The organism is Micromonospora sp. M61 (genome assembly GCF_018070245.1).
GTDB lineage: Bacteria > Actinomycetota > Actinomycetes > Mycobacteriales > Micromonosporaceae > Micromonospora > Micromonospora zamorensis.
In genome coordinates this window covers 57,672-110,110 of the sequence record NZ_JAGPYA010000020.1, presented here as the reverse complement: position 1 = coordinate 110,110, position 52,439 = coordinate 57,672, and the positions used below count along the sequence as shown (strand labels likewise).

The window sequence follows — 52,439 nt, the reverse complement described above, 5'->3', positions numbered from 1 at the left end:
GACCACCTCAACGCCATCGCCGACCGACTCAACAACCGACCCCGCCGTATCCTCGGCTACAAGAAACCCAAAGAAGTCTTCGCCGAGCTGCTGACCAGCCAGATTGCTTCCACCGGCTGAGCACGGGAGCACTTTCCCTGTAGTTGCGCAGATCTTGACCAGCGGGGGTCGGTCAGCTGGCCAGCACCTCGGCCAGATGGGCCACCGCCAGGTCGATCTCGTCCTCGGTGATCACCAGTGGCGGGGCGAGCCGGATGGTGGAGCCGTGGGTGTCCTTGGCGAGCACACCGCGCGCGGCGAGCCGCTCACAGGCCTCCCGGCCGGTCATCAGCGCCGGGTCGATGTCCAGACCGGCCCACAGACCGCGGACGCGTACCCCGACCAGACCCTTGCCGACCAGACCCTCCAGGCCGGCCCGCAGCCGTTCACCCAGCTCCGCGGAGCGGCGCTGGAACTCGCCGGTGGCGAGCAGCCGCACCACCTCGATGGCGACCGCGCAGGCGAGCGGGTTGCCGCCGAAGGTGGAGCCGTGCTGGCCGGGCTTGAGCACGCCCAGCACGTCGGCGTTCGCGGCCACCGCGGAGACCGGCACGATGCCGCCACCGAGCGCCTTGCCGAGCAGATACATGTCCGGCACGACGCCCTCGTGGTCACAGGCGAAGGTCTTGCCGGTACGCCCCAGACCCGACTGGATCTCGTCCGCGATGAAGAGCACGTTGCGCTCGGTGCAGACCTGGCGTACGCCCGGCAGGTAGCCCTCCGGCGGCACGACCACGCCCTGCTCGCCCTGGATCGGCTCCAGCAGCACGGCAACGGTGTTCTCGTCGATCGCGGCGGTCAGCGCGTCCAGGTCGCCGTAGGGCACGACAGTGAACCCCGGGGTGTACGGCCCGAAGTCGGCGCGGGCGTCCTCGTCGGTGGAGAAGCTCACGATGGTGGTGGTCCGGCCGTGGAAGTTGCCCTCGGCGACCACGATGTTGGCCTGCCCGGCGGGCACGCCCTTGACCTGGTAGCCCCACTTGCGGGCCACCTTGATCCCGGTCTCGACCGCCTCGGCGCCGGTGTTCATCGGCAGCACCAGGTCCTTGCCGCACAGCTCGGCCAGCTCCCGGCAGAAGTCGGCGAACTGGTCGTGGATGAACGCGCGGCTGGTCAGCGTGAGCCGGTCCAGTTGTGCGTGCGCGGCGGCGATCAGCTGTGGGTGCCGGTGGCCGAAGTTCAGCGCCGAGTAGCCGGCCAGGCAGTCCAGGTAACGCCGGCCGTCCACGTCGGTGAGCCAGGCACCCTCCGCGGACGAGATCACCACCGGCAGCGGGTGGTAGTTGTGCGCCGTCCAGCGCTCGGCGTCCCGGACCGCGCCCGGCGTACGCAGCTTGTCATCCACGATCACTTGCTTGCCTTTCCCTGACGGAGTCGCAGCGTGCAGCACTTCGGTCCGCCGCCGGCCTTACGTAGCTCGGACAGGTCGACCCCGATGGTTTCGTAGCCCCGGTCGCGCAGCTTGGCGGCCAGGTCGGTGGCCTGCGCGGGCAGCACCACGTGCCGGCCGTCGCTCACCGCGTTCAGGCCCAGCACCTCGGCGTCGGCCATGGTGGCGTGCACCGCGTCGGGGAAGAGCCGGCGCAGCACGGCCTGGCTGCCGGGGGAGAACGCCTCGGGCAGGTACGCCACGGTCCGCTCGTCGAGCACGGTCAGCGCGGTGTCCAGGTGGTAGAAGCGCGGGTCGACCAGCTGCATGGTGATCACCGGGTAGCCGAAGACCTCCTGCAACTGGGCGTGCGAGGCGTGCGCCGTGCGGAAGCCGGTGCCGGCCAGCAGGTGGTCGCCGGCCAGCAGGACGTCGCCCTCGCCCTCGTTGACGTGCTTCGGGTCGTACATCTCGAAGCCCGCGTCCTCGAACCAGGCGCGGTACGCCGGTGCCTCGTCGGCCCGCTGCGGGTCGCGGAACTGCACGGCCATCGCCTTGCCGTCGATCACGGTGCCACCGTTGGCGGCGAAGACCATGTCGGGCAGGCCGGGCACCGGAGTGATCTCCTCGACGGTGTGGCCCAGGTCGCGGTACGTCTGGCGCAGCTGCTCCCACTGCCGGACGGCCAGCGCGGCGTCGACCGGCGCGGTCGGGTCCATCCAGGGGTTGATCGCGTAATCGACGGCGAAGTACGTCGGCCGGCACATCAACAGGCGCTGGCTGGTGGCGTCCATCGTCATTGTCCTGCTCCCAGGGGTCGGGCGCGCCCGGCCACCGTGGCCCACGGGCTGGCGCCGTTGCTCAACGGTATGCGGCGTCAGCGGCAGGATCCACCACTGAGAGTTGCGCGGACCGAACATTCGTTGCGTCTGAGCGACTGCCAGGAGCGATTCGTTGTGTCAGGCGTGCCTGACCCCGGAAACACTTCAGGGGCGGCGAACCGCCGCCCCTGAAAGGGTGTCGCCCGGCCGGTGAACCACCGGAGTGTTCGGGCTGCCGGCGAACCGCCGGCTTTTCGCCGGTGCATCACCGGCGAGCGGAACAGTGCCCGCTAGAAACGATCGACAAACTGTGAGTCAAGCCACTCACGGAAGCGCTGCACCCAGTCGCCGTCGGTGGTCGGCCAGTCGAACTGGCCGGTCATCGCCAGCACCCCGATCACCACGGCGGCCAGCCCGATCAGCACGCCGAAGAGCGCGTCGGTCTTGCCGGCGACGTGCCGGCGGCGGGTGGCCATCAGGCCGAGCACCGAGAGCACCGCGCCGAATGCGCCGAGCCCGATGCCGTACCCGGCCAGGGTGCCGGTCAGCACGAACATCGCACCGGCCACGGCGACGATCAGGCCGAGGGTGGCGAGCAGGCTGGCCCGCGGCTTCGGGCCGCGCGTCACCGGCGGCTCGGGCGCGGTTGTGTCCGGGGTCGGGTCGACCGGGCGGTCGGTGGTGACCCGGTCCGTCGTGTCGGGTCGCCGGGTCGTGCCGTCGAGGTCGGCGTCCCGGTCGGCCGTGCGCCCCGTGGTCGGGTCGGTGCCGGGCCGGGGCTCGGTCACGACCGGGCTGGCGGCGCCGCTGCGCGGCTCCGTCTCCACCGGACGGGCGGTGGCAGCTGCGCTCTCCGCGGGTCGGGCGGTGGCGGCGCGGGCGACCGCGGCCCGCTCGGAGGCCCGCCGCTCGGCCTCGCCGGGCTGGTCGCCGGCCTGGCCGTCGGTTGCGGCGGCGCTGCGGTACGTCGTCTGATCTGCGTCCCGATCGGTGACCACCGGGCGACTGCGCTCGCCGTCCCCGGGCTGGTCCACGTCGGTCTGGGTTGCGCTGTCCCGGCCGCTGGCGACCGGGGTGTCCCGGTCGTCGATGCGACCGTCGAGGTTCTCGTCCCGCGTCGGTGCCGGCTCGGACCGGCGGGACAGCGAAGGAATCCTGACCACTACACACCTCCTGATGAATGCGTGGTGGCCGACGAAAAGGGTGGCACCCACGCGGTGTCGACCCTCGAATACCCACCTGGGCGTTTCCTGACACCAATCCTGGGTACGGGCTCGACCCTCGGCCTTGATCGACTGGGCATGCCGCCCCCGGCCGCCCTTGATCGGCTCGGTTTCCTGGAGGTCGCGGTGTCCTGCGCGCCTCGATACCCCGGTTTTCAGAAACGCGAGTCAATCGCCGTGCCAGCGCGGCTGGCTATCCTTGGCACCCGTGCCAGAGGGACACACGATCCATCGCCTGGCGGCTCGACACGCCGAGCTGTTCGCCGGGGACAAGCTGCATGTCGCGAGCCCGCAGGGCCGCTTCGCCGACGGCGCCGCCCGGCTCACCGGGGCGGTGCTGGAGAGCACCGAGGCGTACGGCAAGCACCTGCTGCACCACTACGCCGGTGAGCTGACCCTGCACGTACACCTCGGGCTGTACGGCAAGTTCACCGACGGCCCGGGGGAGCCGCCGGAGCCGGTCGGTCAGGTGCGGCTGCGACTCGCCAGCGACCGGCACTGGCTCGACCTGCGCGGACCCACGGCCTGCGAGCTGATCACCCCACCCGAGGTGGCCGCACTGCGGGACCGCCTCGGACCGGACCCGCTGCGCGCCGACGCCGACCCGGAGCGGGCGTACGCCCGGATCTCGCGCAGCCCCACGCCCCTCGCCGCGCTGCTGCTGGACCAGTCGGTGGTGGCCGGCACCGGGCTGATCTTCGTGACCGAGGCGTTGTTCCGGGCTGGCCTGCCGCCGACGATGCCCGGCCGAGCGCTCACGCGGGCCAACTGGGACGCGCTCTGGGCCGACCTGGTCGGGCTGATGCGACTCGCGGTCGAGCACGGCCGCATCGACACCGTGCGTGACGCGCACCTGCCCGAGGCGATGGGCCGGCCGGCGCGGGTGGACCGGCACGGTGGCGAGGTGTACGTCTACCGCCGCCCCGGCGCGCCCTGCCACGTCTGCGGCACCGAAGTCAGCCGCGGCGAGCTGGCCGGCCGCAACCTGTACTGGTGCCGGACCTGCCAGGCCGTCTGAGCCGCCCGCCCCGACGCATGCACCGCCCCGCCCTTCGGGCGACTCGCGGCGCTGCCGGACCTCAGCCGGCGTCGAGCAGCCAGCAGACCACCTCGACCTGGTGCGGAAAGACGACCGCACCGTCGATGCTCCAGGCCAACGTGTGCCCGATCGTCCAGCCCCGGGCCCGCTCGCGGTCCAGCCCCAGCTCGGCGGTGAGCCGGTCCAGCCGGTGCCGGACGGCCGTTGGCGAGTGACCCAACTCCCGACCGCGCACCATCGGCACGACCGAGAATTCCCGCTCGCCGGTCAGCGGCTTCGGGTCGATCGCCAGCCATGGTTCCCGGTCGGCGGCGAGCACGTTGCCGGCGTGCAGGTCCTGGTTGACCAGCACCTGCTCGCGCTGACTCGACACCAGCCCGGTGAGCAGGTCGAGTGCCGCGTCGAGCAGCCGTCGCTCGTACGGCCGGCCGGCCCGTTCCCAGTTGTCAGGCATCCGGTCCATCCAGCCGGCGGCCTCCTCGGCCAACGGGGTGAACGGCTCGCCAGCCGGTCGCCACAGCCGGGGCAGCAGGGCGGTCACCGCGTCCAGCGCGCGGTCCATCGGAAGCTCGTGCAGCGGAGTGCCGGGCTGGCAGCGTTCCACCAGCAGGGCGCGTCGTTCCGGATCATGGGCGAGCAGCCGGATCGCCCCGTCGCCGTTCCACTGGGCCAGGGCGTCGGCCTCGTGCCGGCTGTCCTCGTCCGGGTACTGGAGCTTGAGCACCGCCGCCGTGCCGTCGGGCAGGTCCGCGGGCAGTGCCAGGGATGCGTAGGCGTAGCGGAAGGGCGGGCCGAGTCGCAGCGACCACCGCTCGGTGCACTCCGCCAGCCACGTCGGGAGGGTGCCGAGCCAGGTCCGGCCCGCCGGTGTCGTACGGACCCAGTCGAGGCCCTCGGGGAGATCCATCCGACCATCCTGGGCCGTCCACCGCTGCGTTGGTGGCCTGTTCCCATGCCGGGTCCACAGTGGCTAGCGTAGGGCCGTGCAGATCGGCGTGAACGTACCGAACTTCGCCCCGGGCACCGACCCCGACGTGCTGCGTCGGTGGGCGCAGACGGTCGAGGGTCTCGGCTTCGATCTGCTGATGGTCTCCGATCACATCGTGGTGACCCCGGACGTGGCCGAGCAGTACCCGGCGCCGTTCTACGAGCCGTTCACCACGCTGTCCTGGCTGGCCGGGGTGACCTCCCGGGTCCGGTTGGGCACCACTGTGCTCATCGTCCCGTACCGGCACCCGCTGCTCATGGCCCGGATGGCGGCGAACCTCAACCGGCTCAGTGGCGGCCGGCTCGTCCTCGGGGTCGGCGTCGGCTGGGCCCGGCAGGAGTTCGAGGCGCTCGGCGTGCCGTTCCAGCGGCGCGGCTCGCTGACCGACGACCACCTGCGGGCCATGCGCGACGCCTGGCAGAACACCGACGACTACGACTCGGGAGCGATCCCGATCTGGGTCGGTGGCAACAGCGAAGCCGGCATGCGCCGCGCGGTCCTGCTCGGTGATGCGTGGCACCCGCTGCGGGTGGCGCCCGGACGGCTGGCCGAGGCCGCCGCACGACTGAAGACCATCGCCGCTGACCTGGGCCGCCCGGTGCCCGCGTTGGTGCCGCGCATCGCACTCCAGGAGACCCGGGAGCCGGTCACCGCCCCGGACCGGCTCGCCGGTGTCGGCACCATCGACCAGATCACCGCCGACATCGACCAGATCCGACTGCTCGGCGCCGAGGCGGTGGTGCTCGACCCGTTCAACGGCGACCTGACCGAGATCCGCCAGCCCGAGCGTGCCTGGCGGACACTGGCGGCCGTGGCCGCACATCACAGATCCCAGGAGGGCCGATGACACCCGATGACGAAAAGTTTCTCCGCCGCGCCGTGGAACTCGCCAGTCATGCGGGGGCTTCCGGCGAACGGCCGTTCGGCTCGTTGCTGGTCGATGCCGAGGGCGTCGTCCTGATCGAGGACCACAACACAGTGGTCTCCGAGGCGGACATCACCGCTCATCCGGAGTTGAAGCTGGCCCGCTGGGCGGCTCGGGAGCTTCCCGCCGAGAAGGCTGCCGGCACCACCATGTTCACCAGTTGCCAGCCCTGCCCGATGTGCGCGACCGCCATCGACCGCTCCGGCCTCGGACGCGTGGTGTACGCGCTGTCCAGCGAGCAGTTCGAGGAGGTCAAGCCCGCCACACCGCCGCTGCCTCCGGTTCGGTACGAGGGGCCGGCGCTCTTCGACGAGGCGCGCCAGCCGATCGACGACTATTACTGACCAGATCCGGCCCGGAGCGGTGTGACGCAACCGGAATTGACAGTCGACCGATCACCGGAGCAGGGTTGACAGGTGACAACGATGTCAACGGGCAAAAGGGGGGAATCGTACGCATGATCACTCCCGATCGCACCCGCAGCTCGGGGCGTCCCGTTGGCGGTTTTCCGGCGCGGACCCGGTCCGCCCGCCGATCCTGGCCGTATGTCCCTTTCCTACCCGACGGTGACCAGCTGAGATGACCGACGTGCCCCGATCCGACGCCGCAAAGACCCCCGCTCCCGCCGGGTCACCCGACCTGCCCGATCTGGAGGAGTTCCTCGCCGATCAGGCCCGCACACTGCTCGACACGGCCGGCCGGTCGGTTCGGCCCGAGGGCGGCTTCTGGTGGCTCACCGACGACCGCACCCCGGACCGCGGAGAGCCGGTGTTCACCTGGATCACCTGCCGGATGACCCACGTGGCCGCCCTCGCCCACCGCCACGGCGACCCGGACGCCGCCGCCCTCGTCGACCACGGGATCGCCGCGCTCAGCACCCTGCTGCGCGACGATCGGTACGGCGGTTGGTTCAGCGCGGTGGACCAGCAGGGGGCACCCGTAGACGATCGGAAGGCCGGCTACGACCACGCGTTCGTGCTGCTCGCCGCGTCCAGCGCCGCGCGGGCCGGCCGGCCGGGCGCGGAGCGGTTGCTCGCCGACGTGCTGAGCGTGGTGCGGGACCGGTTCTGGGACGACGACGCCGGCGCGGTCCGCGAATCGTGGAACCGGGACTGGACGGTCACCGAGGACTACCGCGGCGCCAACAGCAGCATGCACATGGTCGAGGCGTTCCTCGCCGCCACCGCCGCCACCGGCGACGCGAGCTGGGCCGAGCGGGCCCTGCGGATCGCCTCCCACCTGGTGCACGGCGAGGCCGCCCGGCACGACTGGCGGCTGCCCGAGCACTTCACCGCCGACTGGACGCCGCTGCCCGACTACAACCGGGACCAGCCCGCGGACCAGTTCCGCCCGTACGGCTCCACCATCGGCCACTGGCTGGAATGGGCCCGGCTGCTGCTCGAGCTGGAGGCTGTCCTTCCGCAGCCTCCTCGGTGGCTGCTCGCCGACGCCCGTGCCCTGTTCGCCGCCTCCGTACGGCGGGGCTGGGCGGTCGACGGCGCCGACGGCTTCGTCTACACGATCGACTGGGATGACCAACCGGTGGTCCGCTCCCGGATGCACTGGGTCCTCGCCGAGGCGGTCGGCGCGGCCATCACCCTGCACCGGCGCACCGGGGACGCGGTCTACGCCGACTGGTACCGGGTCTTCTGGGCGTACGCCCGGCGCACCCTGATCGACGGCACCGGGTGGCGGCACGAGCTGGATGCACAGAACCTGCCCTCCGACACGGTCTGGCACGGCCGGCCGGACGTCTACCACGCGTACCAGGCGGTGCTGCTGTCCCGCGCGGCCGACGGGCTCGGCGGCGCCGGCCCGCTCGCACCGGGCGAGGTGGGCGCGTGATCGTGGTCGCGGGTGAGGCACTGATCGACCTGGTGGTCACCGCCGACGGCCAGCGGGCCGTGCCAGGGGGCTCCCCAGCGAACGTGGCGGTCACCCTGGCTCGCCTCGACCAGCCGGTACGACTGCTGGCCCGGCTCGGCACCGACGAGTACGGCCGGCAGGTCGCCGAGCACCTGCGGGCCAACCGGGTGGACCTGGGGTGGGCGGTCCGCGCCGAGGAGCCCACGTCGGTGGCGGTGGCCACATTGGACGCCAGCGGGCAGGCCAGTTACGAGTTCCGGCTGGCCGGCGCGGCGGACTGGCAGTGGACGCCGCAGGAGCTGCCCGAGCTGGCCGGTTCCCCGGCGACCGCCCTGCACACCGGGTCGCTCGCGCTCGCGCTGGCCCCCGGGGCGCAGGTGCTGGAGGACCTGCTCGCCTCCGAACGTCACCGGGACGCGCTCACCCTCTCGATCGACCTCAACCTGCGTCCGAGCATCGTCACGGACCGGGCCGCCGAGCAGGAGCGGGTACGCCGGCAGGTGCCCCTCGCGCACCTGGTCAAGGCCAGCGACGAGGACCTGGCCTGGCTCTACCCGGACCGGTCGGTGGCCGACGTGATGGCGGAGTGGCATGCGGCCGGGGTGTGCTGTGCGGTCGTGACCCGGGGCGGTGAGGGCGCCTGGCTGCTCGCCCCGGACGGCACGCTGCACGAACAACCGGCGGTACGCACCACGGTGGTCGACACGGTAGGCGCCGGCGACTCGTTCACCGGCGGTCTGCTCGCCGCGCTGGCCGACCTCGACGCACTCGGCGACCGGCCGGCCGACCGGCTCACCGCGGTGACCGCGCCGCAGTGGGCTGCGGTGCTCCGGCAGGCCGCCACGGTCGCCGCGCTGACCTGCGGACGCCGAGGCGCAGACCCACCCAGCCGCACCGAGGTCGAAACCCTGCTAACCGCCGCGAGCTAGAACCCCTCACCCGGTCGATCATGGGCTTGTGGGTGGGCGTTTGAGCGCACTTCGCGGCATATGCCCGGCACCACAACTCCATGATCGACCCGCGAGGAAGGGGTCAGGGAGGGGTCAGGGGCGGGTCAGGCCGCGGGGTAGGAGCCTCGTGGGGAGCACTGTGGTCGTCGGTGCGGAGTCGTCGCCGGCGATGCGCTGGAACAGTCGCTCGGTGGCTACCCTCGCCAGCTCCCGGGTGTCGTACCCGACGACGGTCAGCGGCCGGGGCATCAGGTGCGCCAGTTCGAAGTCGTCGAAACCGACCAGCGCGGCGTCACTGCCGCGGCGGTGCAGCTCCTGGAGCGCGCCGACGGTGAGCCGGTTGTTGGCGCAGAAGAACGCGGTGGGCGGGTCCGCCAGGTCGAGCAGCGCGGCGACCGCCCGGCCGGCCTCCTCGGGAGCGATGAGCCTCTCGCGGACCAGCGACTCGTCCGGCTCGACCCCGGCCGCCTCCAGCGCCGCGCGCGCCCCGACCAGCCGCTCGCGCATCGTGGGCACGCTCGGCGCGCCCAGCAGGAGGCCCACCCGGCGATGCCCCGCGTCGAGCAGCGCGCCCACCCCGGCATGGCTGCCGCCCCGGTTGTCCAACAGCACGGCGTCGGCGTGCAGCCCCTGCGGCGGCCGGTCCAGGAACACCACCGGCATCCCCAGCTCGACCTCACGACGCAGGAACGAGTGGTCGAGGCCCGCCGGCACCACCAGCAGCCCGTCGACCCGGCGCTGGGTGAAGTCCTGGAGCAGGGCGCGTTCCCGCTCCGGGTCCTCCTCTGACGAGGCGGTGATCAGCATGGTGCCGTGGGCGGCGGCGATCTCGGCGGCGACGCTGGCGATGGTCGCGTAGAACGGGTTGGCGATCTCCTCGATGAGCAACCCGACGGTGGCGTTGAGCTGCCGGGAGCGCAGGTTGCGGGCGATGTCGTTGCGCCGGAAGCCCAGCTCGGCGATGGCGGCCAGCACCCGGTTGACCAGTTCCTGCCCCACCGGCTCGTCGTTGACCACCCGGGAGACCGTCTTCAGGCTGACGTCGGCGCGCCGGGCCACGTCGACCATCGTGGGGCGTCGACGCGCTGTCGGCCGGGTCGGGGTCTGGGTCACGGGGTGGTCCTCCACGGCGGACGCGGGTCAGCGGGCGAGCGCGGCGAGCGCATCGACCGCTTTTCGGGCGGCGATGAGCACCGGGTCCCACACCGGCGCGTACGGCGGAGCGTAGCCCAGGTCCAGTGACGTCATATCGTCCACCGTCATGCCGTTCCAGAGTGCCACGGCCAGCGTGTCGATCCGTTTGGCCGCCTCGGACCAGCCGACGATCTGCGCGCCGAGCAACCGGCCGCTGGGACGCTCGGCGAGCAGCTTCACCGTCATCGGCCGGGAACCGGGGTAGTAGCCGGCCCGGTTGGTCGACTCGGCGATCACCGAGACGAAGTCGAAGCCGGCCGTCCTGGCCTCGCCCTCGCGCAGACCCGTCCGACCCACCTCCAGGTCACAGACCTTGGTCACCGCCGTGCCGATCACGCCGGCGAACGTGGCGTACCCGCCGCCGATGTTGATCCCCGCCACCCGGCCCTGCTTGTTGGCGTGCGTGCCCAATGGCACGTGCACCGGCATTCCGCTGACCCGGTGCAGGGTCTCCACGCAGTCACCGGCCGCCCAGATCCCGAGCAGCCCCGGCACGCGCATCCGGCGGTCCACCCGGACCCCACCGGTCGGCCCGATCGGCAGCCCGGCAGCCTCGGCGAGCGCGGCGTTGGGGCGTACGCCGAGGCCCAGGACCACGACGTCGGTCGGCATCGGCCCCTCGGCCGTGACCACCGCGGACACCCGGCCGTCCCGCTGCTCCAGGCCGGTCACCGGCAGGCCGGTCCGGATTGTGATGCCGAGGCCGCGCATGGCCTCGGCCACCAACTCGCCCATGTCGGCGTCCACCGTCGCCATCGGCTGGTCGCCCGCCTCGACAAGGGTCACCGAGAGGCCGCGCTGGATCAGCGCCTCGGCGATCTCGACGCCGATGTAGCCGCCGCCGACCACCACGGCTCGGCGCGGCTTCGGCTCGGCGTCCAACCACTCGCGCAGTGCCGCCCCGTCGTCGAGGGTCTGCATGCCGAACACACCACCCGCGTCGGTGGCCGCCCACGGCGGCTTGACCGGCACCGCGCCGGTGGCGTACATCAGGTCGTCGAAGCGCTCGCGGACCTCTCCGCCGCCCTCCAGATCCCGTGCCACCACCTCGCGGCGTTCCAGGTCGATGGCCGTGACCTCGTGGCGCATCCGGACGTCCATCGCGTACTCGGTGCGGAACGTCTGCGGATCCCGGGCGATCAACGCGTCCGGGCCCGGCACCAGGCCACTGATCCAGTACGGGATGCCGCACGCCGAGTAGGAGGTGAAATGGCCCCGCTCGAAGACCACGATCTCCAGGTCGTCGCGGTCGCGGCGGCGTCGGGCCTGGGACGCCGCCGACATTCCGGCGGCGTCCCCGCCGATGACAATCAGGCGTTGCGCCACAGGCTCATCCTGTCACGACGGTGTTCAGCCACGGGTCTGCCGTGCGACGTCCTGCACCACGTCGATGAGTCGTCCGGTGCGCTCGTACACCGCGCGTTGCCGTGCGGCCCCGGTGCCGTGCCGGCGCAGCCCACCCAGCAGATCGGTCACCTCGGCCCAGTCGCCGTGCTGCTCCAGCGCGGGTCGCATCCGCTCGACGAACCGGTCCAACAGCTCCCAGGCCGGGCGCAGCTCGCCGGTGGTGACGTCGACGGCCTCGCCTTCCAGGCCGTCGTGGGCCGCTCGCCAGTGGGCGCCCACCAGCAGGTGGTGGTCGGTCTGCAACGCCGGGCGGCCGGCCTCGACATCCGCCATGGCGGTGGCCACCAGGGCCCGGACCAGCGCGGCGACCAGCACCGCCTCGTCCACCGACGGGCAGACGTCGCCGATCCGCAGCTCCACCGTCGGGTACTTCGCCGACAGCCGGGCATACCAGTAGAGCATCCCCTCGTCGAGCATCACCCCACTGGAGATCAACTGGCGGATCAGCCGCTGGTAGTGCTCGTGCGACTCCAGAAACGGCGTCGGCGCGACCGACGGCCAGCGCTCCCACTCCACGGATCGCCAGCTGGCGTAGCCGGTGTCCTCGCCGCGGGCGAACGGGGAGTTGGTGGTGATCGCGTGCAGCATCGGCAGCCACGGTCGTACGTGGTTGAGCACCTGCACGCCGGTGTCCGGGTCGGGCACGCCCACGTGCACGTGCATGCCGTTGTTGCCGGGGCCGGGGACGAGCAGTCGGAACCGCTCGATCATCCGGTCGAAGCGGGGCTTGTCCACCACCGGCGGCACCGGGCCGTCCACCGGGCCGGTGCCGATGGCGAGCAGGGTCACTCCGGCCCGCTCGGCGGCTTCGGCGAGCGCCCGACGCAACACGCCGAGGGAGTGCCGGATCGACGAGAGCTCCAGGCCGGGCGGGCTGCCGATCTCGATCTGACTGGTCTGGAACTCCCGTTCCACCTGCCCGCGCAGCTCGGCCGGCACCTGTTCCATGACCAGATCGACGGCCGGGACCGCAGCTCCGGTGTGCGGGTCGACGAGCAGGAACTCCTCCTCGACACCCACGGTGAGCAATCCGGTCGCCGCAGCCTCTTCGCTGAGCGCCTCCGCCACCTGACCGGTCATCGACACCACCGCCCGTTTCTGCCGAAGCGCGGCCCATCCGCGTCGGTCCGTCGTCTGGTTACCCAACGTGGCGATGCCCGGAAACGTGGCGGTGGCGCGTCGTCCTCGGCGTGCCGGCACCCGGGGGTCGCGATTTGCCCGGACGGCGTGACACCGGGTCCTATGCTGAGCCCGTGCCGGTGCCGCTGGGTTTCGTCGGGTTCGCGTGGCTGTACGCGTTCGCCCAGCTCACCCTGCTCGCGGGCCGGCCGGCCGACCTGCTCGCAGGCGCCGCGCTGACCGCCTTGGTGCTGCTCGCCGTGGTGCTGGCGGCTCGGGTGCACGACCGCGCGGGTACGCCTGGCGCCGGCCCCCGGTGGGCCGGGTTGCGGGCCCGTTCCCGTGGTCGACGGGTGCCCCGGCAGATCGACCCGGACGCCGCCGGCCGACCTCGTCCCCGCGCTCCCGGGCACCCCTCGGCCGCGTAGCGCCACGCCGCCGCGCGGCCGATCCCGCCGTCACCGGTCCCCCTGTCGAGCGGACACCGCCCGGGGGAGGGCCCCACCGGAATCGGACCGAGGGGTTTTCCATGCTTGCCTTCGCACCACTGCACGACGTCGTCGGCGCTGCCGGCACGGCACTGTCCTGGCTCACCGACCTGCTCGAACCACTGGCCGGCGGGATGGCGACCGCCGCCGCCATCGTGCTCTTCACCGTCGCCGTCCGACTGCTGATCTCGCCGCTCACCGTCGCGCAGGTCCGCGGCGAGCGGCGCCGCGCGGCGCTCGCCCCACAGGTGCGTGATCTACAGCAGCGGTACGCGGACGACCCGGCGGCCCTTCAGCGCGAGGTGTTCGCGTTGTACCGGGAGGCTGGGGCGAACCCGATCGCCGGCTGCCTGCCGTTGCTGCTCCAGGCTCCCTTCCTGCTGGTCCTGTACCGGCTGTTCACCACGAGCGAGGGTGGCACCGGGCTGCTCGACGAGCGGCTCGCCGGGGTGCCGCTGGGTCACCATCTCAGCGACGGGTTGGGCGGGGCGGCCGGCCCGCTCTTCGCCGTCCTGCTGGCGGTGCTGCTGGCGGTCGCGTGGTGGTCGTCGCGGCGGGCCCGTCGGGCGTCGGCGGCGGTCGGGACGGTGGCCGGTACGCCCACCGAGGGGCCGGGGGCGGCCGTGCTCGGGCGGCTGCTGCCCCTGCTGCCGTTCACGACGGTGCTGGTGGCGCTGGTGCTGCCGCTCGCCGCGGTGATCTACCTGGTCACCACGAGTGTGTGGTCGGCGGCCGAGCAGGCGGTGCTGCGCCGACCCCAGGCGGTCCCACCGTCGCAGGCCCTGGACAGAAACAGTTAACTGTCTTAATAATTAGCGGTGACGTTGACGTCCATGGATGCCCGTTGCCGGGCGCGGAGGGTCGCATGAAGCCTGCCAGATCCCTAGTCCTGTCCCTGGTCACCGCGCTCGCCGCGACGCTCGGCGCGGCCGGGGTGGCGCTGCCGGCGTTCGCCGCCGGACCGACCGCCAGCTTCGTCAAGACCGCCGACTGGGGCTCCGGCTGGGAGGGGAAGTACACCATCACCAACGGCGGCAGCTCGACGATCAACGGCTGGAGCCTCGCCTTCGACCTGCCGTCCGGCACCACCCTCGGCAGCTACTGGGACGCGTTGCTCACCTCCGCTGGCCAGCGGCACACCTTCACCAACCGGTCCTGGAACGGCACCATCGCCCCGGGCGCCTCGGTCTCCTTCGGCTTCCTGGCCAGCGGTTCCGGCTCGCCGAGCGGCTGCCAGCTCAACGGCGCGGCCTGCGGTGGCGGCACCCCGCCCACCACGCCGCCGCCCACCACCCCACCGCCCACCACGCCGCCCCCGACGACCCCGCCGCCGACCGACCCGCCCACCGGTGACCTGCCGAAGCACCTGCTCACCGGTTACTGGCACAACTTCGACAACCCCGCCGTCGAGCTGCGGCTGCGCGACGTCCCCAACGAGTACGACCTGGTCGCGGTCGCCTTCGCCGAGGCAACCGCGACGCCCGGCGCGCTCACCTTCGGCATCGACCCCGGCCTGGCCGCCGCGCTCGGCGGCTACACCGAAGCGGACTTCACCGCCGACGTGCGCACCCTGCACAGCCGGGGCAAGCGGGTGATCCTCTCGGTCGGCGGCGAGACCGGCCGGGTCACCGTCAACAACGCGGCCTCGGCCACCGCGTTCGCCGACACGGCCGCCGCGCTGATCGCCCGCTACGGCTTCGACGGGATCGACATCGACCTGGAGAACGGACTCAACCCGACGTACATGGCGCAGGCGCTGCGCGCGCTGCGGGCCAAGGTCGGGTCGAGCCTGATCATCGCGATGGCACCGCAGACCATCGACATGCAGAACCCGGCCGGCGGCTACTTCAAGCTGGCGCTCGACATCAAGGACATCCTCACCGTCGTCAACACCCAGTTCTACAACTCGGGGGCGATGCTCGGCTGCGACCAGAATGCCGCCTACGGGCAGGGCACCGTGAACTTCATCGTCGCGCTGGCCTGCATCCAGTTGGAAGCCGGGCTGCGCCCCGACCAGGTCGGTCTCGGTCTGCCGGCGGGGCCGGGGGCGGCCGGCGGCGGCATCGTCGCGCCCAGCGTGGTCAACGCCGCCCTGGACTGCCTGGCCCGGGGCACCAACTGCGGCAGCTTCCGGCCGCCGCGCACCTACCCCGGCATTCGCGGCGCGATGACCTGGTCGGTGAACTGGGACGCCAGCAACGGCAACGGCTTCGCCAACGCGGTGGGGCCGCACCTGGACACCCTGCCCTGACCATGCTCGCCGGCGTCCGGCCAGGACGCCGGCGGTAAGCGATAACGCGGATCAACGACCGGCGGTCACCGACCGCCGGTCGTCGCGCTCCCGGCGGCGGCGGACCTTACGGATCACCCACATCACCACCATGACGACGAAGACCGCGACGATCGCGTAGTTGAACCAGTCGCTGTAGCGCTCGACGTTCTGCCAACGGCTCCCGAGCGCGTACCCGGCCCCGACGATGAGACCGTTCCACACCCCGCTGCCGATGGTGGTGAGCAGGATGAACTCGCCCAGCGGCATCCGGTTGGCCCCGGCCGGCACGGAGACCAGGCTGCGGACCACCGGCACCACCCGGCCGATCAGCACCGCCCACCGGCCGTGCCGCTCGAACCAGCGGTCGGCCTTCTCCAGGTCGTCGCGGTCCACCAACGGGATGCGGTCCAGCCAACGCTTCAGCCGTTCCTCGCCGAGCGCCGCGCCGAGCCAGTAGAGCACCAACGCGCCGACCAGGGAGCCGACCGTCGCGGCCAGCACCACGAGGAAGACGTTGAACTGGCCCTCGTGGGCCAGGAAACCGGCGAGCGCCAACACGATCTCGCTGGGAATCGGCGGGACGATGCTCTCCAACGCCACCAGCAGCGCCACGCCCACCGGGCCCATCGCCTCGATCACCGAGGCCACCCAACCGGTCAGCCCGGTGAACTCGGACGGGTCGCCACTCTGGGCGTACGCCATGGTCGTCCTTCCGGTCGGCTTCGGGGGATCGGAGGGTCATACCCAGCAGGGCCCCCGCTACACCTGCGCTCAGTGCTCCGGGTGCAGCGCGGTGTCCGCCGGCCCCTGCCGCCACCCGGTGAACACCACGGTCAGGCCGGCGCGGGACGGCGCGCAGCAGAACGGCCCGGCCAGCGCCTCGGCCGCTGGGTCCAGCGGGGTGAGCCGGACCAGTCGCCACGGCTCCTCGTCGACCCGGGCGCGTACGGTCAGCGCGTCGCCGGCCCGACTGGCCCGCACAGTCACCTCACGGCCCGCCCACTGCGGCACCGGCGCCACCGACCAGTCGGAGAACTCCCGGGTCACCACCGCGCCGAGCTGCGACTCGCCGTCGCTCATCTCGACACCGGCCTTGGTCCACGTCCGTTCGTCGACGCGGACGAGCACACCGGCCTGGTCGAACTGCGCCGAGAAGTCGAGCCGGAAGCTCACCTCCATGGCCGCGCCGACGGGCAGCGGTGCCAGCAGGGCCGGGCCGTCGTCGTGGACGAAGCCGTAGCTGGTCCGCCGCCAGAAGTCGCTCTCCGCGGCCGGCTCGACGACCAGCTCACCGGCCGGGCCCTCCTCGACGCGTACCGGCGGGTGCAGCCAGCTGCCCCGGGACCAGTCCATCGGTTCGCTCGGCGGTACGAGGTCGATCTCCATGACCGGCACGGTAGCCCACCACGAGGTGCGGCCCGCCGGGCTGGTTTGCCGCGGTGATCGAACGGAGATGTTCCTCCGGCATGGGTGACCGTTGGTATTCCGAAGCCGTCGTCTACTGCCTCGACATCGACACGTACGCCGACTCCAACGGCGACGGCGTCGGTGACATTCGTGGGCTGATCGGGAGGCTGGACTACCTGGCCCGTCTCGGGGTGACCTGCCTGTGGCTGCACCCGATCCACCCGTCGCCCAACCGTGACGACGGCTACGACGTCACCGACTTCTACAACGTCGACCCGCGCTTCGGCACGCTGGGCGACTTCGCCGAGCTGCTGCACCAGGCACAGAACCGCGGCATCCGCGTGATCATCGACCTGGTGGTGAACCACACCTCCGACGAGCACCCGTGGTTCCAGTCCGCCCGCTCCTCGCCGGACTCGCCGTACCGGGACTGGTTCGTCTGGTCCGACACCGAGCCGGACGACCGGCACCAGGGCATGGTCTTCCCCGGCGAGCAGAAGGAGACCTGGAGCTACGACCGCACCGCCAAGGCCTGGTTCTACCACCGGTTCTACAAGTTCCAGCCGGACCTCAACTTCGCCAACCCGGAGGTCCGGGCCGAGGTCAAAAAGATCATGTCGTTCTGGCTCCAGCTCGGCGTCTCCGGCTTCCGGATGGACGCGGTGCCGTTCATCATCGAGCTGACCGAGCCGGGCAACCCGAACTCGCCGAAGGACTTCGAGTTCCTCACCGAGATGCGCCAGCACGTGCAGTGGCGCCGCGGCGACGCCGTCCTGCTGGCCGAGGCGAACGTCGAGCCCGACGAGCTGCCGACGTTCTTCGGCGACGGCAGCGGCTCCGGCAACCGGATCCACATGCTCTTCGACTTCATGCTCAACGGTCGTCTCATGCTCGCCCTGGCCCGGCAGGACCCGGAGCCGCTGATCGACGCGTTGCACGACACCCCGAAGCTGCCGGTCGGCGGGCAGTGGGCCACCTTCCTGCGTAACCACGACGAGATCGACCTGTCCCGGCTGACCACCGAACAACGCAACCAGGTGTACGAGCAGTTCGGCCCGGACGAGAACATGCGCATCTACGACCGGGGCATCCGTCGCCGGCTCGCCCCGATGCTCGGCAACGACCGTCGTCGCCTCGAACTGGCGTACGCGCTCCAGTTCTCCATGCGCGGCACGCCGGTGCTGCGCTACGGCGAGGAGATCGGGATGGGCGAGGACCTGTCGCTGCCCGGCCGGGAGGCGATCCGTACCCCAATGCAGTGGTCGTTCCAGCCGAACGCCGGCTTCTCCACGGCGGACCCGGAGAAGCTGGTCCGCCCGGTGATCGACAAGGGTGAGTTCGGCTACCAGAACATCAACGTCACCGCCCAGCGGAGCGACGCCAAGTCGCTGCTCGCCTGGTTCGAGCGCATGATCCGTACGCTGCGGGAGGCTCCGGAGATCGGCTCCGGCTCCACCACCCATATCGACGTGGCGATGCCGGCCGGAGTGCTCGCGCACCGGGCGGACGGGCCGACCGGGACCATGGTCTTCGTGCACAACCTCGGCACCGACGACATCGAGGTGGACCTGAGCAGCCTGGAGCCGGAGGCCGACCTCCCGATCGACGTGCTCACCGACCGCGGTTACGGGGAGCTGGGCAAGCTCGGCGCGGTGAAGGTCTCCGGGTACGGATACCGGTGGATTCGCCTATGCCGAGGGTCGGCCTGTTGACGTTAAGCTCCTCCGATCGACCGCACGTTACTGGGAGGTAATCATGTCGGAGGAGCCCCGCGTCGCCATCGTCACCGGAGCCGCACGCGGTATCGGTGCGGCCACCGCCCGGCGGCTGGCCGCCGACGGGATGGCCGTCGCCGTGATCGACATCGAGGAGTCGGCCACCAAGAAGACGGTGGACGCCATCGCCGCCGACGGCGGCCGGGCGCTCGGTGTGGGCGCCGACGTCTCCGACCGTGATCAGGTTGAGGCGGCGGTGGCCCGTGTCGCCGCCGAGCTGGGCGCGCCCACCGTCCTGGTCAACAACGCTGGCGTGCTGCGCGACAACCTGCTGTTCAAGATGACCAACGCCGACTGGGACACGGTGATGGGCGTGCACCTGCGCGGTGCGTTCCTGTTCAGCCAGGCCGCGCAGAAGCACATGGTGGACCGCAAGTGGGGGCGGATCGTCAACCTCTCCAGCACCTCCGCGCTGGGCAACCGAGGTCAGGCGAACTACGCCGCCGCCAAGGCCGGCCTCCAGGGCTTCACCAAGACGCTCGCCATCGAGCTGGGGCCGTTCGGTGTGACCGTCAACGCGGTCGCCCCCGGCTTCATCGTCACCGACATGACCGCTGCCACCGCCGCCCGCATGAAGGTCGACTTCGAGGACTTCCAGAAGCACGCCGCGGCCGAGATCCCGGTCCGTCGGCCGGGGCGGCCGGAGGACGTCGCGCACACCATCTCGTTCCTGGCGAGCGAGGGTGCCGGTTTCGTCTCCGGCCAGGTCATCTACGTCGCCGGCGGCCCACGGGACTGACAGGTTCTCCCGACGAGGGCGTTCCTTCGCGCAGGGGACGCCCTCGTCGCCGGGTCAGGCGGGGTCGCGGCGGGTGCGCCAGAGCCAGATCAGGCCGAGCACCGGCAGCACCAGCGGGATGTAGCCGTACCCGCTGCCGAACTGCGACCAGACCGTCTCGTCCGGGAAGAGATCCTTGTCGGCCAGGCTGAGGATGCCGACCGCGACCACCCCGACCAGTTCCACCGAGCAGCATGCCAGCGCGACCCGTCGCCCGGTGTGCCCGGCACGGGCGAGCCCCACCGCGGCCACGATGTAGATGAGCGCGGCCAGCGCGGACAGCAGGTACGCCACCGGCGCCTCGTCGAACTTGGTGGCGATCTGGAGGCCGGCTCGACTGGTCGCCGCGATCGCGAAGAGCAGGTAGACCGCGATCAGCAGCCGACCAGGCCCGGTGTTCGTGCGACGCCGGACCGGTTGTGTCTCAACCACCGAGCACCTCCCAGGTCTGCTGCAACCGGACCACCACCACCGGGGTCACCAGGCAGACCGCGCACACGATCGCCGAGCCCCATCGGGTCGGCTCCATCCGGGCCAGCACCCACGCCAGCGGCGGCAGGCAGACCAGCGTGACCAGGTAACCGAAGAAGGCGCCGGGCTCGCCGGGCCGATCCCCGCCGCCGACCGCGACGAGCGCCAGCACGCCCAAGACGAGCAACGCCACTTCGAGTACGGCCAGACCGACGAACTGCGCCCGGTCCGGCGGCCGTTGGCGAACCGCCCCCACCAGCGCCCACGCCGCGACGAGCAGCGACAGCACGATCGACACGGTCGCGACGATCCCGTCCACCGGTGAGTCGGCGCTCACGCTGGTCACCGGACCCGCCCGGTCGTTGCCTCGGTCACCGGCACAGCCTACTAACCGTCGTAGTAACGGGATGACCCTGCCTCGCCCTCGCCCTCGCCGCCGCCGCCGACCGCGGGCGGACGGCAGGGTGTCCGCCGCTCGCTGTAGAGCTGCCCCGTGAGTGGGGCGCGGCGGGGTCGGCTGTCGTGGTCGGGGGTCACCCCCGCGCGTGGGGTGCGGCGGGAGACTCAATGATCGACTCGGCTTTCTGTAAAGCGGGGTGTCGCGAGCCTCCGGATGCCCCGGAATCAAGAAATGCGAGTCGAGCACGCGTCCGGCGGCCCGTCCCGACGTCCCGCCCGGGCTCAAGCTCAGGCCCAGGCCCAGGCCCAGGCCCAAGCCCAAGCCCAAGCCCAAGCTCCGCCCCACGGGTGGGGCAGCTCGACAGGCGTCGACCGGGTCCCGGCGTCGACCGGGTCCCGGCCACGCCCGGACCCCGGCCACGCTCAGTGGCACAGCATGTGAGCTGCTCCGGTTGGTCGACCCGCCGCCAATGCCCCTGGTGGGGCGACTAGCGTGAATCGCGTCCGTGGCGTTGTCGCGGGGTGGGGAAACAGCGGAGGTACACGTGCTGCGGTTCGGTTTGTTCGGCACCGGTCACTGGGCGATCGAGACGCACGGGAAGGCGTTGCACGCACACCCGGACGCGGAGTTGGTCGGAGTGTGGGGGCGTAACCCGGAGCGGGCCTCCGCGCTGGCCGAGCGGTACGGGGTGCCGGCCTACGCCGACGTCGACGCCCTGATCGAGCAGTGCGAGGCGGTCGCCGTCGCGCTGCCGCCGGACGTCCAGGCCGATATCGCGGTCCGGGCCGCCTCCGCCGGACGGCACCTACTGCTGGACAAGCCGCTGGCGCTCAGCGTGGCCGACGCCGACCGGGTGGTCGCCGCCGCCGAGGAGTCCGGGGTCGCCTCGATCGTCTTCTTCACCCAGCGGTTCCAGCCGAACGTGACGGCGTTCCTCGCCGCCACCGCTGCCGCCGGGGGGTGGCAGCACGGCCAGACCACCGCCTTCGCCTCGATCTTCCAGGACGGCAGCCCGTACGGCGGCTCGTTGTGGCGCCGGGAGCACGGCGCGCTCTGGGACATCGCCCCGCACGCGCTCTCCATCCTCCTGCCCGTGCTGGGTCGGGTGACCCAGGTGGCGGCGATGGACGGGCCGAGCGGCATGGTGCACCTGCTGCTCACCCACGAGGGCGGTGCCACCAGCAGCGCCTCGCTCTCCCTGGATGCCCCGACCGAGTCGATGGCCCGGGAGTTCGTGTTCTACGGCGAGAACGGCATCGAGAACGTCCCGTTCGGCGAGAACGATGCCGCCACCGCGTTCGGCGTCGCGATCGACCAGCTGGTCGAGCAGGTGCGGGCCGGCACCCGCGACCACCGTTGCGACGTCCGCTTCGGCCGTGACGTCGTCGGCATCCTCGCCGCCGCCGAAACCGCCCGCGCCGAATCGCGCACCGTCGCCCTCGCGTAACCCGAGGGTCGAGGCGCCGGAGGACAGCTCAGGAGAGGGTGGTCAGCGCGGCGCTCAGCTCGTCCGGTGAGTCGAACTGATCCGCCGGCAACGCCTGCAACATCTGCAACATCGCCGTGCTGGCCCCGTTCTCCTGGCCCCAGCGGACCAGATCCTCCCGGGAGACCGGGTAGTCGAGCCCGGCCAGGTACTCCTGCAACTGAACGCCGGTGACGGTCATGTCGGCCGGCTACCCGCTCGCGGTGGCCGTACACCGCCTCGGTCGGCACCCCCGGCGGCCCGGCGGCCGGCGTGTCGGGCCGCGGCGCGCCCACGGTTTGCCGCAGCGGCGGCCGGGTAGCCGCTGGCATGCTGGTTCAGCGGCTCGGCGCGCCGAGCGACTTCGACCCGTTGCTGGAGCGCGTTCGCGACGCCCGGGTGGTGATGATCGGAGAGTCCACCCACGGCAGTTACGACTACTACCGGTTGCGTGAGCAGCTCACCCGCCGGTTGATCGCGGAGTGCGGGTTCTCCTTCGTGGCCGTGGAGGGTGACTGGCCGGACTGTGACCGGGTGCACCGCTCGGTGACGGCCTCGCCGGGTGGCGCACTCGAACCGCAGTTCGCCCTGGAGCAGTTCGAGCGGTGGCCGACCTGGATGTGGGCCAACGCCGAGGTGGCCCGGTTCGCCAGTTGGCTGCGGGCCTGGAACGTGGAGCGGCCGGAGGATCAACGGGCCGGGTTCCACGGGCTCGACGTGTACAGCCTCTGGGAGTCGATGCAGGCGATCTTCGACTACCTGGGGGAGGAGGACCCGACGTCGCTGGAGGCGGCGCAGGACGCCTACCGCTGCTTCGAGCCGTACGGCAAGAGGGTCGAGGAGTACGGCGCGGCCAGCAGGTTCGTCTCCGCCCGTTGCGAGGAGGAGGTGGTCCGGCTGCTCGCCCGCACCCGCGAACACGCCCTCTCCGACGGTCCGGATCGCTTCTCGGCCTGGCAGAACGCGGAGGTGGTGGCCGGCGCGGAGCGGTACTACCGCGCGATGGTGGCCGGCGGGCCGGACTCGTGGAACATCCGCGACACCCACATGCAGGACACTCTGGACCGGCTGCTGGAACGGTACGGGCCGGACGCCCGGGGGATCGTCTGGGCCCACAACACGCACGTCGGGGATGCCCGGGCCACCGACATGGCCGCCGACGGGATGGTCAACATCGGTCAGTTGGCCCGGGAACGGCACGGCGACGACGCGGTGGCCCTGATCGGCTTCGGTAGCTACCGGGGCACGGTGATCGCCGCTCCCCGCTGGGGCTCGCCCGCCGAGGCGATGGTGGTGCCTCCGGCGCGGGAAGGGTCGGTCGAGCGGCGGTTGCACGAGCTGATGCCGGAGCGGGCGGTCCTGATCTTCGGCGGCGACGACCAGCCGGGCTGGGTCACCGAGACCGTCGACCACCGGGCGATCGGGGTCGTCTACGACCCGTCCTTCGAGTCCTGGGGCAACTACGTGCCGACGCGGCTCGGCGACCGGTACGACGCCTTCATCTGGTGTGACGAGACGACGGCCCTGCACCCGCTGCCGGTCCCGGCCGCCCCCGGCGAGATGGAAACGTACCCGGCCGGGGTCTGACCCGACCCCGGTCGTGCCGATCATGGAGTTGTGGTGCCCGACCAACGCCCCGGACCGGGGCACGGCGGACACCACAACTCCATGATCGACCAGGTGGGGCTCAGACCCGAGTGGGGGTCCGGTCCTCCAGGTGCTCGCGCAGGCCCTCGCCCTCGATGTCCACGTTGGGCAGGGCGCGGTTGAGCCAGCGGGGGAGCCACCAGGCACGGTCGCCGAGCAGGGACATCACCGCCGGCACGATGGTCATCCGGACCACGAACGCGTCGATGGCCACGCCGATGGCGAGCGCGAAGCCCATCGACTTGATGATCGGGTCTTCGAGGAAAACGAAGCCGCCGAAGACGGACATCATGATCAGCGCGGCGGCGGTGACCACCCGGGCACCATGGCCCATTCCGCTGATCGTGGCCTCACGCGCGGTGTCGCCGTGCACGAAGTCCTCCCGCATCCGGGAGACCAGGAACACCTCGTAGTCCATGGCCAGCCCGAACAGGATGCCGATCAGCAGGATGGGCAGGAAGCTGACCAGCGGGGCCGGGGTGTCCAGGCCGACCAGGTTGGCGAGGTGGCCCTGCTGGAAGATCGCCACCGTGATGCCGAACGTGGCGGCCACGGTGAGCAGGAAGCCCAGCGCCGCCTTGAGCGGCACCAGCAGTGAGCGGAACACCAGCATCAGCAGCAGCACCGAGAGCCCGACGACCAGCAGCAGGTAGATCGGCAGCGCGTCGGAGAGCTTCTCCGAGACGTCGATCCCGACCGCGGTGGCGCCGGTGAGCAGCACCTCGACGCCCTGGACCCCGCCGACCGCGTCGCGGACGTTGTGCACCAGGGTCTCGGTGGCCTCGTCGGTCGGGCCGGTCTTCGGCACCACCCCGAGCAGCGCGGTCCGCCCGTCCGGGCTCAGCTGCGGCGGTGCCACCGCGAGGACGTTCTCGGTGCGCTGGATCATCGCGGTCACCTGCGGCACTGCGGCCGCGGTCGCCTGCGCGTCGTCGCCCGCCACGACCACCGCGAGTCGGCCGGTGAAGCCCGGACCGAAGCCCTCGGTGGTCAGGTCGCTCGCCACCCGGGCCGGTGAGCCCACCGTCGCCGTGCTGGCGTCCGGCAGGGCCAGCCGCATGTCCGGCGTGGGCAGCGCGAGCAGGCCCAGGCCGAGCAGCGAGACCAGGATGACCGGCACCCGGAAGCGGATGACGAACCGCGCCCAGCGGAAGCCGAACCCGGAGCGGTCCTCGGCCGGCACCGTCTCTTCGCCCACCGGCTCACCAGGCGCGGCGGCGTCGACCGTGGAACGCAGGCGGCGCGGCAGCACCCGGTTGCCGGCGAAGCCGAGCAGTGCGGGCTGGAGGGTGATCGCCACGAGCACGGCGATGGTGACAGTGCCGGCGGCGGCGAGACCCATCACGGTAAGGAACGGAATGTTCACCACGGCCAGGCCGGCGAGGGCGATGACCACCGTGGCACCCGCGAAGACCACGGCGGAACCGGCGGTGCCCACCGCGCGGCCGACCGCCTCCTCCGGTGACAGGCCTTCGAGCAGGTTCTGTCGGTGCCGGGAGGTGATGAACAACGAGTAGTCGATACCGACGGCGAGGCCGAGCATCAGCGCCAGGATCGGCGCGGTGCTGGTCAACTCGATGACGCCGCTCAGCGCGAACAGACCGGCCATGCCGACGCCGACGCCGATCAGCGCGTTGAGCATGGTCATTCCAGCGGCGACCAGTGAACCGAACGTGATGATCAGGACGATCGCGGCGACCAGTACGCCGAGCGCCTCGGTGGAGCCGATCTCCGGCTCACCACCCAGCACCTCGCCGCCCGGGGCGACCTGCCAACCCTTCGCCTCGACGGCGGCGCCGACCTCCTCGTACGCGGTGCGCTGCTCGTCGGTCACCTCGTCGCCGCCGGTGGCGAACTGGACCTGGACCAGCGCGTACCGGCCGTTGGGCGAGACCGCGCCGACCTGGAACGGGTTGACCGCGCCGACCACGCCGGGCAGTGTCGAGGCCTCCTGGACCAGCTCCTGCACCACGGCCTGACCCTCGGGGGTGGCCAGTTGACCGTCGGCCGGCGCTTTGACCGCGATGGTGCCGGTGGCGCCGCTGGCTGCGGGGAACTGCTCGCTGAGCAGGTCGAGCGCGCGCTGGCTCTCGGTGCCGGGCATGGTGAAGTTGCTCGCCGTCGGGCCGCGCAGGGTCGCCGCGGCCAGGCCGGCGACGACGAGTACGACGAGCCAGAGCGCGACGACTAGCCGTCGCCGGCGCAACGCGCCCCGGCCGAGCCGGTAGAGCAGGGTGGCCATCAGGAGTCCTTGTCCTCGGTCGTGGGTTGTTGGGGCAGGGCTGCGTCGACGGGTTCGACGGCCCGCCGGACGAGGGTGAGCAGGGCGGAGCGCAGGTCGTCGTCGGGAATGTCGACGAACTCGGCGCACGCCTCGGGGATGCCGGCCAGCAGCACCAGTGCCGTCACCCGGGCTACCGGCCGGTCCGAGTGGCCGGCCAACGCGTCCCGAAGGCGTTCCGAGATCTGCTGGATATGTGCGAAGGCCGGCTGGCAGAGCAGTTCTGCGAACTCGCCGCGGAGCAGCGCGATCTCACCCCGGAACCGGACCGCGAGGTCGACGAAGCCGACGGCGGCGGCCTGCTGGGCGACCGCTCCGGTCAGCCCGGTGAGCTGGTCGTCGAGGTCTCGCAGCACCGCGATCGCCGGGGCCATCAGCTCGGCGAGCAGGGCTTCCTTGCTGGCGAAGTGGTAGAGCACGGTCGCCTTGGAACAGCCGACCTCGCGGGCGATGTCCTGGAGCGAGGTGCCCCGGTAACCGGTCACCGCGAACTGCCGCGCCGCCGCGGCGAGGATCTCGCCGTGCGTCTCGGACACTGCTCTGGCCATCACTGGTCCACCTCCGCAGACCAGCATGCCTGACCGATCGGTCAGACCCTGACCGATCGGTCAGATTGGCGTGGTGGCGTTCCCCACACCGGTGCGCGGTTTAGCCGGCGTGCTCGGCGTCGTACCTGGTCCGCGCCTCGGCGATGGCCCGGCGGTGCCGCTCGGCCCAGCTCGTGAGTGCCACCAGCGACTCGTAGAGCTCCAAGGCCATCGGGGTCGCCGTGTACTCGACCTTGGGCGGGACGGTCGGGTAGACCGTGCGGTGCAGCAGGCCGTCCCGTTCCAGGTTGCGCAGCGTCAGCGTGAGCATCCGCCGACTGATCCCCTCGACGTTCCGCTCCAGCTCGGTGAAGCGCACCGGGCCGTGTGAGGCGGACACCAGGATGCTGATGCTCCATTTGCCGCCGACCCGGTCGAGCACCTCGCGGACGGTGCAGGCCCGGGCCTGACCCGGGGTGAACGGCACGTTCTCGGCCGCGCAGGTCAACTCGGCCTTCACCTGCGCGGACACATCGCTGTTCCTCTGGGACACAACAGTGCCTCCTTCCGCTCCGGCTCATGGTCACAGACGATGACCTCGGTAACAAACCGTGCACCAAGGAGGGGTTCCATGGACCGTGTCGTCGCGTCCCGCTGGCCAGCGCTGCTGGTGCTCTGCGCCGGCAGCCTGATGATCATCCTGGACGGCAGCGTGGTCGCTGTGGCACTGCCCGCCGTACAACGCGACCTGGGCTTCACCGCCGCCGGCCTGGCGTGGGTGGTCAACGCCTACCTGGTCGCGTTCGGCGGGCTGCTGCTGCTCGCCGGCCGTCTCGGCGACCTGCTCGGCCGACGGCGGGTCTTCCTGGCCGGCATCACACTGTTCACAGTGGCCTCGCTGGCCTGCGCGGTCGCCACCGGGCCGGCGCTGCTGGTCGCCGCGCGCTTCGGGCAGGGCGTCGGCGGCGCGCTCGCCATGGCGGTCAGTCTCGGCATGATCGTCCGGCTCTACCCCGAGGCGGCCGAGCGGGCGCGTGCGATCGCCGTGTTCAGCTTCACCGGAGCGGCCGGCGCGTCGATCGGCACGGTCGCCGGTGGGGTGCTCACCGAGGCTGCCGGCTGGCGGTCGATCTTCCTGGTCAACCTGCCGATCGGGGCGGTCATCCTGCTCGCCGCCGTCCGCCGGCTCCCCGCCGAACGGGGCATCGGCCTGCGGTCCGGCCTGGACGTGCCCGGCGCGCTGCTCGCCACCGCAGGCCTCATGGTCGCCGTGCTGGGCATCGTGGGCACCGCCGAGCACCGCTGGACCAGCCCACGCACCCTCGGTACGGCGGTGCTCGCGGTGCTGCTGCTCGGCGGGTTCGCCGTACGTCAGCGGGTGGCCGCCGTCCCGCTGCTGCCGGCCCGGGTGCTGCGCGTACCGGGCCTGGTCGCGGCGAACACCGTGCAGTTCCTCATGGTCGCCGCGTACTTCGGCTTCCAGTTCCTGCTCGCCGTGGAGCTGCAACTGGTGCTCGGGCTGGACGCGTCGGCCACCGGCTGGGCGTTCCTGCCCACCCCGGTGGTGATCGCGGTGGTGTCGCTCGGCTTCGCCGGTCGGCTGATCGCCCGTTGGGGTGCCCGGAGCGTGCTCCTGGCCGGGCTGGGCCTGGCGACCGTCGGGTTCCTGCTGCTCGCCCGGCTGCCCGCTGACGGTGGTTACGCCGTGGGCGTACTCCCCGCCATGCTCGTCTTCGGGGTGGCCGGCGGCCTGACGCTGCCGGCGGTCACCACCCTCGCGATGGCCGGCGCGACCGACACGGACGCCGGGCTCGCCTCCGGCCTCGCCAACACCACCCAGCAGGTCGGCGGCGCGGTCGGCCTGGCCGTGCTGGCCACCCTGGCCGCCGCTCGCAGCGACGCTCTGCGGGCTTCCGGCTGGGCCGAGACGGCAGCGCTCGCCGGCGGCTACCGGACCGCGTTCGCCGTGGCCGCCGCCCTGGTGGTCACCGCGTCACTTGTCGCCGTGACGGCACTGCCCCGACGCCCAGTCCACCCCGGGCCGGACACTGACCCGTCGGGGCCGGCCACGGTGGGCGCCGAAACCGATCCGTACCCGAGCGCCGCGTCCGGTTGACCGACGGCGCCGCCGCGAGTTGAACACGTCCAGCAACGCCTCGGCTGCCGCCTGGGACGACCCAGGCAGGGGGACGACACCGGCGGCGTCATCCCTTGTCCTGCCGCTGACGGGGCTAATGACGAATTGCGGCTCGTGGTGGTGGAACGCCGTTCCCGTCGGCACGTCATGCGGCCCCCGAAGCCTCCAGAACCATACGGATCTCCGTCACCTCGTAGTTGGCGCGGTCGAAGGCGGCGGCCATCGGGATGTTCGTAGTGTCCGTGGTCGCGGTGATGCGCTCGGCGCGTTCGGTTGCGTGGAAGCGGGTGATCTCGGCGAGGATCTCGTCGATCAGTCCCTTGCCGCGCTGCTCGGGTACGACACCGAGATACCCGACGTTGCGGTTGTACGGGGTCGCTGACGGGACGGCCAGGCCGGCGAGAGTGCCGTCGGGCAGCTCCGCAAGCCTCCACCAGGAGCGCTCACCCGGGCAGTCGAGGTAGAACTTCATGTCCTCCTCGGCCAGCTGCCTGGCGCTCTTTCTGCGCAGCTCGTCACGGGTGGCCTCGTCGAGGCTGTCGCCCGACACCCGCACGAAGGCCTCCAGGAACTCCTCGTCGCTGCCCTCGCGGAACGTCAGCCGACCGCCGGCCCCGGGCAGTCCCGCCGCCGGAGTCCACTCGTAGCGCAGGCGCTGAATCTCCCGGCTCAGCCCTGTGCGCAGGCCCGCCTCGCGACGCCAGGCCACTGCCTCGCTCAGTTCCGGTCGGCTGCTCCAGTCCGTTGGGAGGGAGAGGTTGTACAGCGGCCGCGCGCCGAAGGCGGCATGCGCGGCGTCAAGGAGCCTGGTGGCGACGGCGACCGGATCGGCAACGGTGGAACGGACCTGGAGGCAATCGAGCGCTATGGGGCGCTCGCTGTCGGCACGACCCCACCAGAGTGCACGGGCAAGGATGTACCCGTTCTCGTCCTCGGCAAGCCAGACCCATTCCGGGCGGAACTGGTTGGCACCGAGCTCCTCGCGGATCTTCTCAGCGGTCAGGGCGGTGATCGGACCGTCGGCCGGGTACGCGGCGGCACGGTCCAGGGCGGTGGAGTCAGCAGTAGCGGGAAAGAATTTCATCGGGCACATGATCACAAATCGAAATGGCAGAGCAAGGCATTTCTTGCTGGCTGCCCACCGACGGCGCCTACCTCCTCGACGTGTTCCCGGAACCGATCGGCACGTCCGGTTGACCGACGGCACTCAGGCCGGGAGGGTGGTCGGGTGAGCGAGGCTGACGAGACCCGGGACGGCGTGGCCCTGACCAACCTGGACCAGCCGTTGTCCGACCGCGACGACGCGACAAAGCGCGACCTGGTCGACTACCTCGACGCGGTCCACGACCCGATCCTCGCGCAACTGCGGGGCCGTCCGCTGTCGGTGATCAAGGTCCGCCCTGGCCAGCCACCGTTCATGCAGAAGAACCTTCCCCGCTACACGCCGGACTGGGTCCGCCGGGTGCCGGTCTGGGCGGAGGCGTCGCACCGGGAGATCTCGTACGCCCTCTGCGACGACCGCCGTACCCTGCTCTGGTTCGCCAACCAGCGGGCGGTGGAGTACCACCCGACGCTGGCCACCGCGGCGGACCCGCACCGCCCGACCCACCTGGTGCTCGACCTGGACCCGCCGGAGGGCGACGGGTTCCGCGCGGCGGTCGCCGCCGCCCTGCTGGTCCGCCAGGCGCTCGCCGACTCCGGCCTCGCCGGCGCCGTCAAGACCAGCGGGGCCAAGGGCGTGCACGTGTTCGTCCCGGTGGCCGACGAACCCACGGCGGAGGAGTTGGCCGCCGCCACCCGGGCGCTCGCCGTCCGCGCCGAGCGGCTCGACCCGGCGCTGGCGACCACGGCGTACATCAAGGAGGACCGGGGTGGCCGGGTCTTCGTGGACGCCACCCGCGCGGGCGGGGCCACCGTGGCCGCCGCGTACAGCCCTCGACTGCGCCCCGGGATGCCGGTCTCCTTCCCTGTCGACTGGGCCGACCTGACCGAGGTGACCCCCGCCGACTTCACCATCCGGACGGTGCCGTCGCTGGTCGCCGACGGCGATCCCTGGGCCGCGCTGATGCCGGCCCCGCAGCCGCTCCCCGCCGACCTCGTCGCCGAGGGGCGGACCATCCCGGTGGCCCGGGTGCAGGCCATGCACGAGGGGAAGCGCCGGGCCCGTGCCCGCCGCGAGGCCGGCTGACCAGGCTCGCCGGCCCTCGCTCGCGCCCGGCGACCGGCTGAATGTCGGTGGGTTGTGGCACGATTTTCCAGGTGAGCAGCAAACCCGACGCGACCCAGCGACTGGGCGACCTGGCGCGGCTGCGCCGGGTCCGCGACCGGATCGACCGGGAGTATGCGTCTCCGCTGGACGTCGAGGCGCTCGCCCGTGGCGCGCACATGTCGGCGGGGCACCTCAGCCGCGAGTTCCGGCTCGCCTATGGCGAGTCCCCCTACAGCTACCTCATGACACGACGGATCGAGCGGGCCATGGCGCTGCTGCGTCGTGGCGACCTGAGCGTCACCGATGTCTGTTTCGCGGTGGGCTGTTCGTCGCTGGGCACCTTCAGCACCCGTTTCACCGAGCTGGTCGGCGTGCCGCCCAGCGTCTACCGCCGTCAGGCGGCGCAGGCGACGGCGGGGATGCCGTCGTGCGTGGCGAAGCAGGTGACCAGACCGATCAGGAATCGAGAAGCGCGGGTCGCGGAGCCGCAACTAGCGTGACGGCCATGGACATCACCATTCACTCGAGCTTCCTTCCGCACACCGATCCGGACGCCTCCCTGGCCTTCTACCGGGACATCCTCGGCTTCGAGGTCCGCCTCGACGTCGGTTACGAGGGGATGCGCTGGATCACGGTCGGGCCGGTCGGCCAGCCCAGCACAGCCATCGTCCTGCACCCTCCGACCGCCAATCCGGGCATCACCGACGCCGAGCGGCAGACCATCCTTGAGCTGATGGCCAAGGGCAGCTACTTCGGTGTCAACCTCGCCACCACCGATCTGGACGCCACGTTCGCGAAGCTGGAGGCCAGCGACGCCGAGGTCGTCCAGGAGCCGACCGAGCAGCCGTACGGCGTACGCGACTGCGCCTTCCGGGACCCCGCCGGCAATATGATCCGCATCCAGGAAGTGCGCTGAGTCGTTCCGCCCGACAGATGGAGACACGATGAGCACGGCCACCCAGCCGTCCGCGCCGCACGTTGCCGACAGCCACGACCTGATCCGGGTGCAGGGCGCGCGCGTCAACAACCTCAGGGACGTCAGCGTCGAGATCCCCAAGCGGCGGCTGACGGTGTTCACGGGTGTCTCCGGCTCCGGCAAGAGTTCGCTGGTGTTCGGCACCATCGCCGCCGAGTCGCAGCGGATGATCAACGAGACGTACAGCGCGTTCGTGCAGGGTTTCATGCCGACGTTGGCGCGGCCCGAGGTCGACCTGCTGGACGGCCTGACCACGGCGATCATCGTGGACCAGGAGCGGATGGGCGCCAACTCCCGGTCCACCGTCGGCACCGCCACCGACGCCAACGCGATGCTGCGCATCCTGTTCAGTCGGCTCGGGCAACCGCAGATCGGCTCGCCCAACGCATACTCCTTCAATGTCCCCTCGGTGAAGGCAACCGGTGCGATCACCGTCGACCGTGGCGCTGGCAGGACGAAGACCGAGAAGGCGACCTTCACCCGTCTCGGCGGCATGTGTCCGCGGTGCGAGGGCATGGGCGCGGTCACCGACATCGACCTGTCGGCGCTGTACGACGACAGCCTCTCGCTCAACGAGGGCGCGATCACGATCCCGGGTTACAGCATGGAGGGCTGGTACGGCCGGATCTTCCGTGGCTGCGGCTACTTCGACCCGGACAAGCCGATCGGCAAATTCACCAAGCGGGAGCAGCACGACCTGCTCCACCGGGAGCCGACCAAGATCAAAATCGACGGCATCAACCTGACGTACGCGGGCCTGATCCCGTCGATCCAGAAGTCCTTCCTCTCCAAGGACATCGACGCGTTGCAGCCGCACATCCGCGCCTTCGTGGAGCGGGCGGTGACCTTCACGACCTGTCCCGACTGCGCCGGCACCCGGCTCAGCAAGGAGGCCCTGTCGTCGAAGATCAAGGGAAAGAACATCGCCGACGCCTGCGCGATGCAGATCAGTGACCTGGCCGCCTGGGTGCGCGGGATCAAGGAGCCGTCGGTGACGCCGTTGCTGGCGGGGCTGCAACACCTCCTCGACTCGTTCGAGGAGATCGGCCTGGGTTACCTGTCCCTCGACCGGCCGTCGGGCACCCTCTCCGGTGGCGAGGCGCAGCGCACCAAGATGATCCGCCACCTGGGCTCCTCGCTCACCGACGTCACCTACGTCTTCGACGAGCCGACGATCGGGCTGCACCCGCACGACATCCAGCGGATGAACGAGCTGCTGCTCCAACTGCGCGACAAGGGCAACACCGTGCTGGTCGTGGAGCACAAGCCGGAGGCCATCGCCATCGCCGACCACGTCGTCGATCTCGGTCCCGGCGCAGGCACGGACGGCGGGACCGTCTGCTACGAGGGCACCCTGGAGGGTCTGCGCGCCAGCGGCACCATCACCGGTCGCCACCTGGACGACCGGGCGACGCTCAAGGAGACGGTCCGCACGCCCACCGGCAAGCTGGAGATCCGTGGCGCGTCGGCCAACAACCTGCGCGACGTCGACGTCGACGTGCCGCTCGGCGTGCTCGTCGTCGTCACCGGCGTCGCCGGCTCCGGCAAGAGCTCCCTGGTGCACGCGTCGATTCCCGCCGGAGCGGGCGTGGTGTCGATCGACCAGGGCGCGATCCGGGGCTCACGGCGGAGCAACCCGGCCACGTACACCGGGCTGTTGGACCCGATCCGTAAGGCGTTCGCGAAGGCCAACGGTGTGAAGCCGGCGCTGTTCAGCGCCAACTCCGAGGGTGCCTGCCCGAGTTGCAACGGTGCCGGTGTCATCTACACGGACCTGGGGATGATGGCCGGCGTCGCCGCTCCCTGCGAGGACTGCGAGGGCAAGCGGTTCCAGGCGTCGGTGCTGGAATACCGTTTCGGCGGTCGTGACATCAGCGAGGTGCTGGCGATGTCGGTGACCGAGGCCGAGAAGTTCTTCGGCGCCGGCGAGGCGCGTACGCCCGCCGCGCACGCCATCCTCGACCGGCTCGCCGAGGTCGGGCTCGGCTACCTCAGCCTGGGGCAGCCGCTCACGACCCTGTCCGGCGGCGAGCGGCAGCGGCTCAAGCTGGCCACCCACATGGCCGAGAAGGGCGGCGTCTACGTCCTCGACGAGCCGACCACCGGCCTGCACCTGGCCGACGTCGAGCAGTTGCTCGGCCTGCTCGACCGCCTCGTCGACTCCGGCAAGTCGGTGATCGTCATCGAGCACCACCAGGCGGTCATGGCGCACGCCGACTGGATCATCGACCTCGGTCCCGGCGCCGGTCACGACGGAGGCCGGATCGTCTTCGAGGGCACCCCGACCGACCTCGTGGCTGGTCGCTCCACCCTCACCGGCGAGCACCTGGCGGCGTACGTCAGCAGGTGAGCCGGCGATCAGCTGTCGGCTCGGCGTGGCCGGCTGATGGGGGCGCTGAGCATTCCGGTGATGGCGTCGACGAGGAAGTCGCCGACCTCGGGCCATCGCGGGTCTTCGCCGTCGCGTTCGGCGCGTGCCTCGACCTCGGCCGTCGTGGTGCTGACGATTCGGGTGATCAGGAGCGCCCGGCCGGCGACCACCTCCGGGTCGAGGTGCCGTAGCCGCGCGGCCAGTGACTCGCGCAGCTCCAGTGCCTGTGGCGTGGTGTCCTGGGCTTCCCGCACGATCGGCTGGGTGGCGGGGTTGTGCAGCATGTGTTCCAGGAACCGGGCCCGCCAGCTCGGGCGCGGTAGCTGGTCGAGGGCGCGCATGCTCGGCTCCACGAGACCGCGGATGTCGCCGAGGACGGAGTCCTCGGGTGGGGGCATCCCGGCGCGTTGTTCCGTCACGTCGTGCACGTGGCGGGCCATGAGTGCCTTCAGCAGGCCCTCGCGCCCGCCGAAGTAGTAGCGCACCGCCGAGTGGTTGGTGTTGCCAGCCGCCTCGGCCACCCTGCGGTCGGAGACCTCGGCGACTCCCGCCTCGGCGAACAGCCGCTCCGCCGCGTCCAGCAGCGCGGTGCGGGCCGCCTCGGAGCGCCTCATGACGGCCCCCTCGTGTTTCTCGCCCGGATGTGACTCAGGTCAACCTAGCCGGATTCCCGGTCCCGGCATCCGCCGCCTACAGTTTGTAAGTCAACTGGCGTACAAACATGAGCTGGAGCGTGCATGGATACCGAAGCCGTGATCGAGGCTGCCGACGTCGTGGACGGCCGCCCGCCCGGCGCGGACCGCAAGGAACAGATCATCCGAATGGTCGCACTGTTCGTGATGCCGTTCCTCATGGTCACCATGATGTTCGCGACCTACATGTCGACCATGCACTCACCGCACCCCCGGGACATGCCGGTCGCGGTCGTCGGCAGCGGCGCCACGGCGCAGGCCGTCGTCGACGGGCTCAACGCCGCTGACAGCACCGAGGCCACCCTGGTGGCCACCCGCGACGACGCGGTCGACCTGCTGCACGACCAGGAAGCCACCGGCGCGCTCGTCCTGCCCACCGCGGGCGGCGCCAACGCCACCATCCTCACCGCCTCGGCGGCCGGAGCCTCACAGAACGCCACCGTCCAGCAGTTGCTCGCGCCGGTGGCCCTCCAGAACAGCTGGCAGACCACCACCGAGGACGTCGCACCGCTACCCGCCGGTGACTCGGCCGGCATCGCGGTCCTGTTCGCCGCGATGGGCATGATGCTGGCCGGATACGTGCCACTGAGCATCATGGTGATGGGCGTCCCCCACCTGCTGCGGCTGCGACGGTTCCTGCCCGTGCTGGCCGGTTGGTCCGCGTTCACCAGCTCGATCATCTGGCTCATCCTCGGGCCCATCGTGGGTGCTGTCGAGGGCCACTACCTCACCTTCCTCGGCGTCGGCATGCTCGCCACCGCGGCCGTCGGCCTGGCCCAGCTGCTGCTCTCCAAGGTGGTCGGGCCCCTCGCGGTGCTGCCCGGCATGCTGCTCTGGGTCGTGTTCGGCATGCCCGCGTCGAACCTGGCCCTGTCCGTGCACAACATGCCCGGGTTCTTCCAGTTCCTGCATGGCGTGCTGCCGCTCCCGGCGGCCGGTGAGGCACTGCGCTCGGTCCTGTACTTCGACGGCAACGGTCTGGGCACCCACCTGATCGTCCTGGCCGTGTGGATCGTGGCCGCCCTCGCGCTCTGCCTGCTCAAGGAGCGCAGCGCGAGCGGGAAGATGATCCCCGGCGTCCCCCCGATCACCGACCCCGACTCGAAGGCCCCCGCTCTGGCCGGCGGGCCGCCGCGCTCCAAGCGATTCCGGTACGTGGCCGCGGCCGGCTTCCCGCTGGCCATCCTCGTGGTCGTCGTGGGCGCCATGGGGTTCTCCATGCACAAACCGCAACCGCACGACATCCCGGTCGTCGTGGTCGCCGCCGCCCCGGGGCAGGCTCAGCAGACCGCTGCCGGTCTCAACGCACAGCTCGACGGCATCCTCGACGTCACCGTCGCCGGCACCGTGGATGAGGCCACCGAGCAGATCCGCTCCCGCGACGTGGTCGCCGCCTTCGTCCTGCCGTCGGCGCCGGACACCCCGGCGACGCTCTACTCGGCGTCCGCCGCGAACGCCAGCCAGCAGTCCGCGATCCGCGCGATCTTCCAGCCGATCACCGCGGCCCAGGGCCTCCCGCTCACGCTCACCGACGTGCAACCCCTGAGCGAGACCGACACCGGCGGCAGCAACAGCATGTACGTCGGCATGTCCTGGATCATGGCCGGCTTCCTGTTCCTGGCCGTCCTGCGCGGCGGCGCGCCGCACGTACGCCGCCTGCGCCAGTTCCTGCCGCTGCTGGGCGGCTGGGCGATCGGCATGTCCGTCTGGCTGTGGTTCCTCTTCGACGTCCTCATCGGCGCGATCAGCGGCAACGCCCTGGAGACGATCGCCTACGGCACCCTGACCATATTCTCGGTCTCCCTGGCCACCGGAGTGCTCACCCGCACCGTCGGCCTGGCGGGAATCATCCCGATGATGGTGGTGCTCATGATGGCCGGCGTACCCGCCTCCGGCGGTGGCATGTCGGTGTACCTGGTCCCCGAGGTGTTCCGACCTCTCCAGGACGTGCTGCCGCTGCCCGCGGCGGTCGACATCGCCCGATCGCTGCGGTACTTCGACGGCGTCGGCGTCGGACAGAACCTGTTGGTCATCGCCATCTGGGGCGCTGTCGGGCTCGTCGGAAACCTCGTGATCGACCGGTGGCTCAAACGCCGCGAGCGCCGCTCGGACGCCGGAGGCCCGGACGCGGGTACGACACCCGAGGCGCACCTGAGGTTGGTGCCGGCCGAGGCGCACTGAGCGGCACCGAAGCCCACCGCCGATCCCTCGGGATCGGCGGTGGGCTGCTCCTTCTGGTCAGGCGGCGTCGTATTCGACGGCGACGTCGAGCACCCAGGTGACTCCGAACGGGTCGGTGAGCATGCCGTAGAGGGGAGCCCAGCCGGCGGGCGCGAGGTCGACCAGGACGGTCGAGCCCTCGCTCAGCTTCTTCCAGTAGCCGGTGATCTCGTCGGCGTCGCTGCCCCGGACCGAGACGAAGAACGGGCTATCGCCCTGGCTCCACGGCCGCGCCGACGGCACGTCGTACGCCATGATCTGGAAGCCCTCGGCGGACGTGACCTGACCCCACATGACCTGGTCGGCCTCGTCCGGGTTCTGCACGTTCCGGGCGTCGGCGTAGGTCACCGCGACGAGGTCCCCGCCGAAGACGGCCCGGTAGAAATCGAGGGCGGCCCGCGCGTTGCCCCGAAGGTTGATGTGCGCGACGGTGTTGATGCTCATTGCTGCTCCTCGTGTGACATGGCCCGTGCTGGTGCCCGGGTGCAACGCCGACGATGGCAGGGGTAGCGGTCAGGTTGTGGCCGCTATCCGGGGCAGACTCGGATGCATGGCCACGACCTCCGCGAGACTGCTGTCGCTGCTCTCGCTCCTCCAGGCCCGGCGTGACTGGCCGGGCGGCCTCCTGGCCGAGAGGCTGGACGTGAGCCTGCGAACGGTCCGACGCGACGTCGACCGGCTGCGCGAGCTCGGCTACCCGATCAGAGCCTTCAAGGGGCCGGACGGCGGGTACCGGCTCGACGCCGGCGCCCAACTGCCACCCCTGCTGTTCGACGACGAGCAGGCCGTCGCCATCGCCGTCGCACTCCAGGTGGCAGCCCTCTCCGGGGCGGACATCCAGGAGGGCGCGGCGCGAGCGCTGAACACCATGCGGCAGGTCATGCCCAGCCGGCTGCGGCACCGCATCGACGCCCTCCAGGTCACCGCCGTCGGACAACCCGCCACCGGGCCGGACACCCCGGTCGACAGCACAGTGCTGACAGCCATCGGCGCGGCCGTCCACGCCCACGAGGTTCTGCGCTTCGACTACGCCTCGACGAGCCCCGCCACCGGCGCACCGCCCCGCCGCGTGGAGCCCCACCACCTCGTCACCTGGAAGGGTCGTTGGTATCTCGTCGCCTGGGACCTCGACCGGGACGACTGGCGGACCTTCCGCTGCGACCGGGTCAGCCCGCGTACCCCGACCGGACCACGCTTCACCCCACGACAACTGCCCATGGGAGACGTGGCCACGTACGTCACGGGCCGCTTCCGAGGTTCCACCGACACCTCGGCGTGGCCCTGCGTGGGGGAGGTCATCCTCGACCTTCCCGCCGCCGTCGTTGCCACGTACACCCGCGACGGGCTTGTCGAAGAACTCGGCCCCGACCGTTGCAAGCTCGTGCAGGGCTCCTGGTCCTGGGTCGGCCTCGCAGCCGCGCTCGGCAGGTTCGACGCCGACATCGAGGTGATCGGGCCCGCCGAGCTCAAGGCCGCTTTCGCGGGGCTCGCCCGCCGCTACGCCGAAGCAGCAGGATGACGGCAGGGTCGCGGCGGCGGAAGGGCCGCCGAAAACGCAAAACGGGCGCGGGAGCCAAACTCGCTCCTGCGCCCGGCACTGTCGGGTGAAATCTTTCTTGGTGCCCCCGGCAGGATTCGAACCTGCGCCCCCGCCTCCGGAGGGATGTGTCCTACCCGGCGGTGTCCCGTCGCTGAGCTGGGTGAACGTCGGTGGTAGGTAGAGCAGTCAGCCAACTTTGGCACGTATGTGGCACGCAGAACGCGCTTCCACGGGCCTAGCAGGCTCATCCTGAAGATCAGATACGCGCTCGACGGTGCGTGCCGTCCGGCCGAGCCGGGAAGATCGAGGTCAATGTCGCACCCTAGCTGTACGTTCTCCGCGTGATAGACGACGAACAGGAAGATCGCGAAGAATGTTCTCGGGAGTCAGATCATGAGCGCAGCCACGGAGCGGTCGAGAAAATTCCTCGGATAAGTGCGAAACGCTTCAGGGCTTGGATAATGACAAACAACCCGAATCGAATCACCATACTTGCAAGGAACTTCCTGCGTGATAATCCCGTCTGGCTGACGGTCATTATAGGACTTGCTTCGCTAGGGATCATCCTCGGTGGAGCGACCCTCCTTGGAGTGATGGCGGCAGACATATCGGAGAAACTTGCAAGGGTTCCCTCAACGGCTGCCGCGAAAATTGTTACCGATTCGGTCGGGCGCTACTTCGATGAGAATTCGGAGAACTTCCCAATTGACCCTCAAGCACTTCGACGTACCTGGATTGGCTTCGGAGCGCTGGCGTGGGCACTGTCCGTATGGGGTGCAGTGGGTGCTCGATTCGCATGGTTGCTCTTTGGTCTCTTGACTGCCGGGATGGTATGGGTAGCGACCTCTCCGCCGAGCCAATGGTTGGCTGTGGGGATTACCGTGGTGTGGTGGTCAGGCCTAGCAGTATTCGCTTACCGACGAGTTGATCGAGGTGGCGATGGGTTTGATTACGATGACGACGACAGGAACTTCGGGCGCGGTGGGGTACGCGGTCGGGGTGGCACCGCCGATAGTATGAGTAGATACCTTGGCGGTGTCTCCTCAGAGGCCCGAGGCGCGGCGCTTCAAAGGCGAATGGATTCCGCCATTACAAAGAGTGAGTACGCGAATTTCGACGCATTTTTCCGCTCGAATTGCACTAAGCGGATTAAGGATATCGCCTTTATCTTAGATGTGCCGGAATGGCTTGTGCGTGAAATGAAGGCTGAGACTTATCCCGCCGGTTCAGGTTGGCGAATGCAGCGGGTGCCGTGGCAGATTCAGCACGATGCTGCCAAGGCTCACCTAGTGGACGGTGAAAAGGTCGCCTCAATCGCGGCGCGGCATGGGGCTAGTCCGTCTGCCGTGCGACGGTGGATCAAGGCATACCAAAGCGAATTTTCATCAGAAGCCGACGCCGTGGCGACACAGGCGACGCCCGACTAGCTGCCGTTCCACCTATTCCCTCACGGGGAGAGATCGTACGGGCGTACGAAGTGTTGGTGGGTGTGCCCCAAGGTGGATGGTCGAGTAGTCTCCGCTTTCATGGTCGCGCCGCCCCTCGCCTCACGCTCAAGGCGACTCCCCGCCGCGCTTGCCGCAGTCTGTCGGATGCCTCTCGGGCCATCAGCTAGCCGCTTGCTCGGGAAGCGTTACCTCCGTAACTACCCCGGGTAGTTCAGCGAGGGGCGGTAGGTACAGCCATGCGCCCTGGTCGACCAGTGGCCAGCGGATCGAAACGACACCGCCCATGAACAACGCTTCATCCAAGGTGACGTTCACTGAGCGCCCGAACCACGCCCCATCGAAGACTACGGCGCCCCCTTCAAACTTGGTTTCGGTAAACGAAACAGAACCAGAGTCGAAGACGGCGGAATCAAAGAATAATCTGCCATCACTGACGACGGCGTCGGCGAACCCAACCTCGCCACAGAATTTCGCGTGAGAGAAGCTGACTTCGCTACCCACAAAGGCCGCGCTCCGGAAGCTTACTAGTCCATCGATTTTCACGTCCTCGAAACTAACTCTTCCGCCACTGAATTGTGCCCCGGCAAACGAAACGTATCCGCCGAAGACGGAACCAGCAAAGGGTGTTCTTCCTTCCAGAAACTTCGCGCCCTCGAACGAGAACTTCCCGTCAACTTGAATCATTCCCTTGAAATCAGCCCCGTCAAAGACCGCCCCGTCTAAGTTGAAATAGTGCCCCTGCCATGACTGCAACCTCCCAGGAGCCCGGCGGGAGGCGAACTCGGACCCGCGGAGCAGGGATGCGTCAATATATAGATTGTCTTCGCCCTCTGGCTGAAGCTCCAAGGATGCCTCAAGAGGGGCTAGGTGGTCCCTCATCAGGCCGACAACTGTTCGCCTCACCTCCCTTTCCTCTAGGGCATCGCGCACCTCCTGCCTTCTCGCCCGCCCCTTGCTGCCATGGCCAACATCTTTCCCATTGTCCAACAACGGCGGCACATAAGGCATACGAAGGTAGGCGCAAAGAACATCGATGCAGGTTTGCCTTCCTTCTTGCCAATCGTCTGCAAGACCAGCCATTGCATAGACACCAGCTAGACGGACAGCCGTCTTCTCCGCACCTATCTGCTCCGACGCTTTAGCGAAGCGCTCATTGAAGAGGCGGACACCGTTGCGTTCGGTTTCTACCATCGCCCTCTCATCGGCCGCCTCAGCGAGGGCCTTGGTCACTTCGGCACGCAGGTCAGCCGCGTGCGCCAACTGATGGGAAAACTCAGCAAGGAGGTTCGCATGCTCCGCTACTCGCTGGCGACGGTAAGCAACCACCAGGGCCGCAACACCGCCAATGCCCGCTACAACGGCAAAAATAAGCTTAAGTAGCTCAAAGAGCGTTGATGACGTGACAGCCGCGTCCTTCTTGACGCTGGGCCAGCCGGCGAACCAGAGCGCGCCGGCAACCATGGCTCCAACGATCAGGAGAGCAGCGACAACAACCAAGGCAATCGACCGCCGGATACTCCACAACCGGAGTGCGGGCACGGTGCTGTCGGCCCCGGGAACGGGGCCGACCTTGATACCGAGATCAGGACGAGTCGGTGGTTGCACGGCGGGCAGCTCCACTTCCAACTTTCTACCGCATCCCGTCCAACTCGGCATCCAGCAAGGCAGACGCAAGAGCATCCATACTGGTAATCACTACGTCGGCGCCGGCCACCCGGAACGCCTCCACCTTGGACGGGCGGTTGGCGTAGCCGACCACCGCGATTCCGGCGGCTCGCGCCCCCTCGATGTCCGACTGTGAGTCGCCAACGAGGACACACCGCCCCAGCGGCTCGCCGAGCGCGTGCACTGCTTGCAGGATTGGTTCCGGGTTGGGCTTCATGCGGTCCGGGTCGGCGTACGCCCGGCCGACCACGGGCGAGACGTACCCCGCGAGCCGGTGCGCCGCCAGGTAGGCAGCCACCGCGCCGGCCGAGTTGTTGCTGACCGCGGCCACCTGCATCCCAGCTTGCCGCGCAGCCACGATTACCTCTCGGCCGTACGGCGTTGGCTCGGCAGTCTCGACGGCCCGGCGCTCGGCTGCGCAGAGCGCATCCTCCACCGCCCGCGTGATGCCGTGGTCCCCTGCCGCGCCGGTCCGGCGTAGCACCTCAAGCGGGTCAGGCTCGCTGGCGAGGTCCGGCGGCGCGCCCGAGGGGAGACGCGAACGGTTCCATGCCCACCCGAGCTGACCGCAATCATCAATGCCCATATTGAGATGTTCGGCTACGGCCCGGACGGCCGGCTGTTCGTGGGAGAGCGCAACAAGGAGGAATTACCCAAGGGGACGATCAACCGTGTATGGCGGTGGGCCCGTGCCGCCGTTTTCACGCCCGAGGTCTACGCCTCCCCGCTGGCGCGCACCCCGTACGACCTGCGGCACGCTGCCGTGTCGACGCAGCTCAACGGGGGAGTGCCGCCGACGCAGGTTGCCGACTGGGCCGGGCAGTCGGTAGAGGTGCTGCTCAGGATCTACGCCAAGTGCCTAGACGGCGGTGAGGCTGCTCTCCGGCAGCGCGTCGAACGGGCGTTTGGCCACGACTGACCGCGCCCGAACTTTGGCACGGATATGGCACAGACGCCCGCCACGGGCCGCTGACGGCCGGACACAGCCGGACACACGAGTAAGGCCCCTGACCGGGTTTTCCCTGGTCAGGGGCCTTACTGTGCTGGTCAAAGGTTTCTTAGCAAGTGTGCCCCCGGCAGGATTCGAACCTGCGCCCCCGCCTCCGGAGGGCGGTGCTCTATCCCCTGAGCTACGGGGGCTCAGCGACTGGAGAAGACTAGCAAACCCTCCCCCCGTACGCCGAATCGGTATCGGGTGAGCCGATCGTGTCGGTAACCGGCCCACCCGGTGCTCAGGCCGCCGCGATCGCCCGCCCGCAACTGGGCAGCGGGTGCAGGACGATTCGCCGGGGGAGCCGACGTGGCCACTCGTTGCGCGGCCAGGAGCCGTCCACGATCAGGTGCACGGTGCGCTGCTCCTCGCCGCTGAGGCGCAGCACGAAGTCACGGGGGAGCGGCGGGTCCACCGTCGGCGTGGTGATCATGAAGCGCACCCGACCACGGGACGAGACCGCGGAGATCACGTCCGCCGCCGGCATGGTGCCGCGCAGTCGGACCCGGCCGATCCAGTAGACCTCCGCGAGGTGCTCCTGGGCGGCCCGGGTGATCGCCGGGTACTCACTGCGGACCCAGCGCTCGACCGCGCTGACGCAGAGCCCGCAGGCGCGCTCGCGCGGCTCGCGCGGACCCAACCCCCAGGCCCGCAGGTACGCCCCGACCGCGCCAGGGTCCAACGGCAGGTCGAAGCGCCGTTGGATGAGCGTGGTGAGGCTCTGCCGCGTCCACAACTCCTCGTCCAAGCCGAACTCGTCGGGGTGGACGCCCCGCAGTGTGTCGATCAGTTCGAGTTCCTGTTCGCGGCTGAGCATTCCCGGCTCGCCCTGCCGCTGTCCGCGACGGACGGCTGCCACCGCCCCGTCACCGCCAATGGTGTGGCGTCGGCACCAACTGGTGACCGAACGCCGTGCGTCTCTGAGTGCAACCCCCACGTCTTGGGCAACGAGCCCGAATCGCAACTGGTCACGATATGTGCGGAGAAAACTCTCTAAGCAACGTAATCGCCCGTGCCTCGCCATTGCCCCACAACGGACAAATGCCATCTTTCAGGGCGCAAGCCAACGTACTTCGTCTTGATCGACTCGGGTTCCTGGAAGTCGTGGTGTCCCGGTCGCCTTGACACCCCGGTTTCCTGAAACCCGAGTCGATCATGGGCGGTGCCGGGCATGGCTGCACGGGGGCATGGGTGGGGCCGTATGGAGCGGCCCGCGTCCCACCATCGTGTGGCGGTGACGCGGGCCCGGTGTGCCCGTGGGTCGGTCAGCCCTTGGCCTGCGCCTGGAGCTGCCGGAGGTTGTTCAGCTCGGTCTGCTGGGTGGCCTTCATCGTCCGAGCCACCCGCAGCACCTCGTCGTTGTCGGTTTCGCCGAGGGCCGCGTCGATCATGTGGATGCCGCCGAGGTGGTGGGCGTACATCAGGGCCAGGAACTGTCGGTCGACCTCGATGCCCTTGGCGTCGCGCAGGGCGGCCATCTGCTGCGGGGTGGCCATCCCCGGCATCAGCCCGTTCTTGACCGTGGCTCCGTCGGACATCCACGACATGGGTGGCTGTGACCCGGTGGGGCTCAGGTCCCATTCGCGCAGCCAGGTCTGCATGGCGCCGATCTCGCCCTGCTGCCCGGTGGCGATGTCGACGGCGATCTGTCGCACCTCGGGGAGGGTGGCCGACCGGTACGCGATCAGGCTCATCTCCACAGCCTGCGCGTGGTGGGACGTCATGTCCCGGGCGAAGCCCGCCTCGACCGACGCGTCACCGGGTCGGGTGAGGCGTGGGGTGAGCAGACCGCCCGCGTACCCGAGGAGCAACCCCACCACCACCATGACGGCGAGCGCCAGCACGCCGTAGCGCGACGCCGGGGCCCGGCCGTCCTCGTCCGGGACGGCCGGGGTGTCGTCGTACTCGTTGTCGGTGGTGGCGGGGGCAGTCATCGCCGTCCTTACTGAGTGGGCTGCTGCTGGAGCTCACGCGGCGTGGTGCCGGTGGCGGTGATTCCCGTGTTGCAGAGCGCCGTCGGGCCCTCGACGGAGGCGTTGACCCGCAGGTCCTTGATGAACTCGTCGATCCGCGAGTCGTCGGCGTTGTCGACCTTGAGCTGGTAGCCCCAGGCCTGCAGCGAGATCGGCTTGTCCAGGCCCTCGTACGGGCTCATCAGCGTCTTCTCGACGCCGCGCACCTTGCCGGCGAGCTTGTCGACCTGGTCCTTGGGGAGGTCGGGCCGGTAGGTGATCCACACGGCGCCGTGCTCCAGGCTGTGCACCGCGTGCTCGTTGGCGATCGGGGCGTCGTAGACGTCGCCCATGCAGTTCTGCCAGGCGGCGTTGTGCACCCCACCCACGGGCGGCGAGTAGTTCCAGGTCAGCGGGCCCGACTTGTGTGACTCGTACTTCAGGCTGTCCGGGTCGGACTTGCGGATGTTGGCGATGCCGTCGATGGCGTTGGCCCGCTTGTCCCACGGCTTGGAGCCCTGGAACGACGCCCAGGCGCCGTAGCCGATGATGCCGGCGGCGAGGACGCCCACCGCGACGAAGAGTGCGATGGGGCCCCAGGCGCGGCCCTGGCTCACCTTGACCGGGGTGACCGGCTTACGAGGGCCCTTGCCACCTGCCCGGGGGGAGCCCGCCGGCTTGCCCGTCGGCTTGCCGGAACCGGCCTTGGCGCCGGCGGCGGGCCGGCCGGCGGCCGGCTTCTTGCCGGTGCTGACCACGGTCGGGCGGCGCTCAGGGCCACCCGGGGTGCTGATGCTCATCGTGCCTCGTCAAGTCGGTCGGTCAGGGGAGTGGCGGGCCGGTAGACGCGCAGGGGAGCCGCCGAGTGCCCGAGTCTACCCCCGATAACATGGTTGGGTGACTCCTGCAGAACTAGCCTCGGTCGTCCTCGCCGCCGCCCACGCCGTCTTCGAGCAGCGTGGGCTCGACCGCGCCGCGCTGCCGGCGAGCACGGTGGTGGAGCGACCGCGCAACCCCGAGCACGGCGACTACGCCTCGACGCTCGCGCTGCAGTTGAGCAAGAAGGTGGGCGTCCCGCCTCGGGAGCTGGCAGCGGCCCTGGCCGACGAGCTGGGCCGGGCATCGGGCGTCAAATCGGTCGAAATCGCCGGACCGGGCTTCCTGAACATCCGGCTCGACGCGGCTGCGGCCGGTCAGCTCGCCCGGGTGATCGTCGAGGCCGGCGCGGAGTACGGGCGCAGCGACCGGCTGGCCGGCGAGAAGATCAACCTCGAGTTCGTCTCGGCCAACCCGACCGGGCCGGTGCACATCGGCGGGGTCCGCTGGGCGGCCGTCGGTGACGCGCTGAGCCGGCTGCTGCGGGCCACCGGCGCCGACGTCGGCACGGAGTACTACTTCAACGACGCGGGTTCGCAGATCGACCGGTTCGCCAGGTCGCTGCTCGCCGCCGCCAAGGGTGAGCCGGCGCCGGAGGACGGCTACGGCGGGGCGTACATCGCCGAGATCGCCACCGAGGTGCAGGCCCGCCGGCCGGAGGTGCGGACCCTCGACGACGACGCCGCCCAGGAGGTCTTCCGGGTCGAGGGCGTCGCGCTGATGTTCGACGAGATCCGCTCCTCGCTGCGTGACTTCGGGGTGGAGTTCGACACCTACTTCAACGAGAAGGACCTGCACGACCGCGGTGAGCTGGACCTCGCGCTGAACCGGCTGCGTCAGCAGGGGCACCTCTACGAGTCCGAGGGCGCGACCTGGCTGCGCACCACCGACTTCGGTGACGACAAGGACCGGGTGCTGCGCAAGTCCAACGGCGAGTGGACGTACTTTGCCGCGGACTGCGCCTACTACCTGGACAAGCGCGAGCGCGGCTTCGAGCGGGTCGTGATCATGCTGGGCGCCGACCACCACGGCTACATCGGCCGGATGAAGGCGATGGCCGCCTGCTTCGGCGACGACCCGGAGCGCAACCTGGAGATCCTCATCGGGCAGCTGGTCAACCTGCTGCGCGACGGCGCCCCGATGCGGATGAGCAAGCGGGCTGGCACCGTGATCACCCTGGAGGACCTGGTCGAGGCCATCGGCGTGGACGCTTCCCGGTACGCGTTGGCCCGCTACTCCAGCGACTCCCCGATCGACATCGACATCGAGCTGTGGACCCGGGCGACCCGCGACAACCCGGTCTACTACGTGCAGTACGTGGCGGCCCGGACCGCGGGCGTGGCCCGCAACGCCGCCGAGGTGGGGCTGGTCCCGGGCGACGGGGACGCGTTCCGTCCCGAGCTGCTCGACCACGAGAAGGAGAACGAGCTGCTCAAGGCGCTCGCCGAGTTCCCCGCCGTGGTGGCCACGGCCGCCGAGCTGCGGGAACCGCACCGGGTGGCCCGTTACCTGGAGGAGAGCGTCGCCGCCTCCTACCACCGGTTCTACGACAACTGCCGGGTGCTGCCGCTGGGCGACGAGGAGGTCACCGACCTGCACCGCGCCCGGCTGTGGCTCAACAACGCCACCCGCACGGTGATCGCCAACGGCCTGAACCTGCTCGGCGTCTCCGCTCCCGAGAGGATGTGACATGCGGGCTCATGAGGCTGGTGCGCTGCACGCGGACATCAGCAAGCAGGGGCCGGCCTGGCTGCGTACCCCCGAGGACGTCAACGCCCTGATGCCGGCGCTGTGGCCGCGCAGCGTGACGCGGGGGGCCGACGGCGCGGTCGCCGTCGCGGGCCTGAGCGTCCGCGACATCGCGGCCGAGTTCGGCACCCCGGTGTACGTCCTGGACGAGGCTGACCTGCGCTCGCGCTGCCGCGACTTCCGGGCGGCCTTCCCGTCCGAGGACATCTTCTACGCGGGCAAGGCGTTCCTGTGCCGGGCGGTGGTCCGGATGATCGCCGAGGAGGGCCTGCACCTGGACGTCTGCACCGGGGGTGAGCTGGCCACCGCGTTGTCGGCCGGGATGCCGCCGGAGCGGATCGGCTTCCACGGCAACAACAAGTCGGTCTCCGAGCTGTCCCGGGCGCTGGACGCCGGGGTGGGGCGGATCATCGTCGACTCGTTCACCGAGATCGACCGCCTGACCGCGCTGGCCCGCGAGCGGGGGGTTCGGCCTCGGGTGCTGGTGCGGGTCACGGTCGGCGTGGAGGCGCACACCCACGAGTTCATCGCCACCGCCCACGAGGACCAGAAGTTCGGCTTCTCGCTGGCCGGCGGCGCCGCCGCGAACGCCGCGTTCAAGATCCTCGACGAGGGTGTGCTGGAGCTGCGTGGTCTGCACTCGCACATCGGCTCGCAGATCTTCGATGCCAGCGGCTTCGAGGTCTCGGCCCGCCGGGTGCTCGCCCTCCAGGCGCAGATCCGCGACGCGCGCGGGGTGGAGCTGCCCGAGCTGGACCTCGGCGGTGGCTTCGGCATCGCGTACACCTCCCAGGACGACCCGGCGACACCACAGGACCTGGCCAAGCGCCTGCGCAAGATCGTCGACTCGGAGTGCGCGGCGGAGAACCTGGCCGTGCCGCACCTGTCGATCGAGCCGGGGCGGGCCATCGTCGGGCCGGCCGTGTTCACCCTCTACGAGGTCGGCACGGTCAAGGAGCTCGACGGCATCCGGACGTTCGTCAGCGTCGACGGCGGGATGAGCGACAACATCCGCACCGCCCTGTACGACGCGTCCTACTCGGCGACGCTGGCCTCGCGGGCCTCGACCGCGCAGCCGTTGCTCGCCCGCGTGGTGGGAAAGCACTGTGAGTCCGGGGACATCGTGGTGAAGGATGAATTCCTGCCCGCCGACGTGCAGGCCGGAGATCTTGTCGCGGTGCCCGGCACCGGTGCCTACTGCCGGAGCATGGCCAGCAACTACAACCACGTACCCCGGCCACCGGTGGTCGCGGTACGCGACGGCCAGGCGCGCCTGATCGTCCGGCGGGAAACCGAAGAGGACCTGCTCGCTTTGGATGTGGGATGACGTCACCTGTGCGCTTGGCGCTGCTCGGCTGCGGCACTGTCGGCCAGGAGGTGGTCCGTCTGCTGCACGAGCAGTCGGCCGACCTGGCCGCGCGGATCGGCGCTCCGCTGGAGATCGCCGGCATCGCCGTCCGTCGGCTCGGCCGTGACCGGGGTGACCTGCCGGTTGACGAGGACCTGTTCACCACCGACGCGCTCGGCCTGATCAAGCGTGACGACGTGGACGTGGTGATCGAGGTGGTCGGCGGCATCGAGCCGGCCCGAGGCTGGCTGGTCGAGGCGCTGCGCGCCGGCAAGAGCGTGGTCACCGCCAACAAGGCGCTGCTCGCCGAGGACGGCGTCGCTCTGCACGAGGCGGCGGCCGAGGGTGGCGGCGACCTCTACTACGAGGCGTCCGTGGCGGGGGCCATCCCGCTGCTGCGCCCGTTGCGGGAGTCGCTGCACGGTGACCGGATCAACCGGGTCACCGGCATCGTCAACGGCACCACCAACTTCATCCTCTCCGCCATGGACGCGACCGGCGCCGGCTTCGCCGAGGCCTTGGAAGAGGCCACCGCACTGGGGTACGCGGAGGCCGACCCGACCGCCGACGTGGAGGGCTTCGACGCGGCGGCGAAGGCGGCGATCCTCGCCTCGCTGGCGTTCCACACCCGGGTCGGCGCGGCCGACGTGCACCGCGAGGGCATCACCGAGGTGACCGCCGCGGACATGGCCAGCGCCCAGGCGATGGGCTGCACGATCAAGTTGCTCTGCATCGCGGCCCGAGGCGTCGACGCCAGCGGTCGGGAGACCGTCAGCGTCCGGGTGCACCCGGCGATGATCCCGCGCAGCCACCCGCTGGCCAGCGTGGGCGACGCGTTCAACGCGGTCTTCGTGGAGGCCGACGCGGCCGGGCAGCTGATGTTCTACGGCCGGGGCGCCGGGGGTGCGCCGACCGCGAGCGCCGTGCTCGGTGACGTGGTCGCGGTGTCCCGCAACCGGCTCGCCGGGGTGCGCGCGGCCAGCGAGAGCGCATACGCGGACCTGTCGGTCCGGCCGATGGGCGAGGCGTTGACCCGCTACCACGTCAGCCTCGACGTGGCCGACCGCCCGGGTGTGCTGGCCTCGGTGGCGAGCGTGTTCGCCCGGCACGACGTGTCGATCGCGACCGTACGGCAGGGCTCGGCGGGCGGGTCCCCGGGCCGGGACGGCGACGCCGAGTTGGTCATCGTCACGCACGTCGCGCCGGACGCCGCGCTCGCCGCGACCGTCGGTGAGCTGCGTGGTCTGGACATCGTCCGGTCGGTGACCAGCGTGCTGCGGGTCGAGGGCGGCGCCTGAGTCGTTGGACCATCGACGGGACGGCTCGCGCGTCCCGCCAGGTGGGTAAGCCGGGGTGTGCGATCGACGGCTCGGGCAGGCTGGTCCAAGGTGACCCTGATGCCGGGTCGGCGCGGCGGTAGAGGCGAGGAGAACGACATGTGGCGGGGTCTGATCGAGGCGTACCGGGATCGGCTGCCGGTCACCGCGGCCACGCCGGTCGTCACGCTGCACGAGGGGAACACCCCGCTGTTGCCGGCGCCGGTGCTGTCCGCCCGGACCGGTTGTGACGTGCACCTCAAGGTGGAGGGCGCCAACCCGACCGGCTCGTTCAAGGACCGGGGGATGACCCTCGCGGTGTCCAAGGCGGTCGAGGCCGGCAACAAGGCCATCATCTGCGCCTCCACCGGCAACACCAGCGCCTCCGCCGCGGCGTACGCGGCCCGGGCCGGGTTGACCTGCGCGGTGCTGGTGCCGCAGGGCAAGATCGCGCTGGGCAAGCTGGCCCAGGCGTTGGTGCACGGCGCGAAGCTCCTCCAGGTGAGTGGCAACTTCGACGACTGCCTGTCGCTCGCCGCGAAGCTGGCCCAGGACCACCCGGTCGCGTTGGTCAACTCGGTCAACATCGATCGGCTGCACGGTCAGAAGACGGCGGCCTTCGAGATCGTCGAGGCGCTCGGTGACGCCCCCGACATCCATTGCCTGCCGGTGGGCAACGCCGGCAACATCTCCGCCTACTGGATGGGTTACGCGGAGGAACGGGACGCCGGCACCACCACCCGGACGCCGAAGATGTACGGCTTCCAGGCCGCCGGTGCGGCCCCGATCGTGACCGGCCAGGTCGTGCCGGAGCCGTCGACCATCGCCACGGCGATCCGGATCGGCAACCCGGCGAGCTGGACCAAGGCGTTGGACGCCCGGGACACCTCCGGTGGCCTGATCGCCGCGGTGACCGACCGGGAGATCCTTTCCGCGTACCGGCTGCTCGCCCGCGAGGTGGGGGTCTTCGTCGAGTTGGGCAGCGCGGCCAGCGTGGCCGGCCTGCTCCAGCAGGCCGCGGCGGGCGCGGTGCCGGCCGGATCGACGGTGGTCTGCACGGTGACCGGCCACGGTCTGAAGGACCCGGAGTGGGCGATCTCCACCGCGCCGGCGCCGTTGACCATCGCGAACGACCCGATGGCAGCGGCCCGCGCCCTCGACCTGGCCTGAACGCGCCACCGCCCGGTCGGTGACCGGCGGAGGCCGGCCGGTTTGCGGGACGGGCGTGGGGGCGGCGGGGGTTCTGGTGATCGTGTCGGGCACACTTTCATGTATCCCCGCCCGCATTCTCGTTCAGGAGTGAACCAGGCCGATGTCGCTGCTCGCCAGATTCAGCCTCGCCAACCGAGGGCTTGTCGCCCTCATCGCGGTGGTGATTACGGCGTTCGGAGCGTTCGCCGTGCCGTCGCTGAAGCAGCAACTGCTGCCGTCGCTCGAGTTCCCGGCCGCGTTCATCGTGGCCCCCTACCCCGGTGCCGGCCCCGAGATCGTAGAGTCGCAGGTCACCGAGCCGATCGAGAACGCCCTCCAGGGCATTCCGGGGCTGGACCAGGTCACCTCCACGTCCCGCGAGGGCTCGGCCACCGTCCAGGTGATGTACGAGTTCGGCACCGACCTGGACGACGTGGTCAACAAGATGCAGACCGCGCTGAGCCGGATCGACTCCCAACTGCCGGAGGGCGTCGACCCGCAGGTCATCGCCGGTAGCACCGACGATCTTCCGGCGGTCGTGCTGGCCGCGACCGGCACGGGGGACGAGCGGGCGCTGGCCGAGAAGCTGCGTACGGCGGTGGTGCCGGAGCTGGAGGGCGTCGAGGGGGTTCGCACGGTCGAGGTGACCGGCACCCGCGACGACGTCGTGCTGGTCACCCCGAACCCGGCGAAGCTGGCCGCGGCGCAGGTCCAGCCGACGGCGATCGGCGCGGCGCTGAAGACCAACGGCGTGGCGGTTCCCGCCGGCGCGGTGACCGACGGGGCCCTGTCCCTTCCGGTGCAGGTCGGCACGCCGATCGCCACCCTGGACGACCTGCGCGGCATCGTGGTTTCCCCGGGCGCGAGGCCCGTGCGTCTCGCTGATGTGGCGAGCGTCGAGCAGCAACTGGCTCCGGCCACCGCGATCACCCGGACCAACGGCAAGGACAGCCTCGGCATCGCGGTCACCGCGGCGCCGGACGGCAACGCGGTGCAGATCTCGCACGATATCCGCGACCGGCTCGACGACCTGAAGGACGCCTCCGGCGCGGAGTTGACGGTGGTCTTCGACCAGGCGCCGTTCGTCGAGAAGTCGATCGAGTCGCTGACCACCGAGGGCCTGCTGGGCCTGGTGATGGCGGTCATCGTCATTCTGGTCTTCCTGCTGTCGGTGCGCTCGACGGTGGTCACCGCCGTCTCCATCCCGCTCTCCGTGCTGGTGGCGTTGATCGCCCTGTGGATCGGCGACTACTCGCTCAACCTGCTCACCCTCGGCGCGCTGACAATCGCGGTCGGCCGGGTGGTGG

Annotated in this window: 49 protein-coding genes and 1 tRNA gene (1 of these 50 only partly in view); 26 read left to right on the top strand and 24 right to left on the bottom strand. The window is 70.5% G+C overall.

Features of this window, described 5'->3' with window-relative positions; translation table 11 throughout:
• Positions 1-172: 172 nt before the first annotated feature.
• The 3 genes from rocD to KBX34_RS14250 form a co-directional block, all read right to left on the bottom strand.
• Positions 173-1,387 (bottom strand): ornithine--oxo-acid transaminase, encoded by a 1,215-nt coding sequence (rocD, locus tag KBX34_RS14260; RefSeq protein WP_210925347.1) that lies wholly within the window; start codon positions 1,385-1,387, stop codon positions 173-175.
• On the bottom strand, positions 1,387-2,202 hold the full coding sequence (ddaH, locus tag KBX34_RS14255) for a dimethylargininase (RefSeq protein ID WP_172862232.1): 816 nt from the start codon (positions 2,200-2,202) through the stop codon (positions 1,387-1,389). The genes rocD and ddaH overlap by 1 nt, the downstream gene beginning before the upstream one ends.
• 317 nt (positions 2,203-2,519) lie before the next feature.
• Positions 2,520-3,392, bottom strand: coding sequence for a thrombospondin (locus KBX34_RS14250; RefSeq protein ID WP_307871395.1), 873 nt, complete (start codon positions 3,390-3,392; stop codon positions 2,520-2,522).
• A gap of 268 nt (positions 3,393-3,660) precedes the next feature.
• Here KBX34_RS14250 and KBX34_RS14245 point away from each other — a divergent pair, with 268 nt between their 5' ends.
• Positions 3,661-4,470, top strand: coding sequence for an Fpg/Nei family DNA glycosylase (locus KBX34_RS14245; RefSeq protein WP_210925344.1), 810 nt, complete (start codon positions 3,661-3,663; stop codon positions 4,468-4,470).
• Between the two features lie 61 nt (positions 4,471-4,531).
• On the opposite strand, the gene KBX34_RS14240 is transcribed toward KBX34_RS14245, so the two are convergent.
• Complete coding sequence (locus tag KBX34_RS14240; protein WP_210925343.1) at positions 4,532-5,398, bottom strand: aminoglycoside phosphotransferase family protein; 867 nt, start codon at positions 5,396-5,398, stop codon at positions 4,532-4,534.
• Positions 5,399-5,474: 76 nt separating this feature from the next.
• Between KBX34_RS14240 and KBX34_RS14235 the strand changes: the two genes are divergently transcribed.
• The 4 genes from KBX34_RS14235 to KBX34_RS14220 all read left to right on the top strand — a co-directional run bounded on the left by KBX34_RS14235 (position 5,475) and on the right by KBX34_RS14220 (position 9,199).
• Positions 5,475-6,326 carry a TIGR03619 family F420-dependent LLM class oxidoreductase gene (locus tag KBX34_RS14235; RefSeq protein WP_210925342.1) on the top strand — a complete coding sequence of 284 codons (852 nt, stop codon included), beginning with the start codon at positions 5,475-5,477 and terminating at the stop codon, positions 6,324-6,326.
• Entirely contained in the window at positions 6,323-6,748 is a 426-nt protein-coding gene (locus KBX34_RS14230; RefSeq protein WP_210794397.1) for a nucleoside deaminase, read from the top strand. Before KBX34_RS14235 ends, KBX34_RS14230 begins: the two co-directional genes overlap by 4 nt.
• A gap of 235 nt (positions 6,749-6,983) precedes the next feature.
• Positions 6,984-8,249: an AGE family epimerase/isomerase gene (locus KBX34_RS14225; protein WP_210925340.1), complete on the top strand. Its 1,266-nt coding sequence runs from the start codon at positions 6,984-6,986 to the stop codon at positions 8,247-8,249.
• Positions 8,246-9,199 carry a carbohydrate kinase gene (locus KBX34_RS14220; RefSeq protein ID WP_210925338.1) on the top strand — a complete coding sequence of 318 codons (954 nt, stop codon included), beginning with the start codon at positions 8,246-8,248 and terminating at the stop codon, positions 9,197-9,199. The genes KBX34_RS14225 and KBX34_RS14220 overlap by 4 nt, the downstream gene beginning before the upstream one ends.
• 114 nt (positions 9,200-9,313) lie before the next feature.
• Here KBX34_RS14220 and KBX34_RS14215 read toward each other — a convergent pair whose 3' ends face one another.
• From KBX34_RS14215 to KBX34_RS14205, 3 genes are read right to left on the bottom strand one after another with little or no spacing between them, the layout of a single operon-like run.
• Positions 9,314-10,333, bottom strand: coding sequence for a LacI family DNA-binding transcriptional regulator (locus tag KBX34_RS14215; RefSeq protein WP_370453044.1), 1,020 nt, complete (start codon positions 10,331-10,333; stop codon positions 9,314-9,316).
• 27 nt (positions 10,334-10,360) lie between these two features.
• On the bottom strand, positions 10,361-11,740 hold the full coding sequence (locus tag KBX34_RS14210; protein ID WP_210925336.1) for an FAD-dependent oxidoreductase: 1,380 nt from the start codon (positions 11,738-11,740) through the stop codon (positions 10,361-10,363).
• Positions 11,741-11,764: 24 nt separating this feature from the next.
• On the bottom strand, positions 11,765-12,901 hold the full coding sequence (locus tag KBX34_RS14205; protein WP_210925334.1) for a glutamate--cysteine ligase: 1,137 nt from the start codon (positions 12,899-12,901) through the stop codon (positions 11,765-11,767).
• A 173-nt stretch (positions 12,902-13,074) separates the two neighbouring features.
• On the opposite strand from KBX34_RS14205, the gene KBX34_RS14200 reads away from it, so the two are divergent.
• From KBX34_RS14200 to KBX34_RS14190, 3 genes are all read left to right on the top strand, one after another.
• Complete coding sequence (locus KBX34_RS14200; RefSeq protein WP_231927131.1) at positions 13,075-13,368, top strand: DUF6412 domain-containing protein; 294 nt, start codon at positions 13,075-13,077, stop codon at positions 13,366-13,368.
• A 101-nt stretch (positions 13,369-13,469) separates the two neighbouring features.
• The gene (locus KBX34_RS14195) at positions 13,470-14,228 is read left to right on the top strand and encodes a YidC/Oxa1 family membrane protein insertase (RefSeq protein ID WP_210794392.1); all 759 of its coding nucleotides are present in this window, start codon (positions 13,470-13,472) and stop codon (positions 14,226-14,228) included.
• A gap of 65 nt (positions 14,229-14,293) precedes the next feature.
• The gene (locus KBX34_RS14190; protein ID WP_210925332.1) at positions 14,294-15,679 is read left to right on the top strand and encodes a chitinase; all 1,386 of its coding nucleotides are present in this window, start codon (positions 14,294-14,296) and stop codon (positions 15,677-15,679) included.
• 51 nt (positions 15,680-15,730) lie between these two features.
• On the opposite strand, the gene KBX34_RS14185 is transcribed toward KBX34_RS14190, so the two are convergent.
• Positions 15,731-16,402 (bottom strand): DedA family protein, encoded by a 672-nt coding sequence (locus KBX34_RS14185; RefSeq protein WP_088949957.1) that lies wholly within the window; start codon positions 16,400-16,402, stop codon positions 15,731-15,733.
• Positions 16,403-16,471: 69 nt separating this feature from the next.
• Positions 16,472-17,086 carry a DUF1349 domain-containing protein gene (locus tag KBX34_RS14180; protein ID WP_210795200.1) on the bottom strand — a complete coding sequence of 205 codons (615 nt, stop codon included), beginning with the start codon at positions 17,084-17,086 and terminating at the stop codon, positions 16,472-16,474.
• Positions 17,087-17,166: 80 nt separating this feature from the next.
• On the opposite strand from KBX34_RS14180, the gene KBX34_RS14175 reads away from it, so the two are divergent.
• Both KBX34_RS14175 and fabG read left to right on the top strand, forming a co-directional pair.
• Entirely contained in the window at positions 17,167-18,819 is a 1,653-nt protein-coding gene (locus KBX34_RS14175; protein ID WP_210925330.1) for an alpha-amylase family protein, read from the top strand.
• Between the two features lie 43 nt (positions 18,820-18,862).
• Entirely contained in the window at positions 18,863-19,621 is a 759-nt protein-coding gene (fabG, locus tag KBX34_RS14170; RefSeq protein ID WP_210925329.1) for a 3-oxoacyl-ACP reductase FabG, read from the top strand.
• A gap of 54 nt (positions 19,622-19,675) precedes the next feature.
• Here fabG and KBX34_RS14165 read toward each other — a convergent pair whose 3' ends face one another.
• Both KBX34_RS14165 and KBX34_RS14160 read right to left on the bottom strand, forming a co-directional pair.
• Positions 19,676-20,092, bottom strand: coding sequence for a hypothetical protein (locus KBX34_RS14165; protein ID WP_210925328.1), 417 nt, complete (start codon positions 20,090-20,092; stop codon positions 19,676-19,678).
• Complete coding sequence (locus KBX34_RS14160) at positions 20,085-20,477, bottom strand: hypothetical protein (protein ID WP_141910966.1); 393 nt, start codon at positions 20,475-20,477, stop codon at positions 20,085-20,087. Before KBX34_RS14160 ends, KBX34_RS14165 begins: the two co-directional genes overlap by 8 nt.
• A 598-nt stretch (positions 20,478-21,075) precedes the next feature.
• Between KBX34_RS14160 and KBX34_RS14155 the strand changes: the two genes are divergently transcribed.
• Entirely contained in the window at positions 21,076-21,978 is a 903-nt protein-coding gene (locus KBX34_RS14155; RefSeq protein ID WP_210925327.1) for a Gfo/Idh/MocA family protein, read from the top strand.
• Positions 21,979-22,006: 28 nt separating this feature from the next.
• On the opposite strand, the gene KBX34_RS14150 is transcribed toward KBX34_RS14155, so the two are convergent.
• Positions 22,007-22,198 (bottom strand): DUF2795 domain-containing protein, encoded by a 192-nt coding sequence (locus tag KBX34_RS14150; RefSeq protein ID WP_088949951.1) that lies wholly within the window; start codon positions 22,196-22,198, stop codon positions 22,007-22,009.
• 128 nt (positions 22,199-22,326) lie between these two features.
• On the opposite strand from KBX34_RS14150, the gene KBX34_RS14145 reads away from it, so the two are divergent.
• A complete protein-coding gene (locus tag KBX34_RS14145; protein ID WP_210925326.1) occupies positions 22,327-23,583 on the top strand; it encodes an erythromycin esterase family protein in 1,257 nt (418 codons plus the stop codon).
• Between the two features lie 100 nt (positions 23,584-23,683).
• Here KBX34_RS14145 and KBX34_RS14140 read toward each other — a convergent pair whose 3' ends face one another.
• The 3 genes from KBX34_RS14140 to KBX34_RS14130 form a co-directional block, all read right to left on the bottom strand.
• Entirely contained in the window at positions 23,684-25,885 is a 2,202-nt protein-coding gene (locus KBX34_RS14140; RefSeq protein ID WP_210925325.1) for an MMPL family transporter, read from the bottom strand.
• Positions 25,885-26,472 (bottom strand): TetR/AcrR family transcriptional regulator, encoded by a 588-nt coding sequence (locus KBX34_RS14135; RefSeq protein ID WP_088949949.1) that lies wholly within the window; start codon positions 26,470-26,472, stop codon positions 25,885-25,887. The genes KBX34_RS14140 and KBX34_RS14135 overlap by 1 nt, the downstream gene beginning before the upstream one ends.
• Positions 26,473-26,572: 100 nt before the next feature.
• Complete coding sequence (locus tag KBX34_RS14130) at positions 26,573-26,959, bottom strand: helix-turn-helix domain-containing protein (protein ID WP_088951986.1); 387 nt, start codon at positions 26,957-26,959, stop codon at positions 26,573-26,575.
• Positions 26,960-27,082: 123 nt separating this feature from the next.
• Between KBX34_RS14130 and KBX34_RS14125 the strand changes: the two genes are divergently transcribed.
• Positions 27,083-28,567, top strand: coding sequence for an MFS transporter (locus KBX34_RS14125; RefSeq protein WP_210925324.1), 1,485 nt, complete (start codon positions 27,083-27,085; stop codon positions 28,565-28,567).
• A 166-nt stretch (positions 28,568-28,733) separates the two neighbouring features.
• On the opposite strand, the gene KBX34_RS14120 is transcribed toward KBX34_RS14125, so the two are convergent.
• On the bottom strand, positions 28,734-29,672 hold the full coding sequence (locus tag KBX34_RS14120) for a GNAT family N-acetyltransferase (protein WP_247668386.1): 939 nt from the start codon (positions 29,670-29,672) through the stop codon (positions 28,734-28,736).
• A gap of 144 nt (positions 29,673-29,816) precedes the next feature.
• On the opposite strand from KBX34_RS14120, the gene KBX34_RS14115 reads away from it, so the two are divergent.
• From KBX34_RS14115 to KBX34_RS14100, 4 genes are all read left to right on the top strand, one after another.
• Positions 29,817-30,776, top strand: a complete 960-nt coding sequence (locus KBX34_RS14115; RefSeq protein WP_210925323.1) for a DNA polymerase domain-containing protein — start codon at positions 29,817-29,819, stop codon at positions 30,774-30,776.
• A 71-nt stretch (positions 30,777-30,847) separates the two neighbouring features.
• Positions 30,848-31,297, top strand: a complete 450-nt coding sequence (locus KBX34_RS14110) for a helix-turn-helix transcriptional regulator (RefSeq protein WP_307871394.1) — start codon at positions 30,848-30,850, stop codon at positions 31,295-31,297.
• 5 nt (positions 31,298-31,302) lie between these two features.
• Positions 31,303-31,713 (top strand): VOC family protein, encoded by a 411-nt coding sequence (locus KBX34_RS14105; protein ID WP_088951985.1) that lies wholly within the window; start codon positions 31,303-31,305, stop codon positions 31,711-31,713.
• Positions 31,714-31,741: 28 nt separating this feature from the next.
• Entirely contained in the window at positions 31,742-34,123 is a 2,382-nt protein-coding gene (locus KBX34_RS14100; protein WP_210925321.1) for an excinuclease ABC subunit UvrA, read from the top strand.
• Positions 34,124-34,131: 8 nt separating this feature from the next.
• Here KBX34_RS14100 and KBX34_RS14095 read toward each other — a convergent pair whose 3' ends face one another.
• On the bottom strand, positions 34,132-34,758 hold the full coding sequence (locus KBX34_RS14095) for a TetR/AcrR family transcriptional regulator (RefSeq protein WP_210925319.1): 627 nt from the start codon (positions 34,756-34,758) through the stop codon (positions 34,132-34,134).
• Between the two features lie 123 nt (positions 34,759-34,881).
• On the opposite strand from KBX34_RS14095, the gene KBX34_RS14090 reads away from it, so the two are divergent.
• Entirely contained in the window at positions 34,882-37,017 is a 2,136-nt protein-coding gene (locus KBX34_RS14090; protein ID WP_210925317.1) for an ABC transporter permease, read from the top strand.
• 57 nt (positions 37,018-37,074) lie between these two features.
• Here the strand turns inward: KBX34_RS14090 and KBX34_RS14085 are convergent, their stop codons facing one another.
• Entirely contained in the window at positions 37,075-37,500 is a 426-nt protein-coding gene (locus tag KBX34_RS14085; RefSeq protein ID WP_210925314.1) for a VOC family protein, read from the bottom strand.
• Between the two features lie 106 nt (positions 37,501-37,606).
• On the opposite strand from KBX34_RS14085, the gene KBX34_RS14080 reads away from it, so the two are divergent.
• Entirely contained in the window at positions 37,607-38,575 is a 969-nt protein-coding gene (locus KBX34_RS14080) for a YafY family protein (RefSeq protein WP_210925312.1), read from the top strand.
• 362 nt (positions 38,576-38,937) lie between these two features.
• Positions 38,938-40,023, top strand: coding sequence for a helix-turn-helix domain-containing protein (locus KBX34_RS14075; protein ID WP_210925310.1), 1,086 nt, complete (start codon positions 38,938-38,940; stop codon positions 40,021-40,023).
• A 180-nt stretch (positions 40,024-40,203) separates the two neighbouring features.
• Here KBX34_RS14075 and KBX34_RS14070 read toward each other — a convergent pair whose 3' ends face one another.
• Both KBX34_RS14070 and KBX34_RS14065 read right to left on the bottom strand, forming a co-directional pair.
• Complete coding sequence (locus KBX34_RS14070; RefSeq protein ID WP_210925308.1) at positions 40,204-41,664, bottom strand: pentapeptide repeat-containing protein; 1,461 nt, start codon at positions 41,662-41,664, stop codon at positions 40,204-40,206.
• 10 nt (positions 41,665-41,674) lie between these two features.
• Positions 41,675-42,295, bottom strand: coding sequence for an HAD family hydrolase (locus KBX34_RS14065; RefSeq protein WP_210925306.1), 621 nt, complete (start codon positions 42,293-42,295; stop codon positions 41,675-41,677).
• A gap of 6 nt (positions 42,296-42,301) precedes the next feature.
• Here KBX34_RS14065 and KBX34_RS14060 point away from each other — a divergent pair, with 6 nt between their 5' ends.
• Entirely contained in the window at positions 42,302-42,628 is a 327-nt protein-coding gene (locus KBX34_RS14060) for a hypothetical protein (protein WP_247671801.1), read from the top strand.
• Positions 42,629-42,777: 149 nt separating this feature from the next.
• Here the strand turns inward: KBX34_RS14060 and KBX34_RS14055 are convergent.
• From KBX34_RS14055 to KBX34_RS14040, 4 genes are all read right to left on the bottom strand, one after another.
• Positions 42,778-42,849 (bottom strand) — tRNA-Arg (locus KBX34_RS14055).
• A gap of 92 nt (positions 42,850-42,941) precedes the next feature.
• A complete protein-coding gene (locus KBX34_RS14050; protein ID WP_088949940.1) occupies positions 42,942-43,637 on the bottom strand; it encodes a winged helix-turn-helix domain-containing protein in 696 nt (231 codons plus the stop codon).
• 328 nt (positions 43,638-43,965) lie between these two features.
• Entirely contained in the window at positions 43,966-44,634 is a 669-nt protein-coding gene (locus KBX34_RS14045; RefSeq protein WP_210795228.1) for a DUF305 domain-containing protein, read from the bottom strand.
• An 8-nt stretch (positions 44,635-44,642) separates the two neighbouring features.
• On the bottom strand, positions 44,643-45,452 hold the full coding sequence (locus tag KBX34_RS14040) for a DUF3105 domain-containing protein (RefSeq protein ID WP_141910951.1): 810 nt from the start codon (positions 45,450-45,452) through the stop codon (positions 44,643-44,645).
• Between the two features lie 97 nt (positions 45,453-45,549).
• Here KBX34_RS14040 and argS point away from each other — a divergent pair, with 97 nt between their 5' ends.
• The 5 genes from argS to KBX34_RS14015 all read left to right on the top strand — a co-directional run.
• A complete protein-coding gene (argS, locus tag KBX34_RS14035) occupies positions 45,550-47,217 on the top strand; it encodes an arginine--tRNA ligase (protein ID WP_210925304.1) in 1,668 nt (555 codons plus the stop codon).
• A 1-nt stretch (position 47,218) separates the two neighbouring features.
• Complete coding sequence (gene lysA / locus KBX34_RS14030; RefSeq protein ID WP_210925302.1) at positions 47,219-48,604, top strand: diaminopimelate decarboxylase; 1,386 nt, start codon at positions 47,219-47,221, stop codon at positions 48,602-48,604.
• A gap of 8 nt (positions 48,605-48,612) precedes the next feature.
• On the top strand, positions 48,613-49,923 hold the full coding sequence (locus KBX34_RS14025; RefSeq protein WP_172862230.1) for a homoserine dehydrogenase: 1,311 nt from the start codon (positions 48,613-48,615) through the stop codon (positions 49,921-49,923).
• A gap of 138 nt (positions 49,924-50,061) precedes the next feature.
• On the top strand, positions 50,062-51,111 hold the full coding sequence (thrC, locus tag KBX34_RS14020; protein ID WP_088949934.1) for a threonine synthase: 1,050 nt from the start codon (positions 50,062-50,064) through the stop codon (positions 51,109-51,111).
• Between the two features lie 142 nt (positions 51,112-51,253).
• Positions 51,254-52,439 carry the start of an efflux RND transporter permease subunit gene (locus tag KBX34_RS14015; RefSeq protein WP_210925300.1) on the top strand. The gene runs 2,090 nt beyond the window's last position, so the window shows 1,186 of its 3,276 coding nt (coding positions 1-1,186); the start codon lies at positions 51,254-51,256; the stop codon falls past the right edge of the window.

Bases quoted from the DNA above. Each gene is read 5' to 3' on its own strand.
- KBX34_RS14065 (WP_210925306.1), bottom strand. From the start codon at position 42,295: ATGGGCATTGATGATTGCGGTCAGCTCGGGTGGGCATGGAACCGTTCG.
- KBX34_RS14125 (WP_210925324.1), top strand. From the start codon at position 27,083: ATGGACCGTGTCGTCGCGTCCCGCTGGCCAGCGCTGCTGGTGCTCTGC.
- KBX34_RS14090 (WP_210925317.1), top strand. From the start codon at position 34,882: ATGGATACCGAAGCCGTGATCGAGGCTGCCGACGTCGTGGACGGCCGC.
- KBX34_RS14060 (WP_247671801.1), top strand. From the start codon at position 42,302: ATGTTCGGCTACGGCCCGGACGGCCGGCTGTTCGTGGGAGAGCGCAAC.
- KBX34_RS14230 (WP_210794397.1), top strand. From the start codon at position 6,323: ATGACACCCGATGACGAAAAGTTTCTCCGCCGCGCCGTGGAACTCGCC.
- KBX34_RS14100 (WP_210925321.1), top strand. From the start codon at position 31,742: ATGAGCACGGCCACCCAGCCGTCCGCGCCGCACGTTGCCGACAGCCAC.
- lysA (WP_210925302.1), top strand. From the start codon at position 47,219: ATGCGGGCTCATGAGGCTGGTGCGCTGCACGCGGACATCAGCAAGCAG.
- thrC (WP_088949934.1), top strand. From the start codon at position 50,062: ATGTGGCGGGGTCTGATCGAGGCGTACCGGGATCGGCTGCCGGTCACC.
- KBX34_RS14240 (WP_210925343.1), bottom strand. From the start codon at position 5,398: ATGGATCTCCCCGAGGGCCTCGACTGGGTCCGTACGACACCGGCGGGC.
- KBX34_RS14150 (WP_088949951.1), bottom strand. From the start codon at position 22,198: ATGACCGTCACCGGCGTTCAGTTGCAGGAGTACCTGGCCGGGCTCGAC.
- fabG (WP_210925329.1), top strand. From the start codon at position 18,863: ATGTCGGAGGAGCCCCGCGTCGCCATCGTCACCGGAGCCGCACGCGGT.
- KBX34_RS14095 (WP_210925319.1), bottom strand. From the start codon at position 34,758: ATGAGGCGCTCCGAGGCGGCCCGCACCGCGCTGCTGGACGCGGCGGAG.
- KBX34_RS14175 (WP_210925330.1), top strand. From the start codon at position 17,167: ATGGGTGACCGTTGGTATTCCGAAGCCGTCGTCTACTGCCTCGACATC.
- ddaH (WP_172862232.1), bottom strand. From the start codon at position 2,202: ATGGACGCCACCAGCCAGCGCCTGTTGATGTGCCGGCCGACGTACTTC.
- KBX34_RS14225 (WP_210925340.1), top strand. From the start codon at position 6,984: ATGACCGACGTGCCCCGATCCGACGCCGCAAAGACCCCCGCTCCCGCC.
- KBX34_RS14205 (WP_210925334.1), bottom strand. From the start codon at position 12,901: ATGACCGGTCAGGTGGCGGAGGCGCTCAGCGAAGAGGCTGCGGCGACC.
- KBX34_RS14105 (WP_088951985.1), top strand. From the start codon at position 31,303: ATGGACATCACCATTCACTCGAGCTTCCTTCCGCACACCGATCCGGAC.
- KBX34_RS14140 (WP_210925325.1), bottom strand. From the start codon at position 25,885: ATGGCCACCCTGCTCTACCGGCTCGGCCGGGGCGCGTTGCGCCGGCGA.
- KBX34_RS14080 (WP_210925312.1), top strand. From the start codon at position 37,607: ATGGCCACGACCTCCGCGAGACTGCTGTCGCTGCTCTCGCTCCTCCAG.
- KBX34_RS14195 (WP_210794392.1), top strand. From the start codon at position 13,470: ATGCTTGCCTTCGCACCACTGCACGACGTCGTCGGCGCTGCCGGCACG.
- KBX34_RS14180 (WP_210795200.1), bottom strand. From the start codon at position 17,086: ATGGAGATCGACCTCGTACCGCCGAGCGAACCGATGGACTGGTCCCGG.
- KBX34_RS14185 (WP_088949957.1), bottom strand. From the start codon at position 16,402: ATGGCGTACGCCCAGAGTGGCGACCCGTCCGAGTTCACCGGGCTGACC.
- KBX34_RS14190 (WP_210925332.1), top strand. From the start codon at position 14,294: ATGAAGCCTGCCAGATCCCTAGTCCTGTCCCTGGTCACCGCGCTCGCC.
- KBX34_RS14040 (WP_141910951.1), bottom strand. From the start codon at position 45,452: ATGAGCATCAGCACCCCGGGTGGCCCTGAGCGCCGCCCGACCGTGGTC.
- KBX34_RS14135 (WP_088949949.1), bottom strand. From the start codon at position 26,472: ATGGCCAGAGCAGTGTCCGAGACGCACGGCGAGATCCTCGCCGCGGCG.
- KBX34_RS14085 (WP_210925314.1), bottom strand. From the start codon at position 37,500: ATGAGCATCAACACCGTCGCGCACATCAACCTTCGGGGCAACGCGCGG.
- KBX34_RS14045 (WP_210795228.1), bottom strand. From the start codon at position 44,634: ATGACTGCCCCCGCCACCACCGACAACGAGTACGACGACACCCCGGCC.
- KBX34_RS14145 (WP_210925326.1), top strand. From the start codon at position 22,327: ATGCTGGTTCAGCGGCTCGGCGCGCCGAGCGACTTCGACCCGTTGCTG.
- KBX34_RS14120 (WP_247668386.1), bottom strand. From the start codon at position 29,672: ATGAAATTCTTTCCCGCTACTGCTGACTCCACCGCCCTGGACCGTGCC.